Source organism: Enterobacter cloacae complex sp. S2 (assembly GCF_015159675.1).
Classification (GTDB): Bacteria; Pseudomonadota; Gammaproteobacteria; order Enterobacterales; family Enterobacteriaceae; genus Enterobacter; species Enterobacter intestinihominis.
Genome location: NZ_JADDTS010000028.1, coordinates 1 through 56,956 on the forward strand (window position 1 = coordinate 1; position 56,956 = coordinate 56,956).

Genomic DNA, 56,956 nt, shown 5'->3' on the forward strand with positions numbered 1-56,956 from the left:
AAAACCCGCCAGCGGCGGGTTTTTTTATCATACTGTCAATCAAGCATTTTTCTTCGCTTTCTTGTCAGCCTTTACAACTGCGGGGATTTCAACTTTTACGGCAGCGACATCGCTTTCAGTGAAGTTACGACCGTAATAAGTATCCAGCAGGATCTGTTTCAGTTCGGAAATCAGTGGGTAGCGCGGGTTAGCACCAGTACACTGGTCATCGAATGCATCTTCAGACAGCTTATCTACGTGAGCGAGGAAGTCAGCTTCCTGAACGCCTGCTTCGCGGATAGATTTAGGAATACCCAGTTCAGCCTTCAGGCTCTCCAGCCATGCCAGCAGTTTCTCGATCTTCGCGGCAGTACGGTCGCCCGGTGCGCTCAGACCCAGGTGATCTGCGATTTCAGCATAACGACGGCGCGCCTGTGGGCGGTCATACTGGCTGAATGCAGTCTGCTTGGTTGGGTTGTCGTTGGCGTTATAGCGGATAACGTTGCTGATCAACAGGGCGTTCGCCAGACCGTGAGGAATGTGGAACTGTGAACCCAACTTGTGCGCCATGGAGTGACAGACACCCAGGAAGGCGTTAGCAAACGCAATGCCCGCGATGGTTGCCGCACTGTGTACACGTTCACGCGCAACAGGGTTTTTCGAACCTTCGTTGTAAGAAGCTGGCAGGTTTTCTTTCAGCAGTTTCAGCGCCTGCAAAGCCTGACCGTCAGAGAACTCAGAAGCCAGTACGGAAACGTAAGCTTCCAGAGCGTGAGTTACCGCATCCAGACCACCGAACGCACACAGTGATTTCGGCATTTCCATGACCAGGTTGGCGTCAACGATAGCCATATCTGGCGTCAGTGCGTAGTCAGCCAGCGGGTATTTCTGACCGGTTGCGTCATCAGTCACAACGGCAAATGGCGTCACTTCTGAACCGGTACCGGAAGTGGTGGTGACGGCGATCATTTTCGCTTTCACGCCCATTTTCGGGAACTTGTAGATACGTTTACGGATATCCATAAAGCGCAGCGCCAGTTCTTCGAAGTGAGTTTCCGGATGCTCGTACATCACCCACATAATTTTCGCGGCGTCCATTGGGGAACCGCCACCCAGCGCGATGATCACATCAGGTTTGAAGGAGTTCGCCAGTTCAGCGCCTTTACGTACAACGCTCAGGGTTGGGTCAGCTTCAACTTCAAAGAAGACTTCAGTTTCGACGCCAGCCGCTTTCAGAACAGAGGTGATCTGGTCTGCATAGCCATTGTTGAACAGGAAACGGTCGGTCACGATGAGCGCACGTTTGTGGCCATCAGTAATCACTTCATCCAGCGCGATTGGCAGAGAGCCGCGGCGGAAGTAGATAGATTTCGGAAGTTTGTGCCACAACATGTTTTCAGCTCGCTTAGCAACGGTTTTCTTGTTGATCAGGTGTTTTGGACCAACGTTTTCAGAGATGGAGTTACCACCCCAGGAACCACAACCCAGAGTCAGGGAAGGTGCGAGTTTGAAGTTGTACAGGTCACCGATACCACCCTGAGAAGCAGGGGTGTTGATCAGGATACGTGCCGTCTTCATCTTCTGACCGAAGTAAGCAACACGCTCAGGCTGGTTATCCTGGTCGGTGTACAGGCAAGAGGTGTGGCCGATACCGCCCATCGCCACCAGTTTCTCTGCTTTTTCTACCGCATCATCGAAATCTTTCGCACGGTACATTGCCAGCGTCGGGGAGAGTTTCTCGTGAGCAAACGGCTCACTTTCATCGACGACCTTCACTTCACCAATCAGAATCTTGGTGGTAGCAGGGACGCTAAAGCCAGCGAGTTCAGCGATTTTATACGCTGGCTGACCTACGATAGCCGCGTTCAGCGCGCCATTTTTCAGAATTACGTCCTGAACAGCTTTCAGTTCTTTACCTTGCAACAGGTAGCCGCCGTGGCTGGCGAAACGTTCACGAACGGCGTCGTATACCGAATCAACCACGACAACTGACTGTTCAGATGCGCAGATAACGCCGTTATCGAAGGTTTTAGACATCAGCACAGAGGCAACAGCACGCTTGATATCAGCCGTTTCGTCGATCACCACAGGGGTATTACCTGCGCCTACGCCGATGGCTGGTTTACCGGAGCTGTACGCTGCTTTAACCATACCAGGACCACCGGTCGCCAAAATCAGGTTAATGTCCGGGTGATGCATCAGTGCGTTGGACAGTTCAACAGAAGGTTGGTCGATCCAGCCGATGAGATCTTTTGGCGCACCCGCCGCAATGGCAGCCTGAAGCACGATATCTGCTGCTTTGTTGGTGGCGTCCTTCGCACGTGGATGCGGGGAGAAAATGATTGCGTTACGTGTCTTCAGACTGATGAGAGATTTGAAGATGGCGGTAGAGGTTGGGTTAGTGGTTGGAACGATACCGCAAATGATGCCGATCGGTTCTGCGATGGTGATGGTGCCGAAAGTATCGTCTTCTGACAGCACACCGCAGGTTTTCTCATCTTTATAGGCGTTGTAGATATACTCTGAAGCAAAGTGGTTTTTGATCACTTTATCTTCAACGATACCCATGCCGGATTCGGCAACGGCCATTTTAGCGAGAGGGATTCGAGCATCAGCAGCAGCCAGAGCGGCCGCGCGGAAGATTTTATCAACCTGTTCTTGGGTGAAATTGGCATATTCACGCTGGGCTTTTTTTACGCGCTCGACGAGGGCGTTCAGTTCAGCGATATTGGTAACAGCCATAATGCTCTCCTGATAATGTTTAAACTCTTTTAGTAAACCAGCGCTCGATACGTCTGACAGTATAGTCAGAGCCGATCCCACTTGCGTAACACACAGTAAAACAAAGGATTACTCACTGCTCCAGCTCACTAATTTACTAAAAGAGCCTTACCTTAGCATCATACCTTTTTGATAGGTGATCTCCCTGGCGGCGTAACCAAGATTACTCACTTCTGAGTACGAAAATTATGATCGAGATCAATTTTGTCCTAAGCTGATACCTTTCAGCAGGGTTATTTTGTGCTAATTATTCTACTGTTAAATAATTAAGTAACTATTGGAAGCAGCGATGTCATTGATTACACAAATGTTTAACATCATGAATTGATAACGTTTAAGAACAGATTTCTGGTGAAGTATGCGGCTAAAAAGCGTATCTTCAGCGCGGATTTATCATGACACGCAGTTTCTCCCTGGCCATGCTCAATTGCGGAGCTTAATGTGATTCAAACGCTCTTTGATTTCCCTACATATTTCAAGTTTTTTATCGGCTTGTTTGCTCTGGTTAACCCGGTAGGGATCATCCCTGTCTTCATTAGTATGACCAGCTATCAGACGGCTGCGGCACGAAATAAAACCAACCTGACGGCAAACCTGTCGGTGGCGATCATCCTACTTACGTCTCTTTATCTCGGGGACGCCATTCTTCAGGTCTTCGGCATCTCGATTGATTCGTTCCGTATAGCAGGCGGGATCCTGGTGGTGACGATTGCCATGTCGATGATCAGCGGCAAGCTGGGGGAGGATAAACAGAACAAGCAGGAAAAATCAGAGACAGCTATCCGCGAGAGCATCGGGGTCGTGCCACTGGCACTGCCGCTGATGGCGGGCCCGGGGGCGATCAGTTCCACTATTGTCTGGGGAACGCGCTACCACAGCCTGATGCACCTGATTGGCTTTTCCGTCGCTATTGCGCTGTTCGCGCTGTGCTGCTGGGGTGTATTTCGTATGGCGCCATGGCTGGTTCGCTTGCTGGGACAAACGGGCATCAACGTGATTACCCGTATCATGGGTCTGTTGTTAATGGCGTTGGGCATCGAATTTATCGTTACCGGTATTAAAAGTATATTCCCCGGGTTAGTACACTGACTTTCATTTGAAAGAGCGGAGCCAGCGGCTCCGTTTTTTTTACGTGATTATCTGCAAATCATATAAATAAAGTTGAAATAGGCGCCAGTCATAATAAGTTCTACTAATAATCCTCTTCTGTTGTTTTTCAAGGGGTTGTTTATTTTCATTTCCCCTTGCCGCGCATAAATCCCTCAAACCCTCTGTTATTTTACTCACATGATACTCTGGGGCTTGCTGACAGATAACCGAAATGATATTAGTAATTTCGACGCTGACTCAGACGAATGTGCTAAATAATAATCAATTGTTAAATTATCGTGAAAAATCGTTCAGCCAAGCTTTGTCGTCGCGTTTGTAGCAACAAAATTTCTTATCTGTATGAATTACATCTCTTTTTGTTGATTTCGGCGTAAGCCAGGGTTGGCGCCATAGTTATGCCAGCCATCGTAAAAGAGAAATGCTTAACAAATTTGCAAAATGTATTGGCGAGAGTTGGCACCATTTGGTACTTTCCGGCCTTATATTTTGCAGCATTAAACAAGTTGATGAGAACTATTTTCATATAGCCCTCACATAAGATATCCAACCCATCTCTCTGACAGGGGAGAGGTGTAAAGAATCGACGCAAGACCGCCGTACGAGCGGTCAGTAATAATGAAGTCGGTGATAGCAAGAAGTAAAAAAAGAACCTGACAGTAGCAAAAAAAACTCCTGCGCTGTACAGGCCCCAACAGGGGATTACACAACTGGCGAAGGCCGGTCATTATAATGAGTGGAGTATCAACACAATGTCCATCATCACAAAAAAAAGTCTGGTAGCGGCGGGGATTTTAACTGCGCTAATCGCGGGCAACGCTGCAATGGCTGCGGACGTTCCTGCTGGTGTTCAGCTGGCTGAGAAGCAAACGCTGGTACGTAATAACGGTGCGGAAGTGCAGTCTCTTGATCCGCACAAAATTGAAGGTGTTCCAGAGTCTAACGTTAACCGCGATCTGTTTGAAGGTCTGCTGGTGACTGACGTAGACGGCCACCCGGCTCCGGGCGTGGCGGAAAAATGGGACAACAAAGATTTTAAAGTCTGGACCTTCCATCTGCGTAAAGATGCGAAATGGTCTGACGGTACGCCGGTTACCGCCGAAGATTTCGTCTATAGCTGGCAGCGTCTGGCGGATCCGAATACCGCCTCCCCGTATGCGAGTTACCTCCAGTATGGCCATATTGCCAATATCGATGACATCATCACGGGTAAAAAGCCAGTTACCGACCTGGGCGTAAAAGCCATCGATGCCAACACCTTTGAAGTGACGTTGAGCGAACCTGTTCCGTACTTCTATAAGCTGCTGGTTCACCCGTCCGTCTCCCCGGTACCAAAATCCGCAGTAGAAAAATTTGGTGAAAAATGGACGCAGCCTGCGAATATCGTGACCAACGGTGCATATAAGCTGAAGGACTGGGTCGTTAACGAACGTATGGTGCTGGAGCGCAACCCGCAGTATTGGGATAATGCGAAGACCGTTATCAATCAGGTCACCTACCTGCCAATCTCTTCTGAAGTGACGGACGTAAACCGCTACCGCAGCGGTGAAATCGACATGACCTATAACAATATGCCGATTGAACTGTTCCAGAAGCTGAAAAAAGAGATCCCTAAAGAAGTTCACGTCGATCCGTATCTGTGCACCTACTATTACGAAATTAACAACCAGAAAGCACCGTTCACCGACGTACGTGTTCGTACCGCACTGAAGCTGGCTCTGGATCGCGACATTATCGTGAATAAAGTGAAGAATCAGGGCGACCTGCCGGCTTACAGCTACACCCCGCCTTACACCGACGGTATGAAGCTGGTTGAACCTGAATGGTTCAAATGGTCCCAGGAAAAACGTAACGAAGAAGCGAAAAAACTGCTGGCTGAAGCTGGCTATACCGCCGACAAGCCGCTGACCTTTAGCCTGTTGTACAACACCTCCGATCTGCATAAAAAGCTGGCTATTGCCGTCGCGTCAATCTGGAAGAAAAACCTCGGCGTGAACGTGAAGCTGGAAAACCAGGAATGGAAAACCTTCCTCGATACGCGCCACCAGGGAACCTTTGACGTGGCTCGTGCAGGATGGTGTGCGGACTATAACGAACCGACCTCATTCCTGAACACCATGCTGAGCGACAGTTCGAACAATACCGCACACTATAAGAGCCCGGCGTTTGATAAGCTGATTGGCGAAACCCTGAAGGTGGCAGATGACGCCCAGCGCGCCGATCTGTACGCGAAATCAGAACAACAGCTCGATAAAGACTCTGCGATCGTTCCGGTTTACTACTACGTTAACGCCCGCCTGGTGAAACCATGGGTAGGGGGTTATACCGGTAAAGACCCGTTGGATAATATTTCCGTTAAGAATCTTTATATTATCAAGCATTAATGGCAATACGTGGGGCGAGCGAGCTTGCCCCACTGTGTCTATTTTGTAACATTCATCAGGCACACGCCAGAAGGTACGGGCAATGTTGAAATTTATCCTGCGTCGCTGTCTTGAAGCGATTCCAACGTTATTTATTCTAATTACAATTTCCTTCTTCATGATGCGTCTTGCACCGGGCAGTCCTTTTACCGGTGAACGCACGCTTCCGCCAGAAGTTATGGCCAACATCGAAGCGAAATACCATTTAAACGATCCTATCACCACGCAGTACTTCAACTATCTGAAGCAGCTTGCACACGGTGATTTTGGTCCGTCATTTAAATATAAAGACTATTCCGTTAACGACCTGGTGGCGTCCAGCTTCCCGGTATCGGCTAAATTAGGGGCTGCTGCATTTATCCTGGCCGTTGTTCTCGGTGTCACTGCGGGCGTTATCGCTGCGCTAAAACAAAATACCCGATGGGATTACGCCGTAATGGGGGTCGCAATGACCGGGGTGGTTATCCCCAGCTTCGTTGTCGCGCCGTTGCTGGTCATGATATTCGCCATAACCCTGAAATGGCTTCCCGGGGGCGGCTGGAACGGCGGGGCGCTGAAGTTCATGATATTGCCGATGGTGGCATTATCTCTGGCCTACATCGCCAGCATCGCCCGTATTACTCGCGGTTCAATGATTGAAGTCCTGCACTCGAACTTCATCCGTACCGCCCGTGCGAAAGGGCTGCCGATGCGCCGGATTATTTTCCGTCATGCCCTCAAGCCTGCACTGTTACCGGTACTCTCCTATATGGGTCCGGCTTTCGTCGGCATTATCACGGGTTCAATGGTGATTGAAACCATTTATGGTCTGCCGGGCATCGGGCAGCTGTTTGTTAACGGGGCGCTTAACCGTGACTATTCGCTGGTGCTGAGCCTGACGATCCTCGTGGGCGCGCTGACCATTCTGTTTAATGCCGTTGTCGATGTGCTGTATGCCGTTATCGACCCGAAAATCCGTTACTAACTGGAGCACGCCATGATGTTGAGTAAGAAAAACAGCGAGGCGCTGGAAAACTTCAGTGAAAAGCTGGAGGTCGAAGGTCGTAGCCTTTGGCAGGACGCCCGCCGTCGTTTTATGCATAACCGTGCCGCCGTTGCCAGCCTGGTCGTGCTGGTGCTTATCGCGCTGTTCGTAACCCTGGCACCAATGCTCTCTCAGTTCACCTATTTCGATACGGACTGGGGCATGATGTCCAGCGCGCCGGATATGGAATCCGGGCACTATTTCGGCACCGACTCCTCCGGGCGTGATTTGCTGGTGCGTGTGGCGATTGGCGGCCGTATCTCCCTGATGGTTGGCATCGCGGCGGCGCTGGTGGCGGTGATTGTCGGCACGCTTTACGGCTCGCTTTCCGGTTACCTCGGCGGGAAAGTGGACTCCGTGATGATGCGTCTGCTAGAAATCCTGAACTCCTTCCCGTTCATGTTCTTCGTCATTCTGCTGGTGACCTTCTTTGGTCAAAATATCCTGCTAATCTTCGTGGCGATCGGGATGGTGTCCTGGCTGGATATGGCGCGTATTGTGCGCGGCCAGACGCTGAGCCTCAAACGTAAGGAGTTTATCGAAGCCGCACAGGTTGGCGGCGTTTCTACCGCCAATATTGTGGTGCGTCATATCGTTCCTAACGTGCTGGGCGTGGTGGTGGTATACGCCTCTCTGCTGGTGCCAAGTATGATCCTGTTTGAATCTTTCCTGAGCTTCCTGGGATTAGGTACGCAGGAGCCGTTGAGTAGCTGGGGCGCTCTGTTAAGTGATGGCGCAAACTCCATGGAAGTGTCACCGTGGTTACTGCTGTATCCGGCGGGCTTCCTGGTCGTCACCCTGTTCTGTTTCAACTTTATCGGCGATGGCCTGCGTGATGCCCTCGACCCGAAAGACCGTTAAGGAGCGCCGTCATGACCATTATTGAAACGGCAACCGCGCCACAGGCGCAACAGCGGACCAGCGCACTGCTGGACGTTAAAGACCTCCGCGTGACGTTTAAAACCCCCGACGGTGATGTTACTGCCGTTAACGATCTCAACTTCGACCTGCGTGCCGGTGAAACGCTGGGCATTGTGGGCGAATCCGGTTCCGGTAAATCCCAGACCGCATTCGCGCTGATGGGCCTGCTGGCGTCAAACGGCGTGATCGGCGGTTCGGCGACGTTTAACGGGAAAGAGATCCTGAATTTGCCGGAACATGAGCTGAACAAGCTGCGCGCCGAGCAGATTTCAATGATTTTCCAGGATCCGATGACGTCCCTGAACCCCTATATGCGGGTGGGCGAACAGCTGATGGAAGTGCTGATGCTCCACAAGGGGCTGGGTAAAGCCGAAGCGTTTGAAGAGTCCGTCAAAATGCTGGATGCGGTGAAAATGCCTGAAGCACGCAAGCGCATGCGCATGTATCCGCACGAGTTTTCCGGCGGTATGCGTCAGCGCGTTATGATCGCGATGGCATTGCTTTGCCGGCCAAAACTGCTGATCGCTGATGAACCAACCACCGCCCTGGACGTGACCGTTCAGGCGCAGATCATGACGTTGCTGAACGAGCTGAAGCGCGAGTTCAACACCGCCATCATTATGATCACCCACGATTTAGGCGTCGTTGCCGGGATCTGCGACAAAGTGTTAGTCATGTATGCAGGCCGCACGATGGAATACGGTAATGCTCGCGATGTGTTCTACCAGCCAGCCCATCCGTACTCTATCGGGCTGTTGAATGCCGTTCCGCGTCTTGATGCGGAAGGGGAGTCGCTGCTGACTATCCCGGGCAACCCGCCAAACCTGCTGCGTCTGCCAAAAGGCTGCCCGTTCCAGCCGCGTTGTCCGCATGCGATGGAAATCTGTAACAGCGCACCGCCGCTGGAAGCGTTTGCCCCAGGCCGTCTGCGTGCCTGCTTTAAGCCGCTGGAGGAGCTGGTATGAACGCAATTGACGAAAAAAGAAATGTGCTGCTCGAAATCGCTGACCTGAAGGTCCATTTCGATATCAAAGACGGTAAACAGTGGTTCTGGCAGCCTGCCAAAACCCTGAAAGCGGTGGATGGCGTCACGCTACGCCTGTACGAAGGCGAGACCCTGGGCGTGGTAGGCGAATCCGGCTGCGGCAAATCGACGTTTGCGCGGGCGATCATCGGCCTGGTGAAGGCCACCGACGGGAAAGTGGCCTGGCTTGGCAAAGATCTGCTGGGGATGAAGCCGGATGAATGGCGCGACGTGCGCAGCGACATCCAGATGATTTTCCAGGATCCACTTGCGTCCCTGAACCCGCGTATGACCATTGGCGAAATCATTGCCGAGCCGCTGCGCACCTATCATCCGAAGATGCCGCGCCAGGAAATTCGCGATCGGGTGAAAGCGATGATGCTCAAGGTGGGTCTGCTGCCTAACCTCATCAACCGCTACCCACACGAGTTTTCCGGCGGTCAGTGCCAGCGTATCGGTATCGCACGCGCGTTGATCCTTGAACCAAAACTGATTATCTGTGATGAGCCGGTTTCGGCGCTGGACGTTTCCATCCAGGCCCAGGTGGTTAACCTGCTACAGAAACTGCAACGGGAAATGGGGCTGTCGCTGATCTTCATCGCCCACGATCTGGCGGTGGTAAAACACATTTCGGACCGTGTGCTGGTCATGTATCTGGGCCACGCCGTGGAGCTGGGCACGTATGATGAGGTGTACCACAATCCTCTGCACCCTTATACCAAAGCGCTGATGTCTGCGGTTCCCGTTCCGGACCCCGATCTGGAAAAAAATAAAACCATTCAGCTTCTGGAAGGTGAACTGCCTTCGCCAATCAACCCGCCTTCAGGCTGCGTATTCCGTACTCGATGCCCAATAGCCGGGCCGGAATGTGCAAAAACACGGCCGGTTCTGGAGGGCAGTTTCCGACATGCGGTTTCCTGCCTGAAAGTAGACCCGTTATAATCGCAAGGGCTGACATAATGTCAGCCCTTATTTTTCGAGGTTAATGTGTCGCGATTATTCACGTCGGCCCGTCAGCGGCTGTATCACCTTTTATTTGATCCTGAAACGGTTTCCGGTCGCCGCTTCGAAGGTCTGTGTGGTTTATTTGCGCTGATTAGCGTCATTATTATCTTTATCGAATCCGGCGCCGGAACGCAGTACCACATGACGTATGAGGAGTGGCACGTTTTCGTCTGGCTGGAATTGATTGTCACGCTGGTGTTTACTGCGGAATATGTGCTGAGGGTCATTAGCTGGCCAAATCCGGCGAAATACGTTTTCAGCTTCTGGGGATTTATTGATTTAGCCACCATCCTGCCGCTGTATGTCATGTGGCTGTGGCCTGAGATCAGCCTGAATTATGTGTTTGCCTGGCGTGCAATGCGGGCGATTCGTGTGTTACGGATTCTCAAACTGCTGCGCTTTATGCCGTCGCTGCGGGTTTTTTGGGTTGCCATTGTCAGCGCCCGCCACCAGCTGATTCTCTTCTATTCGTTTATTGCTATCGTGATGATCGTTTTTGGCTCCCTGATGTATTTAATCGAAGGGCCGAAATACGGGTTTACCACGCTTAATGCGTCTGTTTACTGGGCTATCGTCACGGTGACCACCGTGGGCTATGGCGATATTACCCCGCATACGCCGCTCGGACGTATTGTGGCATCGGTTCTTATCCTGATCGGCTATTCTGTGATAGCGATTCCGACGGGGTTAATTACCACCCATATGAGCAGCGCCTTCCAGAACAGCAAGCAGCAACGCAAATGTCCGAATTGTCAGCAGGGGAATCATGAACCCGGCGCGCGGTTTTGTCACCGCTGTGGAAATGCCTTACCGGATTAAATAAAAAAGGCTGCGCGGGCAGCCTTTTTTATTATTCGCGCCAGAGGATATGGCACAGTTTGTGATCTTTCTCGCGGCACAGCAGGACGCGGGCAAAGATGTCGTTAATTTCTCCGCCGTCTTCATCTGCAAGGCCAATCACCACCTCGGCGAAGAAGTCCGGGTTGAGATCAAAATCGACATGTTCGGCCCAGTCTTCAGCCGGATCGAACAGCTCAGCACCGCCACGCTCTTCAAATTGCAGGTTGAAAAGAATGACGTCAGCAGGGTCGAGATTATCGACCGCCAGCTCGAGAAAAATATCGTAGGCCTGTTCGAGCGTTTCGTCTTCGGTCAGGCGATTGTTCAGATCCATTTCCATGATGACTACCTGTTAAACATCGTTGGGCACGTTTTACAGCAACGGACTAAAGAAGTAAAACAGTCGTTCGGCAATTCGCTGCCACAGCGGACGTTTCGCCCACAGTCTGGCGTCCAGCAGGCGTGAGCGGGAGATATAATCGTCCTGAACCGCTGCCAGATCGCCACCGAACCCGGCGTCATCAATGACCAGCGTAATTTCAAAATTCAGCCACAGACTGCGCATATCGAGGTTGACGGTACCCACCAGGCTCAGCTCTCCGTCCACCAGCACGCTCTTGGTGTGTAACAGGCCGCCTTCGAACTGATAAATTTTAACGCCTGCGGCCAGCAGCTCACTAAAGAACGCGCGGCTTGCCCATCCCACCAGCAGCGAATCGTTCTTGCGCGGCATAATAATGCTCACATCCACTCCGCGCTGTGCCGCTGTACAGATGGCATGCAGAAGGTCGTCGCTGGGAACGAAATAGGGCGTGGTCATGATCAGATATTCCCGCGCGGAGTACGCGGCGGTCAGCAGTGCCTGATGGATCAGATCTTCCGGGAAGCCAGGACCGGAGGCGATAGTGTGGATAGTGTGCCCGCTGGCTTCCTCAAACGGCATGATATTGCCATCCGGCGGCGGGGGAAGAATGCGTTTACCGGTTTCAATTTCCCAGTCGCAGGAGTAGACGATGCCCATTGAGGTCGCGATCGGTCCCTCCATCCGCGCCATCAGATCGATCCATTGCCCCACGCCGGAATCCTGCTTGAAGAAGCGGGGGTCAACCATGTTCATGCTGCCGGTGTAGGCGATGTAGTTATCGATCAGAACCATTTTCCGGTGCTGGCGGAGATCCATGCGGCGCAGAAAGACGCGGAAAAGATTCACTTTTAGCGCCTCGACCACCTCGATACCGGCGTTGCGCATCATGCCTGCCCACGGGCTACGGAAAAAGGCCACGCTGCCGGCGGAGTCCAGCATCAGGCGGCAGTGGATACCGCGACGTGCAGCGGCCATTAGCGATTCGGCGACCTGGTCCGCCATGCCGCCCGGCTGCCAGATATAAAACACCATCTCGATATTATGCCGGGCGAGCTGGATATCACGGATCAGCGCCTGCATCACATCATCAGAAGAGGTCATCAGTTGCAGCTGATTGCCTTTTACCCCAGCAATCCCCTGGCGGCGTTCGCACAGCTTGAACAGAGATGCGGCCACGCTACTGTTCTCTTCAGCGAAGATATGCTTGCAGGCTTTAAGGTCGGCAAGCCATTTCGCCGTGGAGGGCCACATGGCGCGGGCGCGTTCGGCGCGGCGTTTACCCAGATGAAGTTCACCGAAAGAGAGATAGGCGATGATGCCCACCAGCGGCAGAATGTAGATAATCAGAAGCCAGGCCATGGCGGAAGGTACCGCTCTGCGTTTCATCAGAATGCGCAACGTCACCCCGGCAATTAACAGCCAGTATCCTAAAATGACCAGCCAACTCACCACGGTGTAGAAGGTTGTCATAAATAAAAAATCCTTTTGAAAGCGTATTGTTATGAGTTTACGCATCAGGATTCATCTGGCAAATAAAAACGGCAGATAAAAGCGCTGGTTTGCCGCCTGCTTAGGCATATAATGGCATCTCTGTTAGAGAAAGAGTTGTAGACATGAAGCGCAGTAGAACTGAAGTTGGGCGCTGGCGCATGTTGCGACAGGTGAGTCGTCGTAAGGCTCGTTGGCTGGAAGCACAATCCCGCCGCAATATGCGTATCCACGCCATCAGAAAATGTGGCCTGAACAGACACCGTAACGCGCTGTTGTTCGCGGTCCAGGACATCTGAAAAGCATGAAGGGCACCGTAAAGGTGCCCATTAAACATCCAGGCTATCAATTTTTGCAGTCTCTTCCCATCTGCTTTCCGCGATATACTAACTTCCCATAACGTCATGATATTAAAAGATGAATCCTTATCTCTGGATTTTTATTGTACTTTTGGCGCTGGATGCGCTCAGGGAAGATTTAGGACTTTCGTCATTTTCCTCATTGGCAGATTATGTTTTCGCATGGGGAATACATTTTTATTAAAGGAAAAAAGGATGAACGGAAAAGTAATGGCAGCACTCTTTGGGATTGCGATATTAAGCGGTTGTGCCAGCAGCAAAACCTCACCCGAACGGCACGCGTTTTATTTCGTGTCGCATCAGTCCAGCTTTACTGGCGGCAATTACACCTCCAGCGTGCAGAAAAATTATCAGCTGAACGTGGCGCAGTTCCGCGAGCTTTATGCCCGTGGCAAAGCTGACCGCGCGGAAGGGCGGACTGAGGCTGAAGCCAGTGAATACGCGCAAAGCATTCGCGATCAGCTAAAAGAAAATGCGAAGTCGCAGGAATTGTTCGCAGGTAACGCGAAGGATAAATGGTCTTCGGACATGGACAGTAAAGACGCCCTATTATTTGGTAACGAACTGGCCGCGACTTATCTTGATGGCTATAACGGCGTACAATAGCGCAACTGATTCAGGGGATACCGTAATTACCGGTATCCCCGCTGTTTTTGAGCGAAAGGAGTGAGACGTGTTTGCGGAGTTTGGTGTACTGAATTTCTGGACCTATGTTGTCGGCGCATTTTTTATCGTGCTGGTTCCAGGACCGAACACCTTGTTTGTGCTGAAAACAGGGATTGGCCACGGCGTTAAGAAAGGCTATCTGGCAGCCACCGGTGTGTTTATTGGTGATGCCGTGCTGATGTTTCTGGCGTGGGCGGGCGTCGCCGCGTTGATCCAGACCACTCCGGTTTTATTTAATATTGTCCGCTATCTGGGCGCGTTTTATCTGCTGTGGCTGGGCGGAAAAATGCTCTGGTCCGTTATGACGCGTCAAAAAAATGCGCACGAAAGTAGCGCCGAACCGGCAAGCGCAATCCTTAAGCGTTCGCTGGTGCTGAGCCTGACGAACCCGAAAGCGATTCTCTTTTACGTGTCGTTCTTCGTGCAGTTCATTGATGTCAATGCGAAGAATACCGGCTCGTCGTTCCTGATCCTCGCCACAACGCTTGAGCTGATCAGCTTCATGTACATGAGCTTCCTGATTTTCTCAGGCGCGTTTGTCACGCGTTACCTCAAAACCAAAAAGAAACTGGCGAAGCTGGGGAACGGGCTGATAGGTCTGCTGTTTGTCGGATTTGCGGCGAGGCTGGCGTCGCTGCACTGAATGAAGAAAAGGCTCCCGAGGGAGCCTTTCGTTTCAGAATACTTTTTTATACGGACGAACCGTGACTTTCTCGTACACGCCGGCTGCGACGTACGGGTCTGCTTCTGCCCAGGCCTGCGCGGCTTCCAGAGATTCAAACTCGGCAATCACCGTGGAGCCGGTAAAACCCGCCGCGCCCGGATCGTTGCTGTCAACGGCAGGCATCGGGCCTGCGGTCAGCAACCGACCTTCATCCTGTAGCAACTGTAAACGCGCCAGATGAGCAGGGCGAACGGAAAGACGTTTTTCCAGAGAATCAGGTACATCTTCAGCGTAAATCACGTAAAGCACGGCAAAGCTCCTTAACCGGTAAAAGTGACAATTACGTTATGTGAAAGCACAAATGACTGCAATGTAAAGATAATAACAATGTTAAAACCCTGATCTGGATGCCCCTTTTTTGCCCTCATGTACGCTTAAATTGCGCCAGGACAAAGTGTCTTATTGAATATGATTGCTATTTGCATTTAAAATCGAGGTTCGGTTTTTTAACGTTGATGATTATGACTTCGATGACCCTTGATTTACCTCGCCGCTTTCCATGGCCGACGCTGCTTTCCGTCGTTATTCACGGTGCTGTCGTGGCGGGTCTGCTCTATACCTCGGTTCATCAGGTTATTGAAATGCCGGCGCCAGCGCAGCCAATTTCTGTGACCATGGTATCGCCTGCGGATCTTGAGCCGCCGCAGGTTGCGCCGCCGCCGCCACAGCCCGTTGTTGAACCCGAGCCGGAGCCAGAGCCCGAGCCGGTTCCTGAACCGCCGAAAGAAGCACCGGTAGTGATCCATAAGCCGGAGCCGAAACCTAAGCCGAAGCCAAAACCCAAGCCGGTCAAAAAGGTGGAAGAGCGTCCGAAACGCGAAGTGCGTCCGGTTGAGCCACGCGCCACGCAGCCGGTTGAAAATGCCGCCCCGTCACGTCCGCTGATGAATAACACCACGACCGCGACAAAACCGACGGTAACGGCGCCCGCGGGCCCGCGCGCGCTGAGCCGTAACCAGCCGCAGTACCCGGCACGTGCTCAGGCGTTACGTATTGAAGGGCGTGTACGGGTGAAATTCGACGTTACGGCCGATGGACGTGTCGATAACGTGGAAATCCTGTCCGCACAGCCGGCGAATATGTTTGAACGCGAAGTTAAATCGGCCATGCGCAGGTGGCGCTATGAAGCCGGTAAACCCGGCAATGGGTTGATTGTGAACATTGTCTTCCGCCTGAACGGCGGGGCACAGATGGAATAAAAGAAGCCTCCGCAAGGAGGCTTTTTTTTACCTGAGGATCAGCTCCGTGGGAGCTGGCGGGGCTTACCGTCGCTATCCACCGCCACATAGATAAATAATGCCTCCGTCGCCTTATAGCGCTGACCAATCGGCTCAGAAGAGACTTTTTTCACCCATACTTCAATGTTGATGGAGACAGACGTATTGCCGCGTTTTACGCAGCGTGCGTAACAGCACACCACGTCCCCCACCGCGACAGGGCGCAGGAAGGTCATGCCATCGACCCGGACTGTCACCACGCGCCCGTGTGCAATCTCTTTTGCCAGGATTGCACCGCCCATATCCATCTGCGACATCAACCAGCCACCAAAAATATCGCCATTGGCATTCGTATCCGCAGGCATTGCCAGTGTGCGTAAAACCAGTTCGCCCTGTGGGGCGTCATTTGTTGTCATTGTTTTAAACTCGTAACTGAAGACTTCAGGCGGGATGCTACTATGATTTCTGGCTGGAGAGAATAGGGTTAGCGCCCGCAGAGCAGGCGCCAGAGGGTCAGAAGGACAGGGTCACGCCGGCGTAATACGCACGGCCTGGTTCGTTATAGGTCGATGCACCGTCATTTTCTCGGTAAATTTGCTTATCAAAGAGGTTGCTGATCCCGGCATTCAGGCGGAGATCTTTTGTCAGTTGATAGTTACTACCGATCCCAACGATGGAATAGGCGCCAATCTCTTTATCTGACATCGCATTCTGCTCTTTGCGGATTTCAGCATTTTCTCTTGGCTTCTGGCGGCCATACATCGTCCAGCTAAGGTTCGCTGAAAGTTTGCTGTTAACCTGCCAGTCGAGCATCGTGTTGACGGTATATTTTGGGATAATCGACAGAGGGTTGCCGGTGTCCTTACTTTCAGACTGAATCATATACGTCGCATTGGTACGCCAGGTTAGCGTGTCGCGAATAACCGGGACGGTGAGGTTGCCTTCCAGCCCCTCAACAACAGCCTTTCCTCCGTTCTGCCACTGAAGGATATTTGCGCCGCTGCTTGTCTGGCCCAGCACATCCGTTCCCGAAACAATCTTGTTTTTGTAATCGTTGCGGAACCAGGTTATGCCAGCCTCGTAGCCTTCCAGCGCGAAGGCCAGGCCAATCTCTTTGTTCACGCTGATTTCAGGATCCAGATCCGGATTACCTAACAGGTAACAGCTTCCTTCGGAAACGTTGTTCGGGCAGCCATTGCCGCGGGTGGAAAGCAGATAGCCTTCGCTGGATTGATACAGGTTTGGCGCTTTAAATACCCGAGCGATACCCGCTTTAACCTTGAACATGTCACCCAAATCCTGAGAGAGGTTCAGGCTAGGACTCCAGTTGCTGCCAAACTGATTGTGATAATCAAAGCGGAGCCCTGGGATCAGGTTGGTGCCCTGGCGCGCTTCAATATTGTCCTCAAGATAGATGCCAGTGAGGTCAGCGCTGTTTTTGCTGTTGCGCTCAGAAGCCGTACCGGGAACGCCGTTAATCACTTCTCCCGACACATTTGTCGCCTGCATTGAGGCCGGATCGTTCAGTTCATCACGGTTCCATTCTGCACCCACGGTTAGCGTCTGTTCGACCAGCCAGAAGAAAGGCATGTTCAGTTCACCCGTTGAACGGTATGACTCCAGCCGGCTGGTATCGTATTTATCGCTATTGATCATCCCCTCAACTTTGCCCGTAGAGCCTTCTTCCAGGCGGGTGTTGTTGGTCTTTTCATAATAAACACCGAACTTTGACTGACCCCAGTCCCAGATGCCGTTGTGCGTAATGCCATAAGACTGGCGGTACATTCGGTTCGTTTCGTGTCCATACAGGGACGACACCAGACCGTCAGGGCTGACGTTGCTGTTGCTGTATTGAGTATCACCCGCGTAGATATTGCCCTGGCGGCTGTAGCTGTAGTCGAAATCGATAATCTGCTGTGGCGTGAGTTTCCAGGAGAGCAGGGCATTAATGTCCTTGTTGCGCACGCCTTCACGTCCGGCGGCGTAAGAACCGTTTTGCGCGGTGTTGATGTCCTGAGCATCTGCGTCAGTTTTGTTGATATTCCCGTACAGGCGCATCGTTAACGCATCGCCCGCAAGGGGGCCGCTCAGATCAAAATTAGCGCGTTTCGTCGCTCCCTCTTTATCATTTTCAGGCTGGTTAGTGTACAGGGAGAGCGAGCCGTGCCAGTCGTTGGTCGGGCGTTTGGTAATGATGTTGACGACGCCGCCGGCCGCCCCCGAACCATAGCGGGCGGCAGCAGGTCCCCGGAGCACTTCAATGCGCTCAACCATCTCTGGCGGAACCCAGTTGGTATCCCCGCGGGTGTCGCGCTCCCCGCGCCAGCTGTAGCGCACCGAGTTACGTGACGTCACCGGCACACCGTCAATCAGAATCAGCGTGTTCTCCGGCCCCATACCGCGGATGTCGATCTGGCGGTTGTTACCGCGGCTGCCTGTCGCGCTGTTTCCGGTGAGGTTAACCCCGGGCATTTTGCGAATAATTTCTGAAAGATCGTTAACCGGTGGATCCTTTTCTATGTCCTTTGCCGTGATGATGGATACCCCCGGCTGTTGCTTCAGCGCCTCTTCAGCGGTGGCCTGAACAACCATTGTTTCACCATCGGCGAGAGGATCTTCCGCTGCGTGTGCGCTCTGATAAAGCGTTGAAAGAATGGCGAGCGTAAGTGTAGCCGGGGCAAATCTTATTATGTTATTCATCAACTCATTTCCATTTGTTAAAAATGCGATGACGAATATTAATGATAGTCATTCTCATTACAATAAAGTGACAGCAAACTCCATAAAATCTTCATGATTCAGACATTTTCGCAGGAAGGGTGTAGAGAAAAGAGAAGGCGGGAAAAGAGGCCAGACCGCGTGGCGATCTGGCCAGAAGGATCAGTGCTTGTCATCCTGCGGCATGTGGCGATAAATATAAACGCCGCTGAGCAGGGTGAAGATAAGAGTCAGCGCCGTCAGGCCAAACACCTTGAAGTTGACCCAGATATTCTGCGGCAGCCAGAATGCGATATAGATATTCGCCAGACCACACAGAATAAAAAATAGCGCCCAGGCGATATTTAGACGCCCCCACACAGCCTGTGGCAGGGTCAGTTCTTTCCCCAGCATGCGCTGGATCAGCGGCTTCTTCATCACCCACTGGCTGATGAGGAGTGCGCCCGCAAACAGGCCGTAAATCACCGTGACCTTCCATTTGATAAATTCATCATTGTGGAAGAACAACGTCAGACCTCCAAACACCGCCACCATCAGGAAGGTGATGAGCGCCATCTTTTCAACTTTGCGATAGCGAACCCAGCTGTAAATCAGCACCACAGCCGTTGCCACAATCAGCGCCAGCGTGCCGGCATAAATGTCGTACAGCTTATAAAAAGCGAAAAATACGATCAGCGGTAAAAAATCAAGAAACTGCTTCATTCTGCGATCCCAGTTACTGACGAATTAACATGTACAGGCGGAACAAATAGACCAGCAGCACGGCTGAAATCAGATTGCTCAGCGTATTGGCGACAACCGCTCCGACGTTTGGCGTTAACACCGCAAAATTCGGCGCAAACAGCAACAGCAGAGTTTTGGCCAGCAGCCAGCTGATAACGGCCGGGGCGACCAGTCGCATATTGGCCCATGCGAGCCTGATGCTGCTGCGCATGGCGGTGAAAATGCCCATTTTGTCCTGCACAACCATTACTGGCGCGAATGAAAGCACGATAGCCAGCAGCACGCCCGGAACGACAACCAACATTATCCCCATCTGGACCAGCAGCGTGGTCAGGAAGATGAGGATAAACAGTTTTGGCAGCACCGGAGCGCTGGCCCCGATTGCACGTAACGCGCTGACGCGTTGGCCGGCAGACACCAGCTGGATCATCAGCAACACGCCACCCGCCAGAATGGCGTTGCCAATCAGGCCCGAGAAGGTAGATGCCGCAGATGCGCGCAGCAAGATTTGCTGTTGCTCTGGCGTCATATTCTGCACAAGGTCAAACAACCCTGCGCTGCCTGCAAGATTTTCCCCCTGGCTCAGCGTGGCAATCTGTTCATCACTGGGTGAGAACGCATGACCCAGCACCACCGTAATAAAGGCGCACAACAACGCGATCAGTAAAAAGGTAATGAACTGATTGCGGAAAAAATTTCCCGTGTCACGGTAGACAGACTTCGCCGTGATAGACATGCACTCTCCTTGAGTATTGCAGGTGTTAATTAGCCGGCAATTGTACACCGGATAACACGCTGGTGGCAGCATCAAGGCTTGTATGGAAAAGCATATCTTTGTAAAGCGGCGGTAATCCATAGCGGGCGCGGGCGCGATTGCATGCCTCATTGACCTGCCCATCCTTTCCCGACATCGCGAAAGTGCGACACGGGCTGGGGCGATCCGCGTAAATGGAACAGCGGGTGGATACCCCAGGCTCACCTTGCAGTGCCACACAGCGGCTCTGTTTTTGGTTGGTGCCGCGCATACAGCGCAGAAAAGGGGTTAAGGGTTCAGTGAGATCAACCGGAACGGTGCCGCCGCCATCGCTGGCTTCAGCCCAGTAGAACGAGACTCGAAAATACGCACAACAGGCTCCGCACGTCATGCACGGGTTATGATCACTCATGGCACACCTGCAAAAGTAGAACGCATCAAATCACATTGTGAGAGCGATAAATTATCCAGCCGCTACAGGAAGCGCAAGAGAGGGAAAACAGAAAATTTTGTAACCATGAAATGCCAAAAATTGACGCGGTAACAACTTATTGCTTTATGAGGCGTCACCAAAAATTAACCTAGATCAATGAATGTTAACTTACTGGTTTTAATGTGATCTGTGTTAGATCACTTATTACTCATTTGTGAGTATATTCTCCTCCGCAATTAAAACCACAACGATGGAGCGGATATGAAAAAATTAGCGGTGGCAGCCCTTATCTTAAGCAGTCTCTCTGGCGGCGCGTACGCGCATGAAGCAGGCGAATTCTTTATTCGTGCCGGTTCGGCAACGGTACGTCCAACGGAAGGGTCCGATAATGTACTGGGTATGGGCGGGTTTAACGTCAGCAATAACACCCAGTTAGGCCTGACGTTTACGTATATGGCAACGGATAACGTTGGCGTCGAGCTTTTAGCCGCCACGCCATTCCGTCACCGCGTCGGTTTAGGACCGACCGGGGACATTGCCACGGTTCACCATTTGCCACCAACGCTGATGGCGCAGTGGTACTTCGGCGATTCCAGCAGCAAGGTGCGCCCTTATATTGGTGCAGGGGTTAACTACACCACCTTCTTTGATGAGAAATTTAACGATACCGGTAAAAAGGCCGGGCTCTCCGATCTCAGCCTGAAAGACTCGTGGGGTATGGCGGGGCAGGTTGGTCTGGATTATCTGATTAACCGTGACTGGCTGATCAACGCCTCGGTCTGGTATATGGACATTGATACGGACGTGCGCTTTAAAGCTGGCGGGCAGCAGCAAAGTATCAATACCCGACTGGATCCGTGGGTATTTATGTTCTCAGCAGGCTATCGTTTCTGACAGAAGATATATCCCCTGTCAGCCGGTGATTGCTGTATGGTGGTTGTTCCATACACCTGGCTGGAGGGGATATCCCCAACATCAAATTTGAGTGTCCGGTTTGTGCAGGTAAACAGTTTCAGTTCACGACGTTCAGCCCAGCACATAGCCTACCTCACGGTGCTATCTGTTCCGTTTGCGGAACACGTCTCACCATTCATTCATGCCTGCCGAAGCTCAGACGACGACGGTGGCCAAAGCCAGTAAACTAGAAAAGGCCTCTGAGAGGCCTTTTTCGATCGTGAAGTCACTTCTGAATTAAATAACGAATGGTTGGTCCGTCCTGCTGGATATCCAGCACGGTATAGCCGTGATTTTTGGCATCAAGAGGAATGTTATTGATCGACTGGGGGCAATCGCTCACCACTTCCAGAATTTCACCTTTCTTTAGCTGCGGTAGCGCTTCAAGCGTGGCGACGGCCGGGTAAGGGCAAGGTTCACCCACCATATCGAGACGATAATCAGGCACGATCTCTTTCATGCGGCATTCTCCTGAGTTTCAGTTTTGGCGGTGGCGCGTCGGAAGAAGCGCTTCTCTTGTGCAACAACCAGTAAGAAGGCGATAAGCAGCAGGGCGTAGGTCACCAGGAGCCCCCCGAGTGGACCAAAGGTATTCAGCAGGTTGACCTTGTCCCAGTTTGTTGCCAGTACCGGAGAGACGTCATCCCAGTAGTAGGCCAGAATGGTAGAGCCAATCACGTTACCCAGACCCACCCACCAGTAATGCACCTGGCCTTCCACAGCGCGATACATCCAGCCGGTTTCACACCCGCCCGCCAGCACGATGCCAAAACCAAACAGCAGCCCGCCAATGACGGCATTTGGGCCCGCCCACATGATTTTCGGTTCCACGCCGAGCTGAACGTAGCTGAAGATACCGATCGCGCTCACGGCCATACCGGCAATGATCGCCTTCGCCATCATGCTTCGTCCGGTGATCCACATATCGCGAAACGCGGAGGTAAAGCAGATCTGCGCGCGTTCAATCAGCAGACCAAAACCGACGCCGAACAGCATGGCCAGGCCGAGTTTTGGCTGATTCATCGCCGTGCAAATCGCCCAGGCAACCATGGCAAAAAAGACCAGCATACCGAGGCGGAAGCGACGACGCGCCTGATCGGGTTTTTGCGTTAACGGAGAGGCAGCGCTAACTTTCGTCATTTTCACCGGAATGCGGAACAGCGGCAGCAGGGTGAATTTAGCACCGAAGTAGGAGCCGATGGCGGTGGCGACGGCAAAGAACCAGGCATGCAGCGAGAACTGCGGAATACCGGTAAAGAACGCGGCCAGATTACAGCCCATCGCCAGGCGGGCGCCAAACCCGGCAATGATGCCGCCGACCACGGCCTGCATAATGCGGATGCGGCTTTTCGGCATGCGCAACTTAACGTTGTTGGCCCACAGCGCGGCCGCAAAACAGCCGCCGAACATGCCAATGATCATCATCCCGTCGATGCGGGTCAGCGGTGTGCCCTCAAGATGGATCAGTTTGAAGTAGCCCCACTCTTCGGCATGGACGCCTGCCAGCTGTAATAGCTGCCCACCCCAGCGAGTAAACTCGCCCGTAACAGCCCAGAAGGTGCCGGTAATACCGAAATAATAAGTAGAGAGAATGCCTGCCGCGATAACGGCCGGAACAGGTGACCAGAACTTAACCAGGTAAGTCTGTTTGAAGGAATGCCATGACATGAATAACCTCTGAACTCAGAAGGGTAACGCTAAAAAGAGCCCAGATCATACGCTTACGCGAAAGTTTGGAAAGTCATTCACACCGAAAATATCGACAGGATCAATTTTGACCTGCTTCTTTCAGGAAGAGAGAAGGGAAAACCGCCTGACGCCGGGGCCAGACGGTGTTAACGGTTACGCCTTGCGCGTGGCCGCTTTCATGGATGTGACGAATGCGTGTAACTCAGCCAGCATCTGCTCTGGCTTATCCACGTTCTTCTCGATAATTTTCACGATAGCCGAACCGGAAATGGCTCCGGCGGCTTTCGCGTCAATCGCCGCAGTAACCTGATCCGGTGAAGAAATGCCAAAGCCCTGAAGCGGCGGTGCAGCATGGTATTCTGCCAGCGTCTCCACCAGATGATGCAGCGGCAGCGCGGCTTTGTTTTCCGCACCGGTGACGCCCGCACGGGAGAGCAGGTAGGTGTAACCTCGTCCGTAAGAGGCAATCTGGCGCAACAGATCGTCATCGGCATTCGGTGGACAGATGAAAATCGGCGCGACGTTGTGGCGCATTGCCGCCTGACGGAATGGCGCAGACTCTTCAACGGGCACGTCAGCCACCAGCACGGAGTCAACGCCCACGCGGGCGCACTCTGCGTAAAACGCATCAATACCGCGGCTGAACACCAGGTTGGCGTACATCAGCAGGCCGATCGGAATGGTCGGGTGCTTCTGACGGATCGCCGCCAGCATTTCAAAGCACTGGCTCGGCGTCACGCCCGCGGCAAACGCGCGTAGCGTTGCGTTCTGAATGGTCGGGCCATCCGCCAGCGGATCGGAGAACGGAATACCGAGCTCCAGCGCGTCGGCACCGGCATCAATCAGGGTGTCGATAATCTTCAGCGACTGCTCCGGGCCGGGGTCGCCCAGCGTCACGAAGGGAACGAAGGCGCCTTCCTGGCGAGCTTTCAGTTGTGCAAATGCGTTGTCGTAGCGTTCCATCAGATTTCCCCTCGTGCTTTCAGAATATCGTGAACGGTGAAGATATCTTTGTCACCGCGACCGGAAAGGTTTACCACCAGCAGCTGCTCTTTTTCCGGGTTTTCCTTCATCATTTTCAGCGCGTGCGCCAGAGCGTGGGAAGACTCCAGCGCCGGGATGATCCCTTCATTGCGGCACAGCGTTTTGAAGGCCTCCAGCGCTTCGTCATCGGTGATGGAGACATAATCCGCGCGGCCGGTGCTGTTCAGGAACGCGTGCTGCGGCCCTACGGACGGGAAATCCAGCCCGGCAGAGATCGAGTAAGACTCCTCAATCTGCCCTTCATCGGTCTGCATCATCGGGGCCTTCATGCCGAAGTAGATCCCCACGCGGCCATGCTTCAGCGGCGCACCATGCTCGCCCGTTTCAATACCGTGGCCGGCAGGCTCAACGCCAATCAGCCCAACGCTGGTTTCGTCGATAAAATCGGCAAACATGCCGATGGCGTTAGATCCGCCACCAACGCAGGCGATCACCGCATCCGGCAGGCGACCCTCTTTTTCGAGGATCTGCGCTTTAGTCTCTTCGCCGATCATGCGCTGGAATTCACGCACGATGGTCGGGAACGGGTGCGGGCCCGCGGCGGTACCGAGCATGTAGTGGGCGGTTTCGTAGCTGCCAGACCAGTCGCGCAGCGCTTCATTACAGGCATCTTTCAGCGTGGCAGAACCGCTGTGCACCGGGATCACTTCCGCCCCCATCAGACGCATACGGAACACGTTTGGCGACTGGCGATCAACGTCCTTCGCCCCCATGTAAATGCGGCATTTCAGACCGAGCAGGGCGCTGGCGAGCGCTGAGGCCACACCGTGCTGCCCCGCGCCGGTTTCGGCGATGATTTCGGTTTTACCCATCCGCTTCGCGAGCAGCGCCTGGCCAAGCACCTGGTTAGTTTTATGCGCGCCACCGTGCAGCAGATCTTCACGCTTAAGATACAGCGTAGTTTTAGTGCCTTCGGTCAGGTTGCGGCACTTTGTCAGCGCAGTCGGACGACCGGCGTAGTTTTTCAGCAGGTCAGTAAACTCCGCCTGAAACGCCGGATCTTTCTGTGCGCTCACGAACGCTTCTTCCAGCTGGCGCAGCGCGGGCATCAGGATTTGTGGGACATACATCCCACCGAACTCACCAAAATACGGGTTAAGTAATGTCGTCATCTTCTCTTCCTTAATATGCACGCAGAGTTTTAAATACCGATGCCAGCTTGCTGGCGTCTTTAATGCCCGGTTGGGACTCTACGCCTGAATTGAAATCGAGGCCGGCGCAGCCGGTTTTGGCCGCTTCGACACAGTTATCGGGGCTTAATCCCCCTGCCAGCAGGACATTGTCCAGCACTTCGCCACGCAGCAGTGACCAGTCAAAACGCTGCCCCGTGCCGCCCTGGCCGTTGTCGAGCACGTATTTATCAACATGCTTCAGGTTACGCGCGGGCAGGGTGGCGCCAACGCTTTGCGCTTTCCAGATCTGAACCTGAGGCGCCAGAACATGTCGCAGAGCATCGATGTACGCCTGATCTTCATCGCCGTGCAGCTGGACCGCGCTCAGGGATAACGCGTCCGCTTTTGCCGCAACGTCGTTAATATCCGCAGTGCGGAACACGCCCACGTAGCTCAGTGGCGCAGCCGCGATCACCTTGCGCGCCTGTTCTTCATTTACTGCGCGAGGAGAGGACTCGACAAAGATCAGACCACCATAGATTGCGCCCGCTTCATATGCGGCCTGCGCATCCTGGGCACGGGTCAGGCCGCAGACTTTGTTCTCACCCAACAGCACGCGGCGCACGGCCGCATTAAGATCGTCGTGTTCCATCATCGCGGAGCCGATCAGGAAACCGTTGGCAAAGTGGCTGAGTTCGCGCACCTGAGCGTAGCTGTTAATCCCGGATTCGCTGATCACCGTGACGCCCGCGCCCAGACGCGGCGCAAGCTGGCGCGTACGGTTGAGGTCAATCGACAGGTCGCGCAGGTCGCGGTTGTTAATGCCGACCACTTTGGCTTCCAGCGCGATGGCGCGCTCCAGCTCCTCTTCGTTGCTCACTTCGGTCAGCACGCCCATATTCAGGCTGTGCGCGACGGCGGAGAGCTGGCGATACTGCTCGTCATCCAGAACGGAGAGCATCAGCAGGCAGGCATCTGCCTGGTAAAAGCGCGCCAGCCAGATCTGATACGGGTCGATAATAAAGTCTTTGCACAGAATCGGCTGCGGCGCGATGCCGCTGACAACGGGCAGAAAATCGAAGCTGCCCTGGAAATATTTCTCATCCGTCAGCACAGAAATGGCAGACGCATGATGCTTGTAGATACCGGCAATACGCGCCGGGTCGAAATCGTCGCGGATCACGCCTTTGGACGGAGACGCTTTTTTACACTCCAGAATAAACGCGGTACGCACGCCCTGGAGCGCATCATAAAAACGACGGCTGCTCGGAACGACGTCGTTCTGAAAACTGGCGAGCGGCTGCTGTTGCTTACGGGCTTCCACCCAGATGGCCTTATCGGCGACGATTTTCGCTAAAACGGTCTGCATTATTTACCCTCTTGCCGCAAGTGCGGTAACGCGATCGTAAGCTGCACCGGAGCGCAGTACGTCCAGAACTTTTTGGGCGTTGGCTTTCAGATCTTCCTCGCCATGTAAACGCATCAGCATGGCTACGTTGGCCGCCACGGCGGCCTCATGGGCGGCCTCACCTTTACCTTGTAATAAGCGCGTGAGAATGTCACGGTTTTCTTCCGGCGTGCCGCCCGCCAGGGCGTCCTGATGGTACGGGGTCAACCCGAAGTCAGCGGCCTCAAGCTGATAGTTCAGCACTTCGCCGTTATTCAGTTCCGCCACCAGCGTGGGCGCATGCAGGGAAACTTCATCCATCCCGCCGCTGTGTACCACGGCGGCGCGTTGGTAACCGAGGACGCGCAGCGTCTCCGCAATCGGCAGGACCAGTTCCGGGCTGTAAACGCCAATCAGCGCCAGCGGCGGGTGCGCCGGGTTAATGAGTGGACCGAGCACGTTAAACAGCGTACGGGTTTTGAGCTGCTGGCGAACCGGCATCGCGTGGCGGAAACCGGTGTGATACTTCGGCGCAAACAGGAAACAGACGCCCAGGTCATCCAGCGCTTCACGGGAACGCTCGGCGTTCATGTCCAGGTTGATACCGAAAGCCGCCAGCAGGTCGGACGATCCTGAACGGCTGGACACGCTGCGGTTGCCGTGTTTCGCCACCTTCAGACCGCATGCCGCGGCCACAAAGGCGCTGGCGGTGGAAATATTGATACTGTTACTGCCGTCGCCACCGGTCCCGACAATATCGGCAAACGGATAGTCCGGTCGCGGGAACGGGGCGGCATTTTCCAGCAGCGCGGTTGCCGCGCCGGCGATCTCATGCGGGCTTTCGCCACGTACCTTCATGCTCACCAGCGCAGCGGCCAGCTGCTCAGGCTTCAGCTCGCCGCGCACGACGGCGGAGAACAGCTGATGGCTCTCCTGCTGGCTCAGGGTCTGAGCCTGATACAGTTTTTCCAGAATCGGTTGCAGGGTGTTGGTCTGCTCCAGCTTTTGTAGCGCCCAGTCGAGCGTTTGCTCCAGCAGACGCGCGCCGTTGGACGTCAGGATAGATTCCGGGTGGAACTGCATCCCGCAGACGCGATCCGCATCGTGACGCACCGCCATCACCATCCCTTCAAACGAGGCGTTAATGGTCAGCCCGGCCGGAATGTTGCTGCCGACCAGCGAGTGGTAACGCGCTACCGGAAGCGGGTTCGGCAGACCGGTAAACATCGCCTGACCGTCATGTTCAATACTTGACGCTTTACCATGGAGGATCTCCCCCGCCTGACCCACGTAACCGCCGTAGGCTTCGACAATCGCCTGGTGGCCGAGGCAGATGCCGATAATCGGCAGCTTGCCGCGCATACGGGTCAACAGCTCAGGCATACAGCCTGCTTCGCTCGGTGCGCCTGGGCCCGGGGAGAGCATCAGCACCGGGTTTTGCATGGTCGCCAGACGGTCAATTAGCGTCTGGGCCGGAACGTGGTTGCGATAGATAACGACATTGTGACCATTCGCACGCAGCTGATCTGCCAGGTTGTAGGTAAAGGAGTCGATATTATCGAGCAGCAGAATGTCAGCCATCAGAAAATCTCCTGTGCATGGTGTGCGGTAGCAATGGCGCGCAGTACCGCGCGCGCTTTACTGCGGGTTTCGTCGGCTTCCGACTGCGGAACAGAATCCAGCACAATCCCGGCCCCGGCCTGGACGGTGGCAATGCCGTCCTCAACGTAGGCGGAGCGGATCACGATGCAGGTATCAAGGTCACCGTGAGCGGTGAAATAGCCCACGGCACCACCGTAGCTGCCGCGACGGCGTCCTTCCGCTTCGGCGATCAACTGCATAGCGCGGACTTTCGGCGCGCCGCTCAGGGTGCCCATGTTCATGCAGGCGCGGTAGGCATGCAGAACGTCGAGGTCGTGGCGCAGTTCACCCACCACGCGGGATACCAGGTGCATGACGAAGGAGTAGCGGTCGACTTTGGTCAGGTCCGCCACGTAGCGGCTGCCTGGGGTGCAAATACGTGCCAGATCGTTACGCGCCAGGTCAACCAGCATCAGGTGTTCGGAGAGCTCTTTATGGTCGGTACGCATTTCAAGTTCGATGCGGCTGTCGAGATCGCGGTCCAGGGAGCCATCGGCACGACGGCCGCGTGGACGGGTTCCCGCTATCGGGTAGATCTCAATCTGGCGGCTGGTGGCGTCGTACTTGAGGGAGCTTTCCGGCGACGCGCCAAACAGGGTGAAATCATTGTCCTGCATAAAGAACATGTACGGGCTTGGGTTGCTCTTTTTCAGCACATCGTAAGCCGCCAGCGGCGACGGGCAGGGCAGTGTGAAGCGACGGGACGGCACTACCTGGAAAATCTCCCCGGCACGAATCGCTTTTTGCATCTGACGTACCACCGCGCCGTACTGATCGTCGGTCTGACTCACCTCGCAGGTCATCTTTTCAACACGCTGCACCGGGAGCGCGGGCGGTGCTTCTGACATCTGCTGTTGCAGTTGGGCGATGCGCTGCGCGAGGCGATTTTTCTCAGACTCAGACGGAGTGAAAAGGCTGGCCTGGATGCGGGTATATTTTTTCTGATGGTCGATCACCAGCAGGGTTTCGGCCAGGTAGAAACAGTAGTCCGGGCAGCGGTTTCCCTGCTCGGTTTCCGGTAAATCTTCAAAGCCAGCAACCAGGTCGTAAGCAAACAGCCCGCCAAAAAACATTGCTTCGCGCTCAACTTCCGGCACGGCCACCAGATTTTGCAGCAGGCGAAAGGCGTCAAAAACGGAGAGCGAGCAGAGGCGGGCATCCTCATCCAGCAGCTGGCTCACCGGCGGGAAATGCAGAATACGCAGGTCCGGGTGGCGTTCATTTTCAATGCCTGAAGGCAGCGCCGCATCCAGCAGCGGCAGGAGCGACGCGCCATTGTCAGACAACGCCCTGATAGTGACGGTGTCACCTAACGCGGTAATGCGCAGCGCGCTGTCAACCAGCAGCAGGCTTTTGAGGTCGTCCTTACTGTCGATATCAGCTGACTCCAGCAGCAGCGTCGCGGGACGTGCGCCGCACACCTGATGAAACAGCGCGGTAGGGTTATGGCGATAGGCCGCCTCGCAGGTCAGTAGTTCGAGGTGGGGTTTGGCTGTTTGCATGTTGTTGTTCTCATATTCTGTTCAAAAAAAAGCCCGCTTAGGAGCGGGCCGGGTATCTGTTTGCTTATCGCAGACGTGTGACACTGCCCGAAGATCAGGAAGTACGCCACCAACCGTGCAGAGCGAAATGTGCTGTCATTTTCAGATACCTTTCTCGTGTGAACTTGCGTACTAGTTAACTAGTTCGATGGCGTGTTGTCAACCCCTGATTTCAGTATTTCACGGTTAGTCGGTATCATAGGGGCTTCGGATGTCTCCAACCTGTTATGGGAAGTGCTTTGAGCGATATCACCTACGCCGTAATTTATGATTTACATAGCCATACGCAGGCTTCAGATGGCCTGCTGACACCCGAAGCTCTGGTCCATCGCGCCGTTGAAATGCGTGTCGGCACGCTGGCAATAACCGATCACGATACCACTGACGGCATTCCTGCCGCGCGCGCCGAGATTGCCCGCAGCGGACTGGCGCTGGATCTGGTGGCCGGGGTTGAGATCTCGACGGTCTGGGAAAACCACGAAATTCATATCGTTGGCCTGAATATCGATACAGAACATCCGGCCATACGTGCTTTTTTGCAAGAACAAAAAACACGCCGCAATCAACGCGCGGAGATGATTGGCGAACGTCTGGAAAAAGCGCATATTCCCGGTGCGCTGGAAGGCGCGCGAACGCTGGCGAACGGTGGGGCGGTGACGCGCGGCCATTTCGCCCGTTTTCTGGTGGATGCCGGTAAGGCGACGACCATGGCGAATGTCTTTAAAAAGTATCTGGCGCGCGGGAAAACCGGATACGTTCCCCCACAGTGGTGTACAATAAAACAAGCTATTGATGTGATTCATCATTCTGGCGGTAAGGCCGTGCTGGCCCATCCGGGGCGGTATAATCTTTCTGCTAAATGGCTGAAAAGACTGCTGGCACACTTTGCCGAATGCGGCGGTGAGGCGATGGAAGTTGCCCAGTGTCAGCAGGCACCCAATGAGCGTTCGCAGCTCGCGACCTACGCCCGTCAGTTTGGTCTGCTTGGGTCACAGGGTTCAGATTTCCATCAGCCCTGCGCGTGGATTGAACTGGGGCGCAAGCTCTGGTTACCCGCGGGCGTTGAGCCTGTCTGGCAGCTCTGGGAACAGCCACAGCAAATTGAAGAGAGGGAAGTATGAGTCAGTTTTTCTATATCCATCCGGATAACCCCCAGCCACGTCTGATTAATCAGGCCGTGGAGATCGTCCGCAAAGGCGGCGTTATTGTCTACCCAACCGATTCTGGCTACGCGCTGGGCTGTAAAATTGAGGATAAAGGGGCGATGGAGCACATCTGTCGCATCCGCCAGCTGCCGGATGGCCACAACTTCACCCTGATGTGTCGCGATCTCTCTGAGCTGTCGACCTATGCTTATGTTGATAACGTGGCCTTTCGTCTGATTAAAAACAACACGCCGGGTAACTACACCTTCATTCTGAAGGGGACAAAAGAGGTGCCGCGTCGTCTGTTGCAGGAAAAACGTAAAACCATCGGCATGCGCGTGCCGTCGAACCCGATTGCCCAGGCGCTACTGGAAACCCTCGGCGAGCCGATGCTCTCCACATCGCTGATGCTGCCGGGCAGTGAGTTTACCGAGTCCGACCCGGAAGAGATCAAAGATCGTCTGGAGAAGGTGGTGGAGCTGATTATTCATGGCGGCTATCTTGGTCAGCAGCCGACCACCGTGGTGGATCTCACCGAAGACGCGCCAGAAGTGATTCGTGAAGGCGTGGGCGATGTTAAGCCTTTCTTGTAAGGGTGTAAGCAGATATACTACGCGGCCATCAAAGCAGGGCGCCGCCCTGCTTTTGACCTGATTCGACGCCTGTGAAGGCGACACCTGAGGAAGCTCAATGAGCGAGAAGTTACAGAAAGTGCTGGCGCGCGCCGGCCACGGTTCGCGCCGTGAAATCGAAGCCATTATTGAAGCAGGCCGCGTGAGTGTGGACGGTAAAATCGCCACGCTCGGTGACCGCGTTGAAATCGTACCGGGGCTGAAGATCCGCATTGACGGCCATCTTATCTCCGTGAAAGAGTCTGCTGAACAGATCTGCCGCGTACTGGCTTACTACAAGCCGGAAGGCGAACTGTGTACCCGCAACGACCCGGAAGGTCGCCCGACGGTGTTTGACCGTCTGCCAAAATTGCGTGGCGCCCGCTGGATTGCCGTAGGCCGTCTGGACGTGAACACCTGTGGCCTGCTGCTGTTCACCACCGATGGTGAACTGGCAAACCGTCTGATGCACCCGAGTCGTGAAGTGGAACGTGAATACGCCGTTCGTGTTTTCGGCCAGGTTGATGAGAACAAACTGCGCGACCTGTCGCGTGGTGTTCAGCTGGAGGACGGCCCTGCGGCGTTCAAAACCATCAAGTTTACCGGTGGTGAAGGCATTAACCAGTGGTACAACGTTACCCTGACAGAGGGACGTAACCGCGAGGTGCGTCGACTGTGGGAAGCGGTCGGTGTCCAGGTGAGTCGCTTGATTCGCGTCCGCTATGGCGACATTCTGCTGCCGAAAGGCCTGCCACGTGGCGGCTATACCGAACTGGATCTGACGCAAACCAACTACCTGCGCGATCTGGTTGGCCTGACGCCAGAAACCACGTCGAAAGTGGCGGTAGAGAAAGATCGTCGTCGCATGAAGGCGAATCAAATCCGCCGTGCGGTGAAACGTCACAGCCAGGTCAGCAGCAATCGCCGCTCTGGCAGCCGTAATAACAACGGTTAATTGAAAAGCCCGGTGAATATACCGGGCTTTTTTTTCAGTAATCAATCCCAATTTGCGCTTTGATACCCGCATCGAACGCATGCTTAACCGGACGCAGCTCGCTGACGGTATCGGCCAGCTCCAGAATGTCCCGATGACACCCGCGCCCCGTGACGATCGCCGTCTGGTGTGCAGGGCGGTTCCTGAGGGCCTCCAGCACGGCTTGCAGCGGCAGGTAGTCATACGCCACCATATAGGTGATCTCATCCAGCAACACCATGTTCAGCGACGGGTCTGAAAGCATTCTTTTTGCATGCTCCCAGACGGCGAGGCAGGCTGCGGTATCGGTTTTCCGGTTCTGGGTATCCCAGGTAAAACCGGTTGCCATTACCTGAAACTCAACGCCATGCGGCTCGAGCAGATTACGCTCGCCGTTGGGCCATTCACCCTTGATAAACTGGATCACGCCCACTTTCTGCCCATGCCCGACTGCGCGGGTGGCGGTCCCAAATGCGGCGGTGGTTTTGCCTTTGCCGTTGCCGGTGAACACGATGAGGATACCGCGCTCGTCCTGAGCGGCCGCCACGCGTGCATCAACCTGTTCTTTCAGACGCTGCTGGCGCTGCTGATGACGATCATCACTCATTGCGATATCCCCGGTTTGCGGCCTGGCTGGGCATCGAAGGTCATTCCGGTTTTGCGACGGCTGTCGTCACCCATCAGCCACAGGTAAAGGGGCATGATATCGGCCGGGGTTTTAAGCTTCTGCGGATCTTCTGTCGGGAAGGCGCTGGCGCGCATTTTGGTGCGCGTACCGCCTGGATTAATACAGTTAACCCGCAGGTGGCGGCTTTGGTACTCTTCGGCCAGCACCTGCATCATTCCTTCGGTGGCAAATTTTGAGACGGCGTAAGCCCCCCAGTTCGCACGCCCCTGACGCCCCACGCTGGAGGAGGTAAATACCAGCGAGCCGGAATCGGAGTTGAGTAATAAAGGAAGCAAGGCCTGGGTCAGGAAAAACGTCCCGTTGACGTTAACCTGCATCACCTGCTGCCAAATTTCCGGATCCTGTTCATCCATCGGGCGCACTTCGCCCAGTAACCCCGCGTTGTGCAGTACGCCGTCCAGACGCGGATAATGCGTGCTGATACGCTGGGCAAGGGCCTGACATGACGCTGGCGTGCAGGTCAGCAGATCGAGCGTATACCAGGGCGTGGGGGTACCGCCGGCGTTTTCGATTTCACGGGCGACGGCTTTGAGCTTTTCTTCATTACGTCCCAGCAAAATAAGGCTCGCACCGTATTCAGAATAAGTCAGCGCCGCTTCGCGACCAATCCCGTCGCTGGCACCGGTAACCAGAATGATGCGGTTCTGTAGAAGGTTTTTTTGTGGCTGATAATGCACGGTGGCTCCTCAGGCGCATTGGGCGTGACTTGCACCTTTATTTATGACTTTTCGGCTTTATGCCCGAAACAGCGTCAGAATTCAATCAGTCTACAGGACAGAACGCTGGGAAATTAACAATTTGCAAAGATTTAAACCAGAAGCGGGGGATTCCTGAAGCCGCCTCGCAGAGGTAATGTCCAGAGCGAGACGCCTGCGCAGGGCTGTTGTACACTGGCGTGAAAGATTCGTGGTTAAATCAAGGTGGAACGCGTGGAATTACTTTCTCAGTATGGGTTGTTTTTGGCCAAAATCGCGACGGTGGTTATTGCTGTCGCGGTGATTGCCGTCCTGATTGTCAACCTGACGCAGCGTAAGCGTCAGCGTGGTGAGTTACGCATTACCCGCCTGAGCGAGCAGTATAAAGAGATGCAGGAGGAGATGTCTCTGGCGCTGCTTGACGATCATCAACAGAAGCTGTGGCTAAAAGCCCAGAAGAAAAAACATAAGCAGGACGCCAAAGCCGCGAAGGCGAAAGCTAAGCTCGCCACGCCACAGGCTGACGCAAAACCGCGCGTCTATGTGCTCGATTTTAAAGGTAGCATGGATGCGCATGAAGTCTCCTCTCTGCGTGAAGAAGTGACGGCGGTGCTGGCCGTGGCGACAGCCCAGGATCAGGTGGTGGTACGCCTTGAAAGCCCGGGCGGCGTAGTGCATGGGTATGGACTGGCGGCTTCGCAGTTACAACGTCTGCGGGATAAACAGATCCCGCTCACCGTTGCGGTAGATAAGGTCGCGGCGAGTGGCGGCTATATGATGGCGTGCGTGGCGGATAAAATCGTCGCGGCACCGTTCTCCATTATCGGCTCGATTGGGGTGGTCGCGCAGATCCCTAACTTCAATCGTTTCCTGAAAAATAAAGAGATCGACATCGAACTGCATACGGCGGGTCAGTACAAACGTACGCTGACGCTGCTCGGCGAAAATACCGAAGAGGGACGGCAGAAATTCCGGGAAGATCTGAACGAAACCCACCATCTGTTCAAAGATTTCGTGCACCGCATGCGCCCAACGCTGGACATTGAGCAGGTGGCTACGGGCGAACACTGGTACGGCACGCAGGCGCAGGAGAAAGGGCTGGTGGATGAAGTGGGTACCAGCGATGACCTCCTGCTCAACCTGATGGAAGGCCGTGAGCTGGTGGGGGTGCGCTTCACCCGACGTAAGCGCCTGCTCGACCGTTTTACCAATAGCGCGGCAGAAAGCGCTGATCGCCTGCTGCTACGCTGGTTGCAGCGCGGCCAAAAGCCGCTGCTGTAAAGAAAAACGCGAGGCAGATGCCTCGCGTTTTCGTTTTAATCGACCAGGTGGTACTTCTCTGAGAGGGTATGCGCCAGGTATTTAAACATGTTAAACACGGCGGTGCTTTTCGGGGTGGGTAGCCCTTGTTCATCAAGGAAGTATTCACCGCTGAACACCAGCACGCCATTACGTTGTTCCACGCCAGTCGCTTCAATTCCCGCCAGGGTGTCTTCATGGTCGCGAATGAGTTTGTTTGCTTCGATAAGCAATGAAGCTCGGTCAATGGGTTGGGTCGTATTCTGCATATTCCACTCCTTAAACAGTGACAATAGTCTACGCCTGGGTCGCTTCGGGGGCAAATTTTCCCTGTTATCCGAGGGGATAAGAAACAGGGGCTGGCTGGCGGGATTTGCTTTTGCATGCTAATAAAGTTGCGTAACGAATTTTATCAGGTACAGTGTGCGCTTTCGTCATTCTGGCAACAGAATTGCTTGACATTCGACCGGGAATTCGTCACGAATGAACTTTGATGTGAGAAAAATACCCGAAAACTCAATGACCTGGATGTCGCCATTCTGACGTTCGGTAACACATAGGGGTTGATATCCCCTGACGATGTCGCAATATCAATGGCTCGTCGTCAGCGGAAGGGAAATCAACGTGCGGCGTATTCCTGGAAGAATTAAATTAGGTAAAGGTGAATATGGGTAAAGCTCTCGTCATCGTTGAGTCCCCGGCAAAAGCCAAAACGATCAATAAATATCTGGGCAATGACTACGTGGTTAAGTCCAGCGTTGGTCACATTCGCGATTTGCCGACCAGTGGCTCAGCCAGCAAAAAGAGCGCAGACTCTACCTCCACCAAAGGGGCTAAAAAGCCTAAAAAGGATGAACGTAGCGCGCTTGTCAACCGCATGGGTGTTAACCCATGGCACAACTGGGATGCACATTACGAAGTGCTGCCAGGCAAAGAAAAAGTCGTTAACGAGCTGAAACAGCTTGCTGAAAAAGCAGACCACATTTATCTCGCAACCGACCTTGACCGCGAAGGGGAGGCCATTGCATGGCACCTGCGGGAAGTGATCGGGGGTGATGACAAACGCTACAGCCGTGTAGTGTTCAACGAAATTACAAAGAATGCGATTCGTCAGGCGTTTGAAAAGCCGGGTGAACTGAATATCGACCGTGTTAACGCTCAGCAGGCGCGTCGCTTTATGGACCGCGTTGTAGGCTACATGGTCTCGCCTTTGCTGTGGAAAAAGGTCGCTCGCGGCCTGTCTGCGGGGCGTGTGCAGTCTGTGGCTGTTCGTCTTGTTGTTGAGCGTGAACGCGAGATCAAAGCGTTCGTCCCGGAAGAGTTCTGGGAAGTGGATGCGAATGTCACCACGCCGGGCGGCGATGCGCTGCCGTTGCAGGTGAGCCATCACAACGACAAACCGTTCCGTCCTGAAAATCGCGATCAGACCATGGCCGCCGTGGCGCTGCTGGAAAAAGCGCGTTATCAGGTTCTGGATCGTGAAGATAAACCAACCAGCAGCAAGCCTGGCGCACCGTTTATCACGTCAACTCTCCAGCAGGCGGCAAGTACCCGTCTGGGTTACGGCGTGAAGAAAACCATGATGATGGCCCAGCGCTTGTATGAAGCGGGTTACATCACCTACATGCGTACTGACTCCACCAACCTGAGCCAGGACGCTGTCAACATGGTGCGTGGCTATATCGAGGACAACTTCGGTAAGAAATACCTGCCGGACGGGCCTAATCAGTACGCCAGCAAAGAGAATTCTCAGGAAGCGCACGAAGCGATTCGTCCTTCTGACGTTTCCGTTCTGGCTGAATCGCTGAAAGATATGGAAGCGGACGCCCAGAAGCTGTATCAGCTGATCTGGCGCCAGTTCGTAGCCTGCCAGATGACGCCAGCGAAATACGACTCCACCACGCTGACCGTCGGCGCGGGTGATTTCCGCCTGAAAGCGCGCGGCCGCATTCTGCGCTTCGACGGCTGGACAAAAGTGATGCCAGCGTTGCGTAAAGGTGATGAAGACAGAACGCTGCCTTCAGTCAACAAAGGTGACGAGCTGTCGCTGGTTGATCTGGTCCCGGCTCAGCACTTCACCAAGCCACCTGCGCGCTTCAGCGAAGCATCGCTGGTGAAAGAGCTGGAAAAACGCGGCATCGGTCGCCCGTCCACCTATGCGTCAATCATTTCGACCATTCAGGATCGTGGATACGTTCGCGTCGAGAACCGTCGTTTCTATGCTGAAAAAATGGGTGAGATTGTCACCGACCGTCTGGAAGCGAACTTCCGCGAGTTAATGAACTATGACTTCACCGCGCAGATGGAAGACAGCCTCGATGAGGTTGCCAGCCATAAGGCAGAGTGGAAGAAAGTTCTCGACAGCTTCTTCAGCGATTTTACCAATCAGCTTGAGAAAGCCGAGAAAGATCCTGAAGAGGGCGGCATGCTGCCTAACCAGATGGTGCTGACCAGCATCGACTGCCCAACCTGTGGCCGTAAAATGGGGATCCGTACCGCGACCACGGGCGTGTTCCTCGGTTGCTCTGGTTATGCGCTGTCGCCGAAAGAGCGTTGCAAAACCACCATCAACCTCGTGCCGGAGAACGAAGTTCTCAACGTGCTGGAAGGTGACGATGCGGAGACCAACGCACTGCGCGCCAAACGCCGCTGTAAGAAATGCGGCACGGCGATGGACAGCTACCTGATCGATCCAAAACGCAAACTGCACGTTTGTGGCAATAACCCGACCTGCGATGGTTATGAGATCGAAGAAGGTGAGTTCCGTATTAAGGGCTATGACGGTCCAATCGTTGAGTGTGAGAAATGTGGTTCCGAAATGCACCTGAAAATGGGACGCTTCGGTAAGTACATGGCATGCACCAACGACGACTGTAAAAACACGCGTAAGATCCTGCGTAACGGTGAAGTTGCGCCGCCGAAGGAAGATCCGGTTCCGCTTCCAGAGCTACCGTGCGAGAAGTCAGACGCGTATTTCGTGCTGCGTGACGGTGCTGCCGGGGTATTCCTGGCGGCCAACACCTTCCCGAAATCGCGCGAAACCCGTGCGCCGCTGGTAGAAGAGCTGTACCGCTTCCGCGACCGTCTGCCGGAGAAACTGCGTTACCTGGCCGATGCGCCACAGCAGGATCCGGAAGGCAACAAAACCGTGGTGCGCTTCAGCCGTAAAACGAAGCAGCAGTACGTGGCGGCAGAGAAAGAGGGCAAAGCGACCGGATGGTCAGCCTTCTTTGTCGACGGGAAATGGGTTGAAGGCAAGAAATAATCTTCCCTTACCGTAACTTACCTGTAAAAGGGCCGGACTTCCGGCCCTTTTTTATTACGTAGTTATTATTTTTTTTTCCGTACTATACAGCCTGGCTATAAATGATATAGTGGTTATAGTTAACCCGTTTCTTATTATCAAATCGTCTTAAGCGATTGACGCATGCGCTAAATCGGATGGTCTGGCATGAAATTACAGCAGCTTCGCTATATCGTTGAGGTCGTCAATCATAACCTCAATGTCTCTTCCACCGCAGAAGGTCTTTATACCTCTCAGCCCGGCATTAGTAAGCAGGTGCGTATGCTGGAGGATGAGTTAGGTATTCAGATATTTGCCCGCAGCGGTAAGCACCTGACTCAGGTCACCCCGGCAGGACAGGAAATCATACGCATCGCACGGGAAGTGCTCTCCAAAGTCGACGCCATTAAATCCGTCGCCGGGGAACATACCTGGCCGGATAAAGGCTCTCTGTATATTGCCACCACGCATACACAGGCGCGTTATGCGCTTCCCGGGGTGATCAAAGGCTTCATAGAACGCTATCCCCGCGTTTCCCTGCATATGCATCAGGGATCACCGACGCAAATCGCAGAGGCCGTGTCTAAAGGCAATGCAGACTTCGCTATCGCGACGGAAGCGCTCCATCTGTACGATGATCTGGTCATGCTCCCGTGCTACCACTGGAACCGCTCTATTGTCGTGACCCCGGATCACCCGCTGGCGGGGAAGGGCGAAGTGACAATCGAAGAACTGGCGCAATACCCGCTGGTGACCTATACGTTCGGCTTTACGGGCCGGTCTGAACTGGACACCGCGTTTAACCGCGCCGGATTAACGCCACGGATTGTCTTTACGGCGACGGATGCGGACGTCATAAAAACGTATGTGCGTCTGGGCCTGGGCGTTGGGGTTATTGCCAGCATGGCGGTGGATCCTGTCTCAGACCCGGATCTGGTGCGTCTGGATGCGCATGATATTTTCAGTCACAGCACCACCAAGATAGGTTTTCGTCGCAGCACATTCCTGCGCAGCTATATGTATGATTTTATTCAACGCTTTGCGCCACATTTAACGCGCGATGTGGTGGATACAGCTGTGGCGTTACGCTCCAATGAAGACATCGAAGAGATGTTCAAAGACATTAAACTTCCCGCCAAATAATCACTCCCGGTATCTTTCTCTTGCGGAAAGATACCGTGATTCCGCTTTAAACCTGAATTAGAATTATCATCATCTACGCCCACTGTCATATATCGTCATAACCCATTTGATGACTATGGTTTTACTGTCGCAAATTTGCGACAAAAGTAGAAACTAATTTACAGCTGTGCAAATTATTCTTTTCAATTATTTATTTCTGGTCAAAAGATTGAATTTTCCCGGGCTCGGATACGTAAATTCACTGGCTTTTCGGCTAAAGTTTCTTTAGGATTTATCTCATCAGATGATTACTTGTGCCAATTGTTTGGTCTCTAAATGATAAGCGATATCGATTGTATGAGGTTAGCAATGCCGTCAGGAAGTGAAGAACCGCAAAGGGATCCCGCGCTTAAGCGTAAAGCCTGGCTGGCGGTCTTTCTTGGCTCTGCCCTGTTCTGGGTGGTGGTTGCTCTTCTTGTCTGGAATTACTGGGGTTGATTATGGTCATGACGGTGCGTACAGAAGCGAGAAAAGAGATGTGTCAGCTTCGTGACAATGCTCACAAAGCCCGTAAGGCGCCAGCAACCAGCGTGCCAGCTTCCTGGAAACTGACGCCGCAGCAGCAGGCCTTTATTGATGTGTTCGCGGAAGACGAACCCAAAAAACAATAATTTTGATTTTTGCGTAATGATGCAAATAGTCTGAATATAGACTGTGCACTTTTGTACTCCTTAATAAATACACATCAGCAATATAGAACGAGGGCAGACCTCGCAACCTTAAATAATTAAAGTCTGGTGTCCCTATGATGAATAACATGACAACCGTAAAATACTGGTCATGGCTCGGCGTATTCTCAGCGTCGATCCTCTTCTGGTGTCAGCTCCTCTGGCTGGCCTTGCACTAAATTGTAAAACCTCGCCACGGCGGGGTTTTTGTTTTATCCCTCGCGTTGGACCATTCCTAAATTTATCAATTTGGGTTGTTATCAAAACGTTACGACATCTTTGTGTTATCTTTAATTACAGCCCTGATGATTGTCAGGACATCCCTGTTTTTAAGGAGGAGCTTATGTCGTTAACCCTACGCGAAGCCAGTAAGGACACATTACAGGCGGAAAATAAAACCTGGCGCTACTACAGCTTACCGCTGGCTGCCAGAACGCTTGGGGACATTTCGCGGTTACCCAAGTCGTTGAAAGTCTTACTGGAAAACCTCTTGCGCTGGCAGGATGGCGACTCGGTTACCGAGGAGGATATCCAGGCTCTGGCAGGGTGGCTGAAAAATGCTCATGCAGACAGAGAAATAGCCTATCGCCCGGCCAGAGTGCTGATGCAGGATTTCACCGGCGTGCCAGCGGTGGTGGATTTAGCTGCTATGCGTGAAGCCGTTAAGCGTCTCGGGGGCGATACAGCTAAGGTTAACCCCTTGTCCCCGGTAGACCTCGTCATTGACCACTCCGTCACCGTCGATCACTTTGGTGACGACGATGCTTTCGGCGAAAACGTCCGTCTGGAGATGGAACGTAACCATGAACGCTACGTATTTCTGAAATGGGGTCAGCAGGCATTCAGCCGCTTCAGCGTTGTTCCACCGGGCACCGGCATTTGTCACCAGGTCAACCTGGAATATCTTGGCAAAGCCGTCTGGAGTGAATTGCAGGATAAAGAGTGGGTGGCTTACCCTGATACGCTGGTGGGCACCGATTCACACACCACCATGATTAACGGCCTTGGCGTTCTGGGCTGGGGCGTCGGTGGTATTGAAGCGGAAGCGGCCATGCTCGGCCAGCCGGTATCAATGCTCATTCCCGATGTGGTGGGCTTTAAGCTGACCGGTAAGTTGTCCGAAGGCATTACCGCCACGGATCTGGTTCTGACGGTCACCCAGATGCTGCGTAAGCATGGCGTGGTGGGTAAATTCGTTGAATTTTATGGCGATGGTCTGGATTCACTGCCGCTGGCGGACCGGGCCACCATCGCCAACATGGCGCCGGAATATGGCGCGACCTGCGGCTTTTTCCCGATTGATAGCGTTACGCTGGAGTATATGCGCCTCAGTGGTCGCAGCGAGGAGCAGGTGGCTCTCGTTGAGGCCTACACCAAAGCGCAGGGCATGTGGCGTAACCCGGGTGACGAGCCGGTATTTACCAGTACGCTGGAGCTGGATATGGGCACCGTTGAGGCAAGCCTCGCAGGGCCAAAACGTCCGCAGGACCGCGTCGCCCTGAGCAACGTTCCGAAAGCCTTTGCCGCCAGCAATGAGCTGGAAGTTAACGCCGCACAAAAAGATCACCGTCCGGTGGACTATGTTCTGAACGGGCATCAGTATCAGCTCCCTGACGGCGCCGTGGTGATCGCCGCTATCACTTCCTGTACCAACACGTCCAACCCGAGTGTGTTAATGGCTGCCGGGCTGCTGGCAAAAAAAGCGGTAGAGCTGGGGCTCAAGCCACAGCCTTGGGTTAAAGCCTCCCTGGCGCCTGGTTCGAAAGTGGTATCCGATTACCTGGCACAGGCCAGACTCACGCCTTACCTCGACGAGCTGGGCTTTAACCTGGTGGGCTACGGCTGTACGACCTGCATCGGTAACTCTGGTCCACTGCCTGAACCTATTGAAATGGCGATCAAGCAGGGGGATTTGACCGTTGGCGCGGTACTTTCCGGTAACCGAAACTTTGAAGGGCGTATTCATCCGCTGGTGAAAACCAACTGGCTGGCCTCGCCGCCGCTGGTTGTAGCCTATGCGCTGGCCGGAAACATGAACATTAACCTGGCGACCGATCCGATTGGTCACGATCGCAAAAATGAACCGGTCTATCTGAAAGACATCTGGCCATCATCGCGCGAAATTGCGCGCGCGGTAGAGAAAGTTTCCACCGAGATGTTCCGCAAAGAGTATGCGGAAGTGTTCGAAGGCACAGCGGAATGGAAAGCGATCGACGTGGTGGGTTCCGATACCTATGACTGGCAGGATGATTCCACCTATATTCGCCTGTCGCCATTCTTCGACGAAATGCTGGCGGAGCCTGCACCGCTGAAAGATATTCACGGCGCGCGCATTCTGGCGATGCTGGGCGATTCCGTCACCACCGACCATATCTCTCCGGCGGGGAGCATTAAGGCGGACAGTCCGGCAGGTCGGTATCTGCAAAGTCGTGGCGTGGAACGTCGCGATTTCAACTCCTACGGTTCGCGCCGCGGTAACCACGAAGTGATGATGCGCGGGACCTTTGCCAACATCCGCATTCGCAATGAAATGGTCCCAGGCGTGGAAGGGGGTATGACGCGCCACCTGCCGGATACAGAGGTCATTTCAATTTATGACGCAGCCATGAAGTATCAGCAGCAGGGTACGCCGCTGGCCGTTATTGCCGGTAAAGAGTACGGCTCCGGTTCCAGTCGCGACTGGGCGGCAAAAGGTCCGCGTCTGCTCGGGGTTCGCGTGGTGATTGCCGAATCCTTTGAACGTATCCACCGCTCAAACCTGATCGGGATGGGGATCCTGCCGCTGGAGTTCCCGCAGGGCGTAACGCGTAAAACGCTGGGTTTGACCGGGGAAGAGCAGATTGATATCAGCGGTCTGCAAAATCTGCAACCGGGTAAAACCGTTCCGGTGAAGTTAACGCGCGCAGATGGAACGACAGAAGTGCTGGATTGCCGGTGTCGTATTGATACGGCAACAGAGCTGACCTATTATCAGAACGACGGCATTTTACATTATGTGATTCGTAAGATGCTGGACTGATAAAACTCGCCCGGCACATGTGCCGGGCGTTTTGCGTTTACTCGCTCAGCAGATGCCCCATTTTGGCAGCTTTGGTATCGAGGTAGTGCGCGTTTTTCGGGTTGCGGCCGACAATCAGCGGTACGCGTTCCACAATATTGATGCCCGCTTCAGTGAGGATTTCCACTTTTTTCGGGTTATTGGTCAACAGACGCACTTCGTCCACGCCCAGCAGCTTGAACATATCCGCGCACAGGGTGAAATCGCGCTCGTCAGCAGCAAAGCCGAGCTGATGGTTCGCTTCGACGGTATCGTAACCCTGATCCTGCAACGCGTAGGCGCGGATTTTATTCAGCAGGCCAATATTGCGACCTTCCTGACGGTGATACAGCAGAACGCCACGTCCTTCCTCTGCGATATGAGAAAGGGCGGCTTCAAGCTGAAAACCGCAGTCGCAGCGCAGGCTGAACAGCGCGTCACCGGTCAGACACTCTGAATGAACGCGGGACAGCACCGGCGTTTGCCCCGAAATGTCGCCGAACACCAGGGCGACGTGATCTTGCCCGGTTGCCAGTTCTTCAAAACCCACCATCAGGAAATCGCCCCATGGGGTTGGCAGTTTGGCTTCTGCCACACGTTTAAGCTGCATGTGATTCTCCAGACCAGGCTGACACGTTTCGTGCCTTTGCCCCATTATGCTTTCTGTATCGGACTATTTTGCCACAAGCCCGGCAACTTCACCTAATCACCACCACGCTTTACAAACGTTAAACGCACAATCCGACATATCCACCAGAATGATGAAATTCAGTTATGATTGTGGTGCTTAGTGAAAAAGGAGAGGACATGCTTTCAATTGCCAGACGAACGGCCGCAGGAGCCGCCGTATTGCTCGTTATACCCCTGGTCGTTTGGTTCTCCGGCTGGATGTGGCAGCCCGGACAAAACGAGACGTGGCTGAAAGCCTTATACTGGATAACCGAGACGGTCACCCAGCCGTGGGGGATTATTACGCACGTGCTGCTCTGTGGTTGGTTCCTGTGGTGCCTGCGCTTTCGCCTTCGCGCGGCGCTGGTACTGTTCGCTATTCTCGGCGGCGCCATACTTATCGGGCAAGGGGTGAAGTCGTGGGTCAAGGATCGTGTGCAGGAACCCCGTCCTTTCGTCGTCTGGCTGGAAAAAACGCATCATGTTCCGGTGGATGAGTTCTACAATTTAAAGCGTAAAGATCGCGGTGCGTTGGTAAAGGAGCAGCTTGCAGAACAGCAGGATATCCCGACCTTTTTACGCAAACACTGGCAAAAAGAGACCGGCTTTGCGTTTCCTTCCGGGCATACGATGTTTGCTGCCAGCTGGGCGCTACTTGGCGTGGGACTGCTGTGGCCGCGTCGGCGTACCCTCACGATTGCGATTTTGCTGGTCTGGGCGACAGGCGTAATGGGCAGCCGGATGCTGCTGGGGATGCACTGGCCGCGTGATTTGGTGGTGGCAACGCTGATCTCGTGGGTACTGGTGACGCTGGCGACCTGGCTTGCACAACGTTTTTGTGGACCATTGACGCCGCCGCCGGAAGAGAAGGAAGAAATAGCCGAAAGGGAGTCTGGCGGAACCTGAAGGTTGATATTCCGCATTTTGACCATAAATCCATGTAGGGCGCGTTACTTTTTCCATTTCGCGCCCGCCACTAAAATGGTAGCTTATAAGGCTGATTGCAGTGAGTTGAACACGCTTTATACGCTCGAACCACATAACGGGAAGTCATGTGAAATATTTACTCATTTTCTTACTGGTGTTGGCGATTTTTGTCATTTCAGTCACATTGGGCGCGCAAAACGATCAACAGGTAAGTTTTAACTATCTGCTGGCGCAGGGCGAGTACCGGGTGTCGAGCCTGCTGGCGGTGTTATTCGCGGCGGGTTTTGTCATCGGCTGGCTTGTATGCGGCCTGTTCTGGCTCAAGGTTCGTGTTTCTCTTGTTCGCGCTGAACGTAAAATTAAACGACTTGAACATCAACTTACGCCTGCGTCTGACATTCCGGCGAGCTCTGGTGTGCCGGTAGTCAAGGAATAATCGAATATGCTGGAGTTGTTGTTTCTGCTTTTGCCTGTCGCCGCAGCCTATGGCTGGTATATGGGCCGCAGAAGCGCGCAACAAACAAAACAGGATGAAGCAAACCGACTCTCCCGTGACTACGTAGCGGGGGTGAACTTCCTGCTGAGCAATCAGCAGGACAAAGCGGTGGATCTGTTCCTCGACATGCTTAAAGAGGATACCGGCACCGTTGAGGCGCATCTCACCCTGGGAAACCTGTTCCGCTCGCGCGGAGAGGTTGACCGTGCCATTCGTATCCACCAGACCCTGATGGAAAGCGCTTCGTTGACCTATGAGCAACGGTTGCTGGCCGTGCAGCAACTTGGGCGGGATTACATGGCTGCGGGGCTTTACGATCGCGCCGAGGATATGTTCTCTCAGTTGGTGGATGAGACGGACTTCCGTATCGGTGCGCTTCAGCAGCTTCTGCAAATCTATCAGGCCACCAGCGACTGGCAAAAAGCGATTGATACCGCCGAACGGCTGGTCAAACTCGGTAAAGACAAACAACGCGTCGAAATTGCCCACTTCTATTGCGAGCTGGCTCTCCAGCAGATGGGTAGCGATGACATGGATAAAGCCATGGCATTGTTAAAGAAAGGCGCTGCGGCCGATCGCAACAGCGCGCGCATCTCGATCATGATGGGGCGGGTCTTTATGGCTAACGGTGATTACGCCAGAGCCGTGGAGAGCCTGCTTCGCGTTATCGATCAGGACAAAGAGCTGGTCAGCGAAACGCTGGAAATGCTGCAAACCTGCTATCAGCAGTTAGGTAAGCAGGACGAGTGGGTTGCGTTTCTGCGTCGCTGCGTTGAAGAAAACACCGGTGCCACAGCCGAACTGATGCTGTCAGATGTCGTCGAAGAGCACGAAGGGAGTGATACCGCCCAGGTATACATTACCCGTCAGTTGCAGCGTCATCCTACCATGCGGGTATTCCATAAGCTGATGGATTACCACCTTAATGACGCAGAAGAAGGGCGCGCTAAAGAGAGCCTGATGGTGCTGCGAGACATGGTGGGTGAACAGGTGCGAAGCAAACCGCGCTATCGCTGCCAGAAATGCGGTTTCACCGCCTATTCGCTTTACTGGCATTGCCCTTCCTGCCGGGCGTGGTCCACCATTAAGCCAATCCGAGGTCTGGACGGGCAGTGATTTTTTAAAACGCCTCATTTTAGTTACAACATACTAATGGTTACAGTGATTTCGTCAGCACCGAGCGGTCTGGGGTTCGGCAGGAAAAGCATTCGATTCTGTTCATTTACCCCGAGGGCAGGTAGAATGCACGCCGTTTATCTGTTCCGCGCCGCTGCGCGCCCATAGACGAAAAGGGCTGGTCATGACGTCTGTTACATCCTCCACTTCCCGCGTAGTTACCGATTCTCCCGTAGTTGTCGCTCTGGATTACAATAACCGTGACGCCGCACTGGCCTTTGTTGATGGCATTGATCCCCGCGATTGCCGTCTGAAAGTAGGCAAAGAGATGTTTACGCTGTTCGGCCCGTCAATCGTCCGCGATCTGCACCAGCGTGGCTTCGACGTTTTCCTCGACCTGAAATTCCACGATATTCCAAATACCACTGCGCACGCCGTTGCTGCGGCGGCTGAACTGGGTGTGTGGATGGTTAACGTTCATGCATCCGGCGGGGCACGTATGATGACGGCTGCGCGCGAAGCGCTGGTGCCGTTTGGCAATGACGCTCCGCTTCTGATCGCCGTCACCGTGCTGACCAGTATGGATGAATCCGACCTGCTCGACCTGGGTGTGACATTGTCACCTGCCGAACACGCGGAGCGTCTGGCGCGCCTCACGCAACAGTGTGGTCTCGATGGCGTGGTCTGTTCGGCTCAGGAGGCGGTTCGCTTCAAATCTGTGCTAGGCCGCGACTTTAAACTGGTAACGCCAGGTATCCGTCCGGCAGGCACCGAGTCTGGGGATCAGCGACGCATCATGACGCCAGAGCAGGCGCTGAGCGCGGGTGTAGACTATATGGTGATTGGTCGCCCGGTGACGCAATCCGCTCATCCGGCAGAGACCCTGAAAGCGATTAATGCATCACTGAAAAAGGGGGCATAATGCGTGACGCCAACAGTCGTCTGGTCTATTCAACGGATACCGGGCGCATTGAAGAGCCAAAAGAGAAAGCTGAACGTCCAAAAGGCGATGGTATCGTGCGAATTCAGCGCCAGACCAGCGGCAGGAAAGGTAAAGGGGTTTGCCTTGTCACTGGCATTGATCTGGATGATGCAGACCTGGTAAAGCTCGCCGCTGAACTTAAAAAGAAGTGCGGATGCGGTGGGGCAGTAAAAGACGGCATTATTGAGATTCAGGGTGATAAACGGGATTTAATTAAAACGCTGCTGGAAGCCAAAGGAATGAAAGTTAAACTGGCGGGCGGCTAAAATAAATGAGCCACGGACATTGCCGTGGCTCTTTTTTTAACGTGCGTAAGTCAGACCTGAAAATACAAAATATATTATTATACCGGTGAGAGCCGTTATGGTGATTATTTGCCCACCTGGTGACCGATAACACCACCTACGGCAGCACCACCCAATGTACCCAGCGTACTACCATCCGTTAATACTGCACCACCAAGCGCACCAGCACCGGCACCAATCGCGGTGTTACGGTCACGTTTAGACCAGTTAGAGCAAGCGCTCAGGGACATTGCTACAGTGATTGCCAGAACAGCGGCGGCTAATTTTTTGCTGGTAAAGGTCATAATACTTTCTCCTGAATTATCGATTCACGGAAAGGAATGCACTTTAAGTATAGACAATATCCATACTTAAATTCTGTTCCCGTGAAAGCTGGTCGCGCAGGTGTTTCATCATCACGCAGGTGATAGTCACTTCCTGTTATATCGCTAATATTAATTTTACGTGTTTAGAACGGTTTCAACAGGTAAAAACTCTTAAAGGCAGGGTCAGAATACTCTCAGAGAAAGGTTTAAGTGCGCCCATTATTCGGGCGCAGCAGGATAATCAGGCCGTTTTTTTCACAATATCGACAGTCAGGCCGTCTTGTTCTAATTGCTGGCGATATTCATCGCGCAAACGCTCATCCGTGATCACGCGGCTGAAGCGCGAAGCCGGACCCATCGTATAAGGGTGTACGGCGCCAAACTTAGAGCTGTCGGTCAGCACTATCGCTTCACACTCTTTGGCGAGTACTGCGTTAACCACGTCTGAACGCATCATGTCGCGACCAGTAAAGCCGGTGTCGGGCTGCCAGCCGTCAATACCAATGAATGCTTTACTGAAGTGAACCTGCTGAACATATTGACGCGTTAATGGCCCCACCATGCTTTCGCTTTTCTTCTGGTAAATGCCGCCCAGCAGTATCACCTCGCACTGAGTTTCCTTCAACAGATGGGCGATATAGCTGCTTACGGTGATGATGGTAACGTCTTTTTGATCGGCGAGCGTGCGCGCCAGAAGGGCGTTACTGCTGCCATTTTCAATAAAGACGGTCTCACCGCTATTCACTAAGGATGCAGCAAACTCCGCCAGCTCCCGCTTGAGCGCATAATTGTTCATCATGCGGGTTTCGACGTCGTCGCTGTCCAGTGGAACGGCATAACCGTGCGCACGCCGCAGGTAGCTCTGTTTTTCCAGCAGATTCAGATCCTGACGAATGGTGACTTCAGAAACGCCGGTGGCTTTAGCGAGATCGACCACGCTTACGCGTCCCTGATCGATCACCATCTGCAAAATGATTTGTTGTCGGGAATTCATAGCATCCATTTAAAAGGCAAGGGCGGAAACGACGTGGCTACACTTCCCACGGGGCTTTAGGTTGAGTGGATTCTGGAGCGTTATCAGCGCCGTTCTCAGCCAGCAGTTCAGACTTGAGGATTTCAAGGTTACGGATAGCAGAGTGATAATCGCCTGCGACAAGAATATCCAGCACAGTATCAATACGCTGTGCCACGGCTGTTGCATCAATGTTAGACATAAGCTCACCCTGAAGCGAAAAGTTAATATTATCAATGATGCAGAAAATTGATTCAAAAGAGAAGGTAAAAAATGCAATAACCAAAGTTCATAAATGAAAGTGATAAATTTGGCCCCCGTATGCTGCGGGTTGTAGGGGTGGATTAGTCTAAAACTGCGCGCAACGCGCTTTTTTATAAGAGGAATTCGACTATGACAGTTATCAACCAGACAACCTGCACATTGTTTACTGATGCTGAACGATTCACTCAACTGGCGGCTTATTATGAGGCCGAACGGCGTACGGTGTGGATGATGTTACGTGCCACGCCACGGCCTTGCTTCAATCATGCGCTGATCGAGGAGATCATGAATCTCTCCTGGCTGGTTCGAGAGTCCGGATTTGTCGTTGATTTTTGGGTCACCGGATCGCTGGTCCCCGACATCTACAATACCGGCGGTGATTTACAGTTCTTCGTTGAGTGCATCAAAAACAATCGACGCGAAGCGTTACGCGCCTATGCCCGGGCCTGTGTGGACTGCGTTCATGCCGCCTCGCGAGGGTTTGATACCGGTGCTGTCACGCTGGCTATGGTGGAAGGAAGCGCGTTAGGGGGCGGGTTTGAAGCCGCGCTGGCGCATCATTTCATTCTGGCCCAGCGCGATGCCCGATTAGGCTTTCCGGAAATCGCGTTCAATCTGTTCCCGGGCATGGGCGGCTATTCACTCGTGGCGCGTCGCGCCGGCATGAAAATGGCGGAGGCGCTGATCTACAAAGGTGAGACGCATACGGCGGAATGGTATGAGCAGTATGGTCTTGTGGATCTCTTATTCGAGCCGTTACAGAGCTATGTTTCGGTGCGGACGTTTATCGACACGCTACAGCCGAAGCTCAACGGCGTAAGGGCCATGCTGCGTGCACGTACGCGCGTGCTGCCACTTCCGCGAAGCGAGCTGATGGACATTACCGAGGATTGGGTTGATGCCGCCTTCTGCCTTGAACCGAAGGATATCGCCTACATGGAGCGGCTGGTTATGCTGCAAAATCGCCATCAGGCGACGGGCTTACGCAAAGCCAGCTAACGGACATTTCTGGCCTGATAGCGCTTTAGCCATCGCTCGAATGCGGCAGCGGGCATGGGCTTAGCAAAAAGATAACCCTGCCGTTCGTTGACGCCATTCTTCGTCAGAAAGGCGTCTTCTTTTGCACTTTCCACCCCTTCAGCAATGACCTGCAAATTTAACGCCTGCGCCACGGCGACTATCGCACGCACCAGCGACTGTGAAATAGACTGCTTATGAATGTCCCGCACGAAAGACTGGTCAAGCTTAATGGCATCGATAGGGAAGCGCGCCAGCTGCGACAGGGAAGAGTACCCCGTACCAAAGTCATCCAGGTGAATTTGCGCTCCCAGGCGGCTAAACTGCTGGATCACTGACAGGGCCAGCTCTTCATTTTCAATGAGACAGCTTTCGGTCAATTCCACGTCAATCGGGCAGTATTCAAAATTCAGGTCTTTCAGCGCCTGCTTCAGGTCGCTGAAGATGGTCTGGTCCGCCAGCTGACGGGCGGAGACGTTGACCGCGACGCGAAGGTTGATCCCCTTGTCGCGCCATTTTGCCACCTGGCGCACCACATCAAGCATAACCCAGCGGCCCAGGGGCACAATCAGCCCTGACTCCTCAGCATAGGAGATAAACTCCATCGGCGGGATCAGGCCACGCTCTGGGGACTGCCAGCGCACCAGCGCCTCCAGACTTCTGACTTCGCCGCGCCAGGTTATTTTGGGCTGGTAGTGGATTAACAGCTGATCGTTATCCAGCGCTTTACGCAGGTTGGTATCCAGCCACAGGTATTCAAATACGCGCTGGTTCATCTCTGGCGAGAAGACGCAGAATTTGCCCCGGCCATTTTCTTTGGCGGTGTACATGGCGGTGTCGGCATTACGAATGACGCTTTCGCGATCGTTACCGTGCTGGGGCGCAAGCGCGATGCCCAGCGAGCAGCCGGTGTAAACCTCTATCAGCCCGATGCGGAAAGGCTGACGAAGTCGGGTCAGTATGCGCGATGCCATGGCTTCCAGCGCGCCCTGCGAGGTATCGGTGGCTAGCACGATAAATTCATCCCCACCCAGGCGCGCCAGGGTTTGTCCTTCGTCCAGGCAGCTCAGGATCGCCAGCGCAACGGCCTGTAGCAGCTGGTCGCCAAACATATGCCCATAGGCATCGTTCACTTTTTTAAAGTTATCCAGATCGAGATAAACCACGCCTACCTGGGTGTCACCCCGAGCGGTGATGGCATCAGAGATCAGCTCATGGATGGCGTTTCGGTTAGGCAAACCGGTAATCGTATCCGTATTGGCGAGTACGCGCAGGCGCTCCTGGGCCCGACGCTCTTCGGTTATATCGGTACCTGAACAGATGAGGAAGATTTCATTTTTCCCGCTGCCGCTGTGAACAAATTTATTTCTGAAGAGAAACAGGCGCTGCCCTTTGCGGGTCTTGATCCAGCGTTCAACTTCGTACGAGCTGCCGTTACGAAAAAAACCGGTGATGTTGCGTTTGGAGGCCGCGGCTTCGCTACGGCTCATAAACAGTTTGAACACGTTTTGCCCGATAACTTCCTGTTCCTTCAGGCCCGTATATTCTTCACTTAAACGGTTGAAGCGCTGAATATTCCCGTTCTGGTCGAGGATCACAATCACGGAGTTAGCCTCGGAAACCACCTGTTCAGCGAAGGAGAGCCCCTGCGCCAGGTCGCGCGCCACGGAAGGGGTATCGTTCCAGGCTGATGCCGTTCCTGCCCACTCATTTTTGTTAATTTTACGGCCGACAAGATGAACGGGAACGTCCACACCGTACAAGGGCAGGGTCATGGCAATGCTGGAGGTTATCACGGTGAGCTGGCGGATCAGCGCGGCCTGCTCATCATCCAGCGCCACCACCTGAATGATGTCAGCGCTTTCACTGGCAGCAAGATGCAGAGCATTGCTGTCTGCTGTCAGTCGCCACCAGGGGCTATGCGTACCCATGTAACGAAACAGCAAATTCTGCTCCAGATCGTCCATCACGTTTTCTCCCGCGGCTGCTGAGTAGCGCACAAATTATTCATTTGCAGTCGACAATGACGGCTCTCTTTTACTGTAGATAATTCTGGCGAAATGTGGCGATGGGAAACAGAAAAGTGTGAGAAAAAACGATGATTTTGCGGGAGATAATACAGAAGAGAACTCCCGGCCACCCCTTAACGGAACGGCCGGAAGTTTACGCGGTTATCAGGCGACAGGGCGCGCGATAATACTGCGGGTTTCCATGCGCACTTCAGCGATGGTGACATCAATCACGTCAGTGACCTTGTAAACCGTTTCGCCTTTAATTTGCACGGTCCCGTTTTCCTGGCTACAAACCAGTTCGTCGCGAACGGCATGCAGGAACGGGGCAGGAATAAAGGCAACGGCGCCATTATCCACCAGACGAACGCGCATACCGCCGCGGCTGATGTCAATGATTTCAGCCGGGAAACGGGTGTCAGTCCCTGCCTTATCATTCAGGAAGCGCGCGTATAACCAGTCGCCGACATCACGCTCCGCCATACGGTTGAGACGGCGACGTTCTGCCATCTGCAACGTCGTATCATCCTGTGGGCGGGCAACAGATTCCCCTTTGATGATCGCTTTCAGCAGACGATGGTTAACCATGTCGCCGTACTTACGGATCGGGGAGGTCCAGGTCGCGTAAGCCTCAAGGCCAAGGCCGAAGTGCGGGCCTGGCTCGGTGCTGATTTCCGCAAAGGACTGGAAGCGGCGAATACGGCTGTCAAGGAACCCTGAAGGCTGCGCGTCCAGCTCGCGGCGCAGTTTGCAGAAACCTTGCAGGGTCAGCACTTCCTCAGGATCGACGTGTACGTCATGGGTTTTCAGCAGGGCAGCCAGCGCTTCGGTGTTCGCTGGATCAAACCCGGTGTGCACGTTGTAAATGCCAAAGCCTAATTTGTCGCGCAGCACGCGGGCGGCACAAATGTTGGCGGATATCATCGCTTCTTCAACGATGCGGTTGGCAATACGGCGCGGCTCAGCGACGATATTCAGCACTTCACCTTTTTCACCCAGCACAAAACGGTAGTCCGGACGATCTTTGAAGACCAGCGCGTGAGTTTGACGCCATTCGCTGCGGCTCAGGCAGACGCGGTGCAGCAGACGAATTTGTGCGGCAATGTTGTCGGACTCGGGTTTCCAGCTGCCCGTGTTCTCCAGCCAGTCGGACACGTCGTCATAGGCCAGCTTGGCTTTGGATTCGATGGTGGCGGCGAAGAATTCAATATCTTCTTCAATGGTACCGTCAGCCGCAATGGTCATCCGACAGGCCAGCACCGGACGTACTTTGTGCGCACGCAGCGAGCAAAGATCGTCAGAGAGTTCACGCGGCAACATCGGAATGTTAAAGCCCGGCAGGTAGTTGGTGAACGAGCGCACTTTGGCCATCTCGTCCAGCTTGCTGCCTTCGACAATCCATGCGGTAGGGTCGGCAATTGCGACGGTCAGATGCAGTTTGCCATCGGCTGTCTCTTCGGCATACAGCGCATCGTCCATATCCTCGGTGCTGGCGCTGTCGATGGTGACAAAGTCCAGTGCCGTCAGATCGCGACGTTCCAGACCTTCGTCCTGCATTTCAGTCGCCACGCCATCAGGCGCTTCTTTTTCGAGGTTGTGGCGCGCCAGCGTCACCCACCATGGGACGAAATGGTCGTCGCCGAAGGTAATGTATTGGGTAAGCTCGGCGTAGAAACCGCGATCGCCTTTTAAAGGATGACGGCGCATCTCAGCAACCGCCCAGTCACCCTCAACAAAATCATGCTCAACGCCACGCGCGGCGCGGCACGGAATAGCATCTTTCAGGAGAGGATGGTCCGGCACGACAGAAAGACGATCGTCTTTTTTATGCACTTTCCCGACAAAGCGGGTCAGGAAAGGTTCGATCAGTGCTTCCGGCTCGGCAGACTCTCGTTCCTTTTCGGTATGAATAACGGCCGAAATGCGGTCGCCATGCATCACTTTCTTCATCTGAGGAGGCGGAATGAAGTAGCTCTTCTGCCCGTCAACTTCAAGAAAGCCAAAGCCCTTTTCCGTGGCTTTTACGACCCCTTCTGCACGCGGCGTCTGGGAATGCAGTTGCTGTTTAAGCTGCGCTAGCAGCGGGTTGTCCTGAAACATAATGTTCTATTTTCGTAGCCATTGAGCGGCTGACAGTTTTACGCGAATCTCACTGCTACAGCAAGCGCTCTTTAGGTAAAGAGTATGGTTATTCCTCTTTGCCGAGCGCCACGCGCAGACGGTCCAGCCAGCCATAAAATGCATCTCGGGTAAGCAGGTTGATGGCCTTCTCTGGCGAGAGACCTGACCCGGTCAGGGGCGTTAACTGGGCGGCGCTAAAGCGATCCGGAGAGGCGACAAGCAGCGCACGAGCGGCTGAGAGCATCGAAGACGCGGGGCCTTCACTTCGCGGATGGTTAAGCAGAATTTCGCCCGTCAGATCAAGCAGCATCGGCTCATGACACAGCACAGGAGTAAGCGCTTCAAGCGCCGGTTCCGCCTGCCAGCGTGAGAGCGCCTCAAGCTGAAGCGCACTGGCATATTTTAGCTCAACCGCGGGTAGCGTGGCGGTCCATCTGCTGAAGCTGACCGGCAGCGTATGGGGCTGAATGTGATGCCCGGGCAGCCAGCGTACCGGATGGCCAAGCAATGCCTGAAATACCGCGACCACTCGCGCCTGAAAACCGACAAAGCCGATGATCTGGTTGATAAGCACAATGTCATACGTTGTGAGTCCAACCTCATCAAGCTGGTTTTGGGCTTTATCATCGATGACATCGGGTGAGCTGGCTAACTGGCGGGCATACTGGGTAATTTCTGCAAGGCGTCGATTGCTTTCCCGGGAGGAGTCCGGCCCCGGAAGAGGGGCGAGCAGAGCAGCGTAGTGGTTACAGAGCCGCTGAACGCCACACGCCTGGGCAACCGTTAATGCCGTGCTCAGCCTGTCGTAGGCGCTGAGCGTATGCAGACGGTTCACGGGAGTATCAAGTGGGAACAAAAGATGACACAGGGTTCGGGCAGGCGTAAGCCAACCAGCACAGCTTGCGAGAATGTCATCGGGCAGGGCTAGATCGAGCAAAAAACGGTCGTCGACGTTAGCGGCTTCGGGCACCAGCGGCAGAACGTCCGTCTGCGAATGATTCGACTGGGTTTCATGATACCAGTGGCCTTTGCCGGAAAAACGGCGTTGTTCCATGGGCGTTCCTTGATCTCAAAATGGCGATCAATATCCTGGCGTAAGGCGGATGAGGGGAAAAATATTGTTAGGTGATAACAAATAGCTGAACGGAATAACGATGGGCGGGGCGGGAGGAAACTCTCTTCCCTGGCGGGAAGAGAGTGACAAGCTTATTTGATTTCCAGCTCATTCATTGCAGCGATGTTGAAGCCGCCGTCAACGTGAACCACTTCGCCGGAGATGCCCGCGGAAAGGTCAGAGCACAGGAATGCCGCAGAGTTACCCACATCTTCGATGGTAACGGTACGACGAATCGGGGTAACCGCTTCGCAGTGTGCCAGCATTTTACGGAAATCTTTGATACCGGAAGCGGCCAGGGTTCGGATTGGACCCGCAGAAATAGCGTTAACACGCACGCCTTCAGGACCCATCGCGTTCGCCATGTAGCGCACGTTGGCTTCCAGAGACGCTTTCGCCAGACCCATAACGTTGTAGTTAGGGATAGCACGTTCTGCGCCGAGGTAGGACAGAGTCAGCAGGGCTGCGCCCGGGTTCAGCATCGCGCGGCAGGATTTTGCCATTGCAACGAAGCTGTAGGAGCTGATGTCGTGGGCGATTTTGAAGCCATCACGGGTAACCGCGTTCACGTAGTCGCCGTCCAGCTGGTCGCCAGGAGCGAAGCCGATGGAGTGAACAAAACCGTCGAATTTCGGCCATGCTTTTGCCAGTTCAGCAAACATGCCATCAATGCTTTCGTCTTGTGCAACGTCACATTCCAGAACAATGCTGGAACCCAGCTGCGCGGCAAATTCTTCAACACGGCCTTTCAGCTTGTCGTTCTGGTAGGTGAACGCCAGCTCAGCGCCTTCGCGATGCATTGCCTGTGCGATGCCGTATGCGATGGACAGTTTGCTGGCAACGCCAGTCACCAGAATGCGCTTACCGGAAAGAAAACCCATAGCTTTAATCCTTATATTCATTGCTTATTTTGCCTTGTAATTCATAGCGTTACAGGCAGTATTTCAAAATCATTCGAAATTAGCTCGAAATTATAGCCCACTCACAGCCCCTTGTGTCACGATATTTCTCGCTCCTGCGCCGTGAATGGGCTCACGGAAGAGGTCGAACTGTCTCTTCATCAGGCTGTTTCGTGTGTATCCCAGCAGTATATCACCGCACGCGGGGTTCGCCTCATCCA

57 protein-coding genes and 1 other annotated feature are annotated in these 56,956 nt (G+C 53.9%); of the genes, 29 read left to right on the forward strand and 28 right to left on the reverse strand.

The genetic code is table 11. The features are described 5' to 3' along the window. Positions 1–39 precede the first annotated feature (39 nt). A complete protein-coding gene (adhE, locus tag IPZ49_RS13855; protein ID WP_003856730.1) occupies positions 40–2,721 on the reverse strand; it encodes a bifunctional acetaldehyde-CoA/alcohol dehydrogenase in 2,682 nt (893 codons plus the stop codon). Between the two features lie 480 nt (positions 2,722–3,201). Here adhE and IPZ49_RS13860 point away from each other — a divergent pair, with 480 nt between their 5' ends. The 7 genes from IPZ49_RS13860 (at position 3,202) to IPZ49_RS13890 (ending at position 11,083) form a co-directional block, all read left to right on the forward strand. Further along, on the forward strand, positions 3,202–3,849 hold the full coding sequence (locus IPZ49_RS13860; RefSeq protein ID WP_017384236.1) for a YchE family NAAT transporter: 648 nt from the start codon (positions 3,202–3,204) through the stop codon (positions 3,847–3,849). Between the two features lie 770 nt (positions 3,850–4,619). Then, positions 4,620–6,251, forward strand: a complete 1,632-nt coding sequence (oppA, locus tag IPZ49_RS13865) for an oligopeptide ABC transporter substrate-binding protein OppA (protein WP_003856736.1) — start codon at positions 4,620–4,622, stop codon at positions 6,249–6,251. A gap of 82 nt (positions 6,252–6,333) precedes the next feature. Beyond that, positions 6,334–7,254: an oligopeptide ABC transporter permease OppB gene (oppB, locus tag IPZ49_RS13870; RefSeq protein WP_003856738.1), complete on the forward strand. Its 921-nt coding sequence runs from the start codon at positions 6,334–6,336 to the stop codon at positions 7,252–7,254. A 12-nt stretch (positions 7,255–7,266) separates the two neighbouring features. Next, entirely contained in the window at positions 7,267–8,175 is a 909-nt protein-coding gene (gene oppC, locus IPZ49_RS13875) for an oligopeptide ABC transporter permease OppC (protein WP_003856740.1), read from the forward strand. Positions 8,176–8,186: 11 nt separating this feature from the next. Continuing rightward, positions 8,187–9,200, forward strand: coding sequence for an ABC transporter ATP-binding protein (locus tag IPZ49_RS13880; protein WP_017384234.1), 1,014 nt, complete (start codon positions 8,187–8,189; stop codon positions 9,198–9,200). Continuing rightward, the gene (gene oppF, locus IPZ49_RS13885; RefSeq protein WP_017384233.1) at positions 9,197–10,201 is read left to right on the forward strand and encodes a murein tripeptide/oligopeptide ABC transporter ATP-binding protein OppF; all 1,005 of its coding nucleotides are present in this window, start codon (positions 9,197–9,199) and stop codon (positions 10,199–10,201) included. Before IPZ49_RS13880 ends, oppF begins: the two co-directional genes overlap by 4 nt. A 45-nt stretch (positions 10,202–10,246) precedes the next feature. After that, positions 10,247–11,083, forward strand: a complete 837-nt coding sequence (locus IPZ49_RS13890; RefSeq protein WP_003856745.1) for an ion transporter — start codon at positions 10,247–10,249, stop codon at positions 11,081–11,083. Between the two features lie 31 nt (positions 11,084–11,114). Here IPZ49_RS13890 and IPZ49_RS13895 read toward each other — a convergent pair whose 3' ends face one another. Both IPZ49_RS13895 and cls read right to left on the reverse strand, forming a co-directional pair. Beyond that, the gene (locus IPZ49_RS13895) at positions 11,115–11,444 is read right to left on the reverse strand and encodes an HI1450 family dsDNA-mimic protein (protein ID WP_003856748.1); all 330 of its coding nucleotides are present in this window, start codon (positions 11,442–11,444) and stop codon (positions 11,115–11,117) included. Between the two features lie 33 nt (positions 11,445–11,477). Beyond that, positions 11,478–12,938, reverse strand: coding sequence for a cardiolipin synthase (gene cls / locus IPZ49_RS13900; protein ID WP_003856750.1), 1,461 nt, complete (start codon positions 12,936–12,938; stop codon positions 11,478–11,480). 143 nt (positions 12,939–13,081) lie between these two features. Between cls and IPZ49_RS13905 the strand changes: the two genes are divergently transcribed. The 4 genes from IPZ49_RS13905 (at position 13,082) to leuE (ending at position 14,624) form a co-directional block, all read left to right on the forward strand. Beyond that, positions 13,082–13,255, forward strand: a complete 174-nt coding sequence (locus tag IPZ49_RS13905; protein WP_017384232.1) for a YciY family protein — start codon at positions 13,082–13,084, stop codon at positions 13,253–13,255. 118 nt (positions 13,256–13,373) lie between these two features. Beyond that, the gene (locus IPZ49_RS23455) at positions 13,374–13,499 is read left to right on the forward strand and encodes a KPN_01571 family protein (protein ID WP_208971014.1); all 126 of its coding nucleotides are present in this window, start codon (positions 13,374–13,376) and stop codon (positions 13,497–13,499) included. Positions 13,500–13,510: 11 nt separating this feature from the next. Continuing rightward, complete coding sequence (locus IPZ49_RS13910; RefSeq protein WP_015570374.1) at positions 13,511–13,921, forward strand: Exc2 family lipoprotein; 411 nt, start codon at positions 13,511–13,513, stop codon at positions 13,919–13,921. Positions 13,922–13,988: 67 nt separating this feature from the next. Beyond that, positions 13,989–14,624 (forward strand): leucine efflux protein LeuE, encoded by a 636-nt coding sequence (gene leuE, locus IPZ49_RS13915; RefSeq protein WP_063138299.1) that lies wholly within the window; start codon positions 13,989–13,991, stop codon positions 14,622–14,624. A 33-nt stretch (positions 14,625–14,657) separates the two neighbouring features. On the opposite strand, the gene IPZ49_RS13920 is transcribed toward leuE, so the two are convergent. Next, positions 14,658–14,954 (reverse strand): YciI family protein, encoded by a 297-nt coding sequence (locus IPZ49_RS13920; protein ID WP_003856755.1) that lies wholly within the window; start codon positions 14,952–14,954, stop codon positions 14,658–14,660. A 221-nt stretch (positions 14,955–15,175) separates the two neighbouring features. Here IPZ49_RS13920 and tonB point away from each other — a divergent pair, with 221 nt between their 5' ends. Continuing rightward, entirely contained in the window at positions 15,176–15,904 is a 729-nt protein-coding gene (gene tonB, locus IPZ49_RS13925) for a TonB system transport protein TonB (RefSeq protein ID WP_017384230.1), read from the forward strand. A gap of 38 nt (positions 15,905–15,942) precedes the next feature. Here the strand turns inward: tonB and yciA are convergent, their stop codons facing one another. From yciA to IPZ49_RS13950, 5 genes are all read right to left on the reverse strand, one after another. Continuing rightward, complete coding sequence (gene yciA / locus IPZ49_RS13930) at positions 15,943–16,338, reverse strand: acyl-CoA thioester hydrolase YciA (protein ID WP_003856759.1); 396 nt, start codon at positions 16,336–16,338, stop codon at positions 15,943–15,945. Between the two features lie 97 nt (positions 16,339–16,435). Beyond that, complete coding sequence (locus IPZ49_RS13935) at positions 16,436–18,622, reverse strand: TonB-dependent siderophore receptor (RefSeq protein ID WP_032671613.1); 2,187 nt, start codon at positions 18,620–18,622, stop codon at positions 16,436–16,438. A gap of 180 nt (positions 18,623–18,802) precedes the next feature. Beyond that, complete coding sequence (locus IPZ49_RS13940; protein WP_003856762.1) at positions 18,803–19,342, reverse strand: septation protein A; 540 nt, start codon at positions 19,340–19,342, stop codon at positions 18,803–18,805. A gap of 13 nt (positions 19,343–19,355) precedes the next feature. Then, positions 19,356–20,099, reverse strand: coding sequence for a YciC family protein (locus IPZ49_RS13945; protein WP_015570376.1), 744 nt, complete (start codon positions 20,097–20,099; stop codon positions 19,356–19,358). A 25-nt stretch (positions 20,100–20,124) separates the two neighbouring features. Then, positions 20,125–20,529, reverse strand: a complete 405-nt coding sequence (locus IPZ49_RS13950) for a YkgJ family cysteine cluster protein (RefSeq protein ID WP_023296724.1) — start codon at positions 20,527–20,529, stop codon at positions 20,125–20,127. Between the two features lie 282 nt (positions 20,530–20,811). Between IPZ49_RS13950 and ompW the strand changes: the two genes are divergently transcribed. Beyond that, entirely contained in the window at positions 20,812–21,444 is a 633-nt protein-coding gene (gene ompW, locus IPZ49_RS13955) for an outer membrane protein OmpW (RefSeq protein WP_023303840.1), read from the forward strand. Positions 21,445–21,730: 286 nt separating this feature from the next. Here the strand turns inward: ompW and yedF are convergent, their stop codons facing one another. The 8 genes from yedF to trpL form a co-directional block, all read right to left on the reverse strand. Then, positions 21,731–21,964, reverse strand: a complete 234-nt coding sequence (yedF, locus tag IPZ49_RS13960; RefSeq protein ID WP_003856774.1) for a sulfurtransferase-like selenium metabolism protein YedF — start codon at positions 21,962–21,964, stop codon at positions 21,731–21,733. After that, on the reverse strand, positions 21,961–23,172 hold the full coding sequence (gene yedE / locus IPZ49_RS13965; RefSeq protein ID WP_017384226.1) for a selenium metabolism membrane protein YedE/FdhT: 1,212 nt from the start codon (positions 23,170–23,172) through the stop codon (positions 21,961–21,963). The genes yedF and yedE overlap by 4 nt, the downstream gene beginning before the upstream one ends. Before the next feature lie 174 nt (positions 23,173–23,346). After that, on the reverse strand, positions 23,347–24,156 hold the full coding sequence (gene trpA, locus IPZ49_RS13970) for a tryptophan synthase subunit alpha (RefSeq protein ID WP_063413259.1): 810 nt from the start codon (positions 24,154–24,156) through the stop codon (positions 23,347–23,349). Further along, positions 24,156–25,349: a tryptophan synthase subunit beta gene (gene trpB / locus IPZ49_RS13975; RefSeq protein WP_063136360.1), complete on the reverse strand. Its 1,194-nt coding sequence runs from the start codon at positions 25,347–25,349 to the stop codon at positions 24,156–24,158. Before trpB ends, trpA begins: the two co-directional genes overlap by 1 nt. A gap of 10 nt (positions 25,350–25,359) precedes the next feature. Then, positions 25,360–26,718 carry a bifunctional indole-3-glycerol-phosphate synthase TrpC/phosphoribosylanthranilate isomerase TrpF gene (gene trpCF / locus IPZ49_RS13980; protein ID WP_062937822.1) on the reverse strand — a complete coding sequence of 453 codons (1,359 nt, stop codon included), beginning with the start codon at positions 26,716–26,718 and terminating at the stop codon, positions 25,360–25,362. Between the two features lie 3 nt (positions 26,719–26,721). Further along, positions 26,722–28,317 carry a bifunctional anthranilate synthase glutamate amidotransferase component TrpG/anthranilate phosphoribosyltransferase TrpD gene (trpD, locus tag IPZ49_RS13985; RefSeq protein ID WP_193762850.1) on the reverse strand — a complete coding sequence of 532 codons (1,596 nt, stop codon included), beginning with the start codon at positions 28,315–28,317 and terminating at the stop codon, positions 26,722–26,724. Then, positions 28,317–29,879, reverse strand: coding sequence for an anthranilate synthase component 1 (locus IPZ49_RS13990; RefSeq protein WP_017384222.1), 1,563 nt, complete (start codon positions 29,877–29,879; stop codon positions 28,317–28,319). Before IPZ49_RS13990 ends, trpD begins: the two co-directional genes overlap by 1 nt. 23 nt (positions 29,880–29,902) lie before the next feature. Further along, positions 29,903–29,997, reverse strand: a sequence feature (Trp leader region). Further along, positions 29,974–30,018 (reverse strand): trp operon leader peptide, encoded by a 45-nt coding sequence (gene trpL / locus IPZ49_RS13995; protein WP_071524153.1) that lies wholly within the window; start codon positions 30,016–30,018, stop codon positions 29,974–29,976. (Overlaps the previous feature by 24 nt.) Positions 30,019–30,145: 127 nt before the next feature. Here trpL and rnm point away from each other — a divergent pair, with 127 nt between their 5' ends. The 3 genes from rnm to rluB all read left to right on the forward strand — a co-directional run bounded on the left by rnm (position 30,146) and on the right by rluB (position 32,629). After that, positions 30,146–31,039, forward strand: coding sequence for an RNase AM (gene rnm, locus IPZ49_RS14000; protein ID WP_047637202.1), 894 nt, complete (start codon positions 30,146–30,148; stop codon positions 31,037–31,039). Next, entirely contained in the window at positions 31,036–31,656 is a 621-nt protein-coding gene (locus tag IPZ49_RS14005; RefSeq protein ID WP_058672278.1) for an L-threonylcarbamoyladenylate synthase, read from the forward strand. Before rnm ends, IPZ49_RS14005 begins: the two co-directional genes overlap by 4 nt. A 97-nt stretch (positions 31,657–31,753) precedes the next feature. Continuing rightward, the gene (rluB, locus tag IPZ49_RS14010; RefSeq protein ID WP_003856794.1) at positions 31,754–32,629 is read left to right on the forward strand and encodes a 23S rRNA pseudouridine(2605) synthase RluB; all 876 of its coding nucleotides are present in this window, start codon (positions 31,754–31,756) and stop codon (positions 32,627–32,629) included. A gap of 34 nt (positions 32,630–32,663) precedes the next feature. Here rluB and cobO read toward each other — a convergent pair whose 3' ends face one another. After that, positions 32,664–33,254, reverse strand: a complete 591-nt coding sequence (cobO, locus tag IPZ49_RS14015) for a cob(I)yrinic acid a,c-diamide adenosyltransferase (RefSeq protein WP_063932752.1) — start codon at positions 33,252–33,254, stop codon at positions 32,664–32,666. After that, on the reverse strand, positions 33,251–34,012 hold the full coding sequence (locus tag IPZ49_RS14020; RefSeq protein WP_017384219.1) for a YciK family oxidoreductase: 762 nt from the start codon (positions 34,010–34,012) through the stop codon (positions 33,251–33,253). Before IPZ49_RS14020 ends, cobO begins: the two co-directional genes overlap by 4 nt. Before the next feature lie 252 nt (positions 34,013–34,264). Between IPZ49_RS14020 and sohB the strand changes: the two genes are divergently transcribed. Continuing rightward, positions 34,265–35,311, forward strand: coding sequence for a protease SohB (sohB, locus tag IPZ49_RS14025; protein WP_023296716.1), 1,047 nt, complete (start codon positions 34,265–34,267; stop codon positions 35,309–35,311). Positions 35,312–35,346: 35 nt separating this feature from the next. On the opposite strand, the gene IPZ49_RS14030 is transcribed toward sohB, so the two are convergent. Beyond that, positions 35,347–35,598, reverse strand: a complete 252-nt coding sequence (locus IPZ49_RS14030) for a YciN family protein (protein ID WP_003856804.1) — start codon at positions 35,596–35,598, stop codon at positions 35,347–35,349. Between the two features lie 398 nt (positions 35,599–35,996). On the opposite strand from IPZ49_RS14030, the gene topA reads away from it, so the two are divergent. From topA to acnA, 6 genes are all read left to right on the forward strand, one after another. Beyond that, positions 35,997–38,594, forward strand: a complete 2,598-nt coding sequence (gene topA / locus IPZ49_RS14035; RefSeq protein WP_017384217.1) for a type I DNA topoisomerase — start codon at positions 35,997–35,999, stop codon at positions 38,592–38,594. Positions 38,595–38,780: 186 nt separating this feature from the next. Beyond that, positions 38,781–39,755, forward strand: coding sequence for an HTH-type transcriptional regulator CysB (gene cysB, locus IPZ49_RS14040; RefSeq protein ID WP_006810844.1), 975 nt, complete (start codon positions 38,781–38,783; stop codon positions 39,753–39,755). Positions 39,756–40,091: 336 nt separating this feature from the next. Further along, complete coding sequence (locus IPZ49_RS14045; RefSeq protein WP_213083754.1) at positions 40,092–40,232, forward strand: YmiA family putative membrane protein; 141 nt, start codon at positions 40,092–40,094, stop codon at positions 40,230–40,232. Between the two features lie 8 nt (positions 40,233–40,240). Then, positions 40,241–40,405, forward strand: a complete 165-nt coding sequence (locus IPZ49_RS14050) for a hypothetical protein (protein ID WP_162183706.1) — start codon at positions 40,241–40,243, stop codon at positions 40,403–40,405. Positions 40,406–40,542: 137 nt separating this feature from the next. After that, positions 40,543–40,641: a small membrane protein YmiC gene (gene ymiC, locus IPZ49_RS23205; protein WP_032103392.1), complete on the forward strand. Its 99-nt coding sequence runs from the start codon at positions 40,543–40,545 to the stop codon at positions 40,639–40,641. 164 nt (positions 40,642–40,805) lie between these two features. After that, a complete protein-coding gene (acnA, locus tag IPZ49_RS14055; RefSeq protein ID WP_017693321.1) occupies positions 40,806–43,481 on the forward strand; it encodes an aconitate hydratase AcnA in 2,676 nt (891 codons plus the stop codon). A gap of 37 nt (positions 43,482–43,518) precedes the next feature. Here the strand turns inward: acnA and ribA are convergent, their stop codons facing one another. Next, entirely contained in the window at positions 43,519–44,109 is a 591-nt protein-coding gene (gene ribA, locus IPZ49_RS14060) for a GTP cyclohydrolase II (RefSeq protein ID WP_003856813.1), read from the reverse strand. Between the two features lie 197 nt (positions 44,110–44,306). Here ribA and pgpB point away from each other — a divergent pair, with 197 nt between their 5' ends. The 5 genes from pgpB (at position 44,307) to yciH (ending at position 47,955) form a co-directional block, all read left to right on the forward strand. Next, a complete protein-coding gene (gene pgpB / locus IPZ49_RS14065) occupies positions 44,307–45,074 on the forward strand; it encodes a phosphatidylglycerophosphatase B (RefSeq protein WP_003856815.1) in 768 nt (255 codons plus the stop codon). A gap of 148 nt (positions 45,075–45,222) precedes the next feature. Further along, on the forward strand, positions 45,223–45,531 hold the full coding sequence (locus tag IPZ49_RS14070; protein ID WP_003856817.1) for a LapA family protein: 309 nt from the start codon (positions 45,223–45,225) through the stop codon (positions 45,529–45,531). 6 nt (positions 45,532–45,537) lie between these two features. Then, complete coding sequence (gene lapB, locus IPZ49_RS14075) at positions 45,538–46,707, forward strand: lipopolysaccharide assembly protein LapB (RefSeq protein ID WP_049134440.1); 1,170 nt, start codon at positions 45,538–45,540, stop codon at positions 46,705–46,707. Positions 46,708–46,891: 184 nt separating this feature from the next. Further along, positions 46,892–47,629, forward strand: coding sequence for an orotidine-5'-phosphate decarboxylase (pyrF, locus tag IPZ49_RS14080; RefSeq protein WP_049134436.1), 738 nt, complete (start codon positions 46,892–46,894; stop codon positions 47,627–47,629). Then, positions 47,629–47,955: a stress response translation initiation inhibitor YciH gene (gene yciH, locus IPZ49_RS14085; protein ID WP_003856822.1), complete on the forward strand. Its 327-nt coding sequence runs from the start codon at positions 47,629–47,631 to the stop codon at positions 47,953–47,955. The genes pyrF and yciH overlap by 1 nt, the downstream gene beginning before the upstream one ends. 104 nt (positions 47,956–48,059) lie before the next feature. On the opposite strand, the gene osmB is transcribed toward yciH, so the two are convergent. The 3 genes from osmB to IPZ49_RS14100 form a co-directional block, all read right to left on the reverse strand. After that, a complete protein-coding gene (osmB, locus tag IPZ49_RS14090) occupies positions 48,060–48,278 on the reverse strand; it encodes an osmotically-inducible lipoprotein OsmB (protein WP_017384212.1) in 219 nt (72 codons plus the stop codon). Between the two features lie 262 nt (positions 48,279–48,540). Next, positions 48,541–49,293 (reverse strand): DNA-binding transcriptional regulator YciT, encoded by a 753-nt coding sequence (locus tag IPZ49_RS14095; RefSeq protein ID WP_023296713.1) that lies wholly within the window; start codon positions 49,291–49,293, stop codon positions 48,541–48,543. A 37-nt stretch (positions 49,294–49,330) separates the two neighbouring features. After that, a complete protein-coding gene (locus IPZ49_RS14100; RefSeq protein ID WP_003856825.1) occupies positions 49,331–49,513 on the reverse strand; it encodes a hypothetical protein in 183 nt (60 codons plus the stop codon). 191 nt (positions 49,514–49,704) lie between these two features. Here IPZ49_RS14100 and IPZ49_RS14105 point away from each other — a divergent pair, with 191 nt between their 5' ends. Beyond that, positions 49,705–50,574 (forward strand): crotonase/enoyl-CoA hydratase family protein, encoded by an 870-nt coding sequence (locus IPZ49_RS14105; protein ID WP_058688676.1) that lies wholly within the window; start codon positions 49,705–49,707, stop codon positions 50,572–50,574. On the opposite strand, the gene pdeR is transcribed toward IPZ49_RS14105, so the two are convergent. The 4 genes from pdeR to fabI form a co-directional block, all read right to left on the reverse strand. Continuing rightward, a complete protein-coding gene (gene pdeR, locus IPZ49_RS14110; protein ID WP_048229985.1) occupies positions 50,571–52,562 on the reverse strand; it encodes a cyclic di-GMP phosphodiesterase in 1,992 nt (663 codons plus the stop codon). The genes IPZ49_RS14105 and pdeR overlap by 4 nt on opposite strands. Positions 52,563–52,766: 204 nt before the next feature. Next, positions 52,767–54,701, reverse strand: a complete 1,935-nt coding sequence (locus tag IPZ49_RS14115; RefSeq protein WP_032671608.1) for an exoribonuclease II — start codon at positions 54,699–54,701, stop codon at positions 52,767–52,769. 88 nt (positions 54,702–54,789) lie between these two features. Beyond that, positions 54,790–55,776 (reverse strand): hypothetical protein, encoded by a 987-nt coding sequence (locus IPZ49_RS14120; RefSeq protein WP_015570393.1) that lies wholly within the window; start codon positions 55,774–55,776, stop codon positions 54,790–54,792. 152 nt (positions 55,777–55,928) lie between these two features. Next, positions 55,929–56,717: an enoyl-ACP reductase FabI gene (fabI, locus tag IPZ49_RS14125; protein WP_003856831.1), complete on the reverse strand. Its 789-nt coding sequence runs from the start codon at positions 56,715–56,717 to the stop codon at positions 55,929–55,931. Positions 56,718–56,956: the final 239 nt, after the last annotated feature.

Excerpts from the sequence above, each read along its gene's own strand:
- ompW (WP_023303840.1), top strand. The coding sequence starts at position 20,812 with ATGAAAAAATTAGCGGTGGCAGCCCTTATCTTAAGCAGTCTCTCTGGC.
- IPZ49_RS14100 (WP_003856825.1), bottom strand. The coding sequence starts at position 49,513 with ATGTCTAACATTGATGCAACAGCCGTGGCACAGCGTATTGATACTGTG.
- oppC (WP_003856740.1), top strand. The coding sequence starts at position 7,267 with ATGATGTTGAGTAAGAAAAACAGCGAGGCGCTGGAAAACTTCAGTGAA.
- yciA (WP_003856759.1), bottom strand. The coding sequence starts at position 16,338 with ATGACAACAAATGACGCCCCACAGGGCGAACTGGTTTTACGCACACTG.
- adhE (WP_003856730.1), bottom strand. The coding sequence starts at position 2,721 with ATGGCTGTTACCAATATCGCTGAACTGAACGCCCTCGTCGAGCGCGTA.
- IPZ49_RS14120 (WP_015570393.1), bottom strand. The coding sequence starts at position 55,776 with ATGGAACAACGCCGTTTTTCCGGCAAAGGCCACTGGTATCATGAAACC.
- IPZ49_RS13895 (WP_003856748.1), bottom strand. The coding sequence starts at position 11,444 with ATGGAAATGGATCTGAACAATCGCCTGACCGAAGACGAAACGCTCGAA.
- IPZ49_RS13945 (WP_015570376.1), bottom strand. The coding sequence starts at position 20,099 with ATGTCTATCACGGCGAAGTCTGTCTACCGTGACACGGGAAATTTTTTC.
- cls (WP_003856750.1), bottom strand. The coding sequence starts at position 12,938 with ATGACAACCTTCTACACCGTGGTGAGTTGGCTGGTCATTTTAGGATAC.
- osmB (WP_017384212.1), bottom strand. The coding sequence starts at position 48,278 with ATGACCTTTACCAGCAAAAAATTAGCCGCCGCTGTTCTGGCAATCACT.
- yedF (WP_003856774.1), bottom strand. The coding sequence starts at position 21,964 with ATGAAAGAGATCGTGCCTGATTATCGTCTCGATATGGTGGGTGAACCT.
- IPZ49_RS14115 (WP_032671608.1), bottom strand. The coding sequence starts at position 54,701 with ATGTTTCAGGACAACCCGCTGCTAGCGCAGCTTAAACAGCAACTGCAT.
- cobO (WP_063932752.1), bottom strand. The coding sequence starts at position 33,254 with ATGAGTGATGATCGTCATCAGCAGCGCCAGCAGCGTCTGAAAGAACAG.
- acnA (WP_017693321.1), top strand. The coding sequence starts at position 40,806 with ATGTCGTTAACCCTACGCGAAGCCAGTAAGGACACATTACAGGCGGAA.
- trpA (WP_063413259.1), bottom strand. The coding sequence starts at position 24,156 with ATGGAACGCTACGACAACGCATTTGCACAACTGAAAGCTCGCCAGGAA.
- oppF (WP_017384233.1), top strand. The coding sequence starts at position 9,197 with ATGAACGCAATTGACGAAAAAAGAAATGTGCTGCTCGAAATCGCTGAC.
- IPZ49_RS13935 (WP_032671613.1), bottom strand. The coding sequence starts at position 18,622 with ATGAATAACATAATAAGATTTGCCCCGGCTACACTTACGCTCGCCATT.
- topA (WP_017384217.1), top strand. The coding sequence starts at position 35,997 with ATGGGTAAAGCTCTCGTCATCGTTGAGTCCCCGGCAAAAGCCAAAACG.
- pyrF (WP_049134436.1), top strand. The coding sequence starts at position 46,892 with ATGACGTCTGTTACATCCTCCACTTCCCGCGTAGTTACCGATTCTCCC.
- IPZ49_RS14050 (WP_162183706.1), top strand. The coding sequence starts at position 40,241 with ATGACGGTGCGTACAGAAGCGAGAAAAGAGATGTGTCAGCTTCGTGAC.
- IPZ49_RS14105 (WP_058688676.1), top strand. The coding sequence starts at position 49,705 with ATGACAGTTATCAACCAGACAACCTGCACATTGTTTACTGATGCTGAA.
- IPZ49_RS23455 (WP_208971014.1), top strand. The coding sequence starts at position 13,374 with ATGAATCCTTATCTCTGGATTTTTATTGTACTTTTGGCGCTGGATGCG.
- IPZ49_RS14005 (WP_058672278.1), top strand. The coding sequence starts at position 31,036 with ATGAGTCAGTTTTTCTATATCCATCCGGATAACCCCCAGCCACGTCTG.
- trpD (WP_193762850.1), bottom strand. The coding sequence starts at position 28,317 with ATGGCTGACATTCTGCTGCTCGATAATATCGACTCCTTTACCTACAAC.
- tonB (WP_017384230.1), top strand. The coding sequence starts at position 15,176 with ATGACCCTTGATTTACCTCGCCGCTTTCCATGGCCGACGCTGCTTTCC.
- IPZ49_RS13990 (WP_017384222.1), bottom strand. The coding sequence starts at position 29,879 with ATGCAAACAGCCAAACCCCACCTCGAACTACTGACCTGCGAGGCGGCC.
- IPZ49_RS13905 (WP_017384232.1), top strand. The coding sequence starts at position 13,082 with ATGAAGCGCAGTAGAACTGAAGTTGGGCGCTGGCGCATGTTGCGACAG.
- ribA (WP_003856813.1), bottom strand. The coding sequence starts at position 44,109 with ATGCAGCTTAAACGTGTGGCAGAAGCCAAACTGCCAACCCCATGGGGC.
- cysB (WP_006810844.1), top strand. The coding sequence starts at position 38,781 with ATGAAATTACAGCAGCTTCGCTATATCGTTGAGGTCGTCAATCATAAC.
- rnm (WP_047637202.1), top strand. The coding sequence starts at position 30,146 with ATGGGAAGTGCTTTGAGCGATATCACCTACGCCGTAATTTATGATTTA.
- oppA (WP_003856736.1), top strand. The coding sequence starts at position 4,620 with ATGTCCATCATCACAAAAAAAAGTCTGGTAGCGGCGGGGATTTTAACT.
- trpCF (WP_062937822.1), bottom strand. The coding sequence starts at position 26,718 with ATGCAGACCGTTTTAGCGAAAATCGTCGCCGATAAGGCCATCTGGGTG.
- IPZ49_RS13910 (WP_015570374.1), top strand. The coding sequence starts at position 13,511 with ATGAACGGAAAAGTAATGGCAGCACTCTTTGGGATTGCGATATTAAGC.
- fabI (WP_003856831.1), bottom strand. The coding sequence starts at position 56,717 with ATGGGTTTTCTTTCCGGTAAGCGCATTCTGGTGACTGGCGTTGCCAGC.
- IPZ49_RS14030 (WP_003856804.1), bottom strand. The coding sequence starts at position 35,598 with ATGCAGAATACGACCCAACCCATTGACCGAGCTTCATTGCTTATCGAA.
- yciH (WP_003856822.1), top strand. The coding sequence starts at position 47,629 with ATGCGTGACGCCAACAGTCGTCTGGTCTATTCAACGGATACCGGGCGC.
- pgpB (WP_003856815.1), top strand. The coding sequence starts at position 44,307 with ATGCTTTCAATTGCCAGACGAACGGCCGCAGGAGCCGCCGTATTGCTC.
- ymiC (WP_032103392.1), top strand. The coding sequence starts at position 40,543 with ATGAATAACATGACAACCGTAAAATACTGGTCATGGCTCGGCGTATTC.
- trpB (WP_063136360.1), bottom strand. The coding sequence starts at position 25,349 with ATGACGACATTACTTAACCCGTATTTTGGTGAGTTCGGTGGGATGTAT.
- yedE (WP_017384226.1), bottom strand. The coding sequence starts at position 23,172 with ATGTCATGGCATTCCTTCAAACAGACTTACCTGGTTAAGTTCTGGTCA.
- oppB (WP_003856738.1), top strand. The coding sequence starts at position 6,334 with ATGTTGAAATTTATCCTGCGTCGCTGTCTTGAAGCGATTCCAACGTTA.
- lapB (WP_049134440.1), top strand. The coding sequence starts at position 45,538 with ATGCTGGAGTTGTTGTTTCTGCTTTTGCCTGTCGCCGCAGCCTATGGC.
- IPZ49_RS14045 (WP_213083754.1), top strand. The coding sequence starts at position 40,092 with ATGAGGTTAGCAATGCCGTCAGGAAGTGAAGAACCGCAAAGGGATCCC.
- IPZ49_RS13940 (WP_003856762.1), bottom strand. The coding sequence starts at position 19,342 with ATGAAGCAGTTTCTTGATTTTTTACCGCTGATCGTATTTTTCGCTTTT.
- IPZ49_RS14095 (WP_023296713.1), bottom strand. The coding sequence starts at position 49,293 with ATGAATTCCCGACAACAAATCATTTTGCAGATGGTGATCGATCAGGGA.
- rluB (WP_003856794.1), top strand. The coding sequence starts at position 31,754 with ATGAGCGAGAAGTTACAGAAAGTGCTGGCGCGCGCCGGCCACGGTTCG.
- IPZ49_RS13950 (WP_023296724.1), bottom strand. The coding sequence starts at position 20,529 with ATGAGTGATCATAACCCGTGCATGACGTGCGGAGCCTGTTGTGCGTAT.
- IPZ49_RS13880 (WP_017384234.1), top strand. The coding sequence starts at position 8,187 with ATGACCATTATTGAAACGGCAACCGCGCCACAGGCGCAACAGCGGACC.